This window comes from Pseudomonas fluorescens, from assembly GCF_902497625.1.
GTDB classification, from domain to species: domain Bacteria; phylum Pseudomonadota; class Gammaproteobacteria; order Pseudomonadales; family Pseudomonadaceae; genus Aquipseudomonas; species Aquipseudomonas fluorescens_BQ.
In genome coordinates, this window is record NZ_CABVGX010000011.1 from 1 (window position 1) to 57,671 (window position 57,671).

Genomic DNA, 57,671 nt, shown 5'->3' on the forward strand with positions numbered 1-57,671 from the left:
CACAGTGTCTGGATGCGTCCTCCAGTTCGGGTTCGACTATGCCTATTGTGGGAGCGAGCCTGCTCGCGAAGAGGCCAGCACATTCACCATCAATGTTGGCCGACTTGACGCATCGCGAGCAGGCTCGCTCCCACAGTGTCTGGACGCATACTCCAGTTGGGGTTCGGCTATGCCTATTGTGGGAGCGAGCCTGCTCGCGAAGTGGCCAGCACATTCAACATCACTGTTGGCCGGCTTGACGCCATCGCGAGCAGGCTCACTCCCACAGTGTCTGGATGCGTACTCCAATTCGGATTCGACTCTGCCTAGTGTGGGGCTCACTCCCACAGTGTCTGGATGCTTACTCTAATTCGAGTTCGACTCAGCCTATTGTGGGAGCGAGCCTGCTCGCGAAGAGGCCAGTACATTCAACATCACTGTTGGCCGACTTGACGCCATCGCGAGCAGGCTCGCTCCCACAGGTTTCAGGCCAGGCTTGAAAGCGTCAAGCCCCCCAACCCGCCCCGCTGACCGCCTCTTGCGCCAGCGGATGCAAGTCCGCGCCGTGATGCTCGATTTGCCACGCGAGCAATTCCTTGCGCATGCTCGGCGCCCAGAACATTTGCAGGTGGTTGCGCACGCCGAGTACCGCCTGTTCATGGTCCGCCTGGCTGGCGAAATAATTGGCGATCTGGTTGGCCATTTTGACCAGGTTGGCAGTGCTCATCGGCGGACCTCCGCTTTCGCGCCACGGGCCTGACGACGATCCTTGAGCAGCCGGTCCTGTTCATCGCTGAACGCCTGATAGCGCTTCTGCCACTCGGAAGGGTGGTAGACGCGGCTGACTTCCACGGCGGTGACCTTGTACTCCGGACAGTTGGTCGCCCAGTCGGAGTTGTCCGTGGTGATCACGTTGGCCCCGGATTCCGGGAAGTGGAACGTGGTGTACACCACGCCCGGGGCGACGCGTTCGGTGATCCGTGCACGCAGCACGGTCTGCCCGGCGCGGCTGCCGATGCCGACCCAGTCACCTTCGTTGATGCCACGGCTCTCGGCGTCGGTCGGGTGGATTTCCAGACGGTCTTCAGCGTGCCAGGCAACGTTGTCGGTCCGCCGTGTTTGCGCGCCGACGTTGTACTGGCTGAGGATGCGCCCGGTGGTCAGCAGTAGCGGATAACGGCTGTTGACCTTCTCTTCGGTGGGCACATAGCCCGTCAGCATGAACCGTCCTTTGCCACGCACGAACTCCTCGATGTGCATGGTCGGCGTGCCGTCCGGTGCGGCGGCGTTGCACGGCCATTGCAGACTGCCGTGGCGCTCCAGTTCGGCGTAGCTGACATTGCTGAAGGTCGGCGTCAGGCTGGCGATTTCATCCATGATTTGCGAAGGGTGCTGGTAATTCATCGGGTAACCCAAGGCATTGGCCAGCGCCACCGTGCCTTCCCAATCAGCCTTGCCGCCCAGCGGTTCCATGACTTTGCGCACCCGTGAAATGCGCCGCTCGGCGTTGGTGAACGTGCCGTCTTTTTCCAGAAACGAGCTGCCCGGCAGGAACACGTGGGCGTACTTGGCAGTTTCGTTGAGGAAAATATCCTGCACCACCACGCATTCCATGGCCGACATCGCCGCGGTCACGTGCTGGGTATTCGGGTCGCTCTGGACGATGTCTTCGCCCTGGCAATACAAACCCTTGAAGCTGCCGCCCAGCGCGGCTTCAAACATGTTGGGAATGCGCAGCCCCGGCTCGGGTTGCAGGGTAACGTTCCACGCCTGTTCGAATTGCGTGCGCACCACTTCGTTGGAAATGTGCCGGTAGCCAGGCAGTTCGTGGGGGAAGGAGCCCATGTCACAGGAACCCTGCACGTTGTTCTGCCCGCGCAACGGGTTGACGCCGACGCCTTCGCGGCCGATGTTGCCGGTGGCCATCGCCAGGTTGGCGATGCCCATCACTGCGGTGCTGCCCTGACTGTGCTCGGTGACGCCCAGGCCATAGTAGATCGCCGCGTTACCGGCACCGGCGTATAATCGCGCGGCGGCTCGAATGTCGGCAGGGTCGACGCCGCAGACCGGGCCCAGCACTTCCGGCGAGTTGTCCGCGCGGCTGACCATTTCGCTCCAGCGCGCAAAATCGCTGCCCTCGCAGCGCGCATCAATGAAGGCCTGATTGAGCAGGCCTTCGGTCACGATCACGTGCGCCAACGCGTTGAGCATGGCGACGTTGGTGCCCGGCCGCAGCGCCAGGTGCAGTTCGGCGCGGGCGTGCACCGAGTCCACCAGATCAATCCGGCGCGGGTCGATGACGATCAGCCGCGCGCCTTCACGCAGGCGTCGTTTCAGTTGCGAAGCGAACACCGGGTGGGCGTCGCTGGGGTTGGCGCCCATCACCAGAATCACATCGGCCTGCATCACCGAGTCGAAACTCTGTGTACCGGCCGACTCGCCCAAAGTTTGTTTCAGGCCATAGCCGGTGGGCGAATGGCAAACCCGCGCACAGGTGTCGACGTTGTTGTTGCCGAACGCGGCGCGCACCAGCTTTTGCACCAGATAGGTTTCTTCGTTGGTGCAACGACTGGAGGTGATCCCGCCAATCGAGTCGCGACCGTATGTTTGCTGCAGCCGACGAAATTCGCTGGCGGCGTAAGTCACCGCTTCATCCCAGCTGACTTCCTGCCACGGGTCGCTGATGTGCTTGCGGATCATCGGTTTGGTGATGCGATCCGGGTGAGTGGCGTAGCCCCAGGCAAAGCGTCCCTTGACGCAGGAGTGGCCGTGATTGGCGTGGCCGTTTTTATCCGGAACCATGCGCACCAGGGTGTCGCCTTTCATCTCGGCGCGGAACGAACACCCCACACCGCAATACGCACAGGTGGTGATCACGCTGTGTTCCGGCTGACCCAGTTCGACCACGCTTTTTTCGATCAGCGTCGCGGTCGGGCAGGCCTGCACGCAGGCGCCGCAGGACACGCACTCGGACTCAAGGAAATTATCGCCACCGGCCGCCGCGATCCGCGACTCGAACCCGCGCCCGGTGATCGTCAGGGCAAAGGTGCCCTGGGTTTCTTCACAGGCGCGCACGCAGCGGTTGCAGACGATGCACTTACTCGGGTCGTAATCAAAATACGGGTTGGAGGTGTCTTTCACGTCGGCCAGATGATTGTCGCCTTCGTAGCCATAACGCACCTCGCGCAAACCCACCTGGCCGGCGACGGTTTGCAGCTCGCAGTTGCCGTTGGCCGAGCAAGTCAGGCAGTCCAGCGGGTGATCGGAAATGTACAGCTCCATCACGTTGCGCCGCAGGGTCGCGAGCTTCGGCGTCTGGGTGCGCACGTTCATGCCTGCAACCACCGGCGTGGTGCAGGAGGCCGGATAGCCACGCATCCCGTCGATTTCCACCAGGCACATGCGGCAGGAGCCGAACGCTTCCAGGCTGTCGGTGGCGCACAGTTTCGGGATGGTAGTGCCGAGCAGCGCCGCAGCGCGCATCACCGATGTGCCTTCGGGCACGCTGATGCTGCGGCCGTCGATATTCAACGTGACCTGCACCTGGCTGTCGCGCGCCGGTGTGCCGAGATCGATGTCGGTTTTCGGGTCGAAGAGAGTGATCATTGGTCGGCCTCCGAGGGCTGCAGACCGAAGTCGGCGGGGAAGTATTTGAGGGCGCTGGCCACCGGGAAAGGGGCCATGCCGCCCAAGGCACACAGCGAACCGTATTGCATCGTGTCGCACAGGTCCTTGAGGACCAGCGCCTGCTCATCGCGAGCGCTTTGGTCTGGCGCGGCCAACAAGCGATCAATCACCTCGACGCCACGGGTCGAACCGATGCGGCAGGGCGTGCATTTGCCACAGGATTCCTCGGCGCAGAACTGCATCGCAAAGCGCGCCATCTGCGCCATGTCCAAAGTGTCATCCGCCACCACCACACCGCCGTGGCCGAGCATCGCACCGATGGCGGTGAACGCTTCGTAGTCCAGCGGCGTGTCGAATTGCGACGGCGGCACCCAGGTGCCGAGTGGGCCGCCGACTTGAGCAGCTTTCAGCGGACGACCACTGGCGGTGCCGCCGCCGTAGTCTTCCACCAGTTCGCGCAGGGTCAGGCCGAACGCGCGCTCCACTAATCCGCCGTGCTTGATGTTGCCAGCGAGTTGGAACGGCATCGTGCCCAGCGAACGGCCCATGCCGTAATCGCGATAGAACTGCGCGCCTTTGGCCAGGATCAGCGGCACCGAGGCGAGCGTTATCACGTTATGCACCAGCGTTGGCAGACCGAACAAGCCTTGCAACGCGGGGATCGGTGGCTTGGCGCGGACGATGCCGCGTTTGCCTTCAAGCGAATCCAGCAGCGCGGTTTCCTCACCGCAGATATAAGCGCCTGCACCGACGCGCACTTCCATGTCAAAGGCCTGACCGCTGCCGCCGACATTGGCGCCGAGATAGCCGTTGATCCGGGCAAGCTCCAGCGCTTCGTTCAACGTGGCCACGGCTTGGGGATATTCCGAGCGCACATAGATGTAGCCGTAGCTTGCGCCAACGGTTATTCCCGCAATGGCCATGCCTTCGATCAGCAGAAACGGGTCGCCCTCCATCAGCATGCGGTCGGCGAAAGTGCCGGAGTCGCCTTCATCCGCGTTGCACACGATGTACTTTTGCACCGCCGGAGTGGCGCGCACCGTTCGCCATTTGATCCCCGCCGGGAACGCCGCACCGCCCCGGCCACGCAGGCCTGAATCGAAAACTTCGGTCGCAGTCTGTTCGCCACCGATGGCAATGGCCCTTTTCAAACCCTCAAACCCGTCGTGGGCCCGGTAATCGTCCAGCGACAGCGGCCGGGTAATGCCGGCGCGGGCGAACAGCAGGCGTTGTTGCGTCTTCAGGTACGGCATCTCTTCCACCAGCCCCAACGCCAATGGATGGGTAGAAGGCTCGCTTTGCAACGCATCCAGCAGCGACGGCACATCAGCCGCCGTCAACGGCCCGAAACCAATCCGGCCTTGCGGGGTGTCCACTTCCAGCAACGGCTCAAGCCAATAGAGGCCGCGCGAACTGGTGCGCTGAAATTCCAGCGGCAGGGTGCGCTGCTCAGCCTGAGCGGCGAACGCCACCGCCACCTCATCGGCACCCACCGCCCGCGCAATCGAATCACCGGACAAATAGAAACGCGGCATCATGCGTCCTCCCGACAAGTGTCGAGCAACGCATCCAGTCGCTCGGCACTCAATCGCGCATGCACCCGACCGTCCAGCTCCAGCGCGGGCGAACACGCGCAAGCGCCGAGGCAATACACCGGGCGCAGACTGATGCTGCCATCGGCGCTACTGCCGTGATCATCGAGCTGCAGACGCTCGCGCAACTGCGCCGCCAACTGCTCGGCACCGCGACTCTTGCACGACTCGGCGCGGCACAATCGCAGGATATGCCGCGCCGGCGGCGCAGTACGGAAGTCATGGTAAAAGCTGATCACCCCGCGAATCTCCGCCTGACTCTGATTGAGCGCGTGGGCAATTTCGGGGACGGCGGCATCGGGGATGTAACCAATGCCCGCCTGAATCTCATGAAGAATGGGCAACAGCGCACCGGGGGAGCTTTTGTGACGCTCCAGCAGACTGCTGACCATTGGCAGGTGCAACATCTCATCAGGCATACAGCATTCCTCACGGTCACGGACAAACCAGGCGGTTGTCGTTCGTCCGAAAGTGTCGGCTGCGGCACTCACACCACGTCACGGTATCGTGGCAATTTCAGGCCGGTGGCCAGGGCACCCTGAACGGGCATCTTGTTGTGCCCGGCACGGTCTTCGCCGCACCTGTTGAAGGGCATAAATCGCAGCTTGCCACGCCACCTTTGAATCCTCTGCACAAAAGCGACGTATTCGGTCCTTTCCACGACTGTCCAATGAGTCTAGATGAGTCGCGCGAGAAGCGTTTACCCGCCGGACTAACGAACCAAAGGCCTGTCGATGCTTGATGTATACCAAGCATTACGAGTGAGAAGAAGCGTCAGAAGCGTGAGCAGTTTTGCGGAGCAGATGCGCTGTTCTTTCCACTGCATCCCAAATCCCGGCCACCCAAACAAACCTCTGTGGGAGCCAGCCTGCTGGCGATAGCGTCAGCCCAACCAGTATAAATGCTGAAGATGCATCCCAAACCCACTCCAGTGCCTGCTGCGTGGAAACGTCCTACATCCAAATGCCAAAACAGAATCGGAAGCATCTGATTCTTTTTTTGGCGATGGCTGAATGAGACATCGCTGATTCCGAATGGCGTAGATTTTTCACTCCCTTAATAACCAGGCAATGACAAGGAGCGGCCTCATGGCGTTTGACGCTTTCATCAAAATCGAAGGTATTCCAGGCGAAGCCCTTGATGAACAACATAAGGATTGGATAGAAATTACCGGATACAACTTCGGCACTCATCAAAGCGCTTCAGCTACAGCCAGTTCAGCAGGTGGCGCCTCATCGGGGCGCACGACCGTTAGTGACTTCACGTTCACCAAAAATCTGGACAAATCCAGCTGTAAGCTCATCGAGGCCAGTTGTGCGGGGGACCACTTCAAGGAAGTTGTACTGAAGCTGCATCGCGCTGGAGGCGAGAAGCAGAAGTACTTTGAGATCACGCTGGAAGAAGTCATCGTATCGAGTTATGCACAAACCGCCAATGATGGCGTGCCTACAGAATGCATTAGTTTGAATTACGGTCGTATTAAAACCGTCTACACCCAGCAAAAAAGAACGGATGGAGCCGGTGGAGGTAACGTGGCGGGTGGTTGGGATCGAATCAGCAATAAAAAATACGCTTGAGGTAACCACTCATGCCGACAAATATTTTTATAAATTCACTCATGCAGCCTTATTCGTATCTAAAGTCGACGTTACAGCTTGGAAAAAATTCCATGTCTAAATTTGATGCGTTGAACTCACATGTTGTCAATTCAGTAGTGCTGCCTGGCGAGATAATAATTGTAGGTGATGATTCAACGGCTTCTTGTACGAGTGAAGAAGCGTTTTACATGGGGCGCGCGATGGAAGTTCACATGGCACTCATGGTCAACGGGATGCAAAGTGATGGGTTTTTAATTGATAATCATGAACTCATAAAAAAACTACTTGGGTACACATCGCTCGGGGTGGGTAGCGTGAGCGGCGCGTGGAGTAGGCACCTGGATGGCATCAAGAAGACACTTGAGGATATTGAAGTGGCTCATCGCGATCACCTAAAAAACGGAGGGGGTCGGAGTCGGGAGGACTTCATAGAAAAGCGCAGGGTGCTATTTGAAAAGCTAGACGGCCAAATGAAAGGTTTCGCTAAATATGGGACAGGCCTTCGAAACCAAGGCTCTATAAAGGATATGCTTGGAATATCCACAAGAAGCTATTTGCACTCAGGGGTCATAACGGGTTACGCCGAAACGATCAATGGTGTGGCGAAAGCTTCGAATATACTGAAAAAAGGTACTTACGTGGGTGTTGGCCTGAGTGTGGCCGGCGCAAGCTCATCTATCTATGCCGCATGCTCTACCGGGCGCGAAACGGAATGCCGAAAAGCTAAATATGTCGAAGGCGGTAAATTATCCGGTGGCCTTGCATTTGGTGCTTTGGGTGGCACCGTTGGAGGTGTTACGGCTGTTTTAGGATGCGCTGTGGCCTTTGGAATAATTACCGGTGGCGTTGGTGCGCTCGCTTGTGCTGTCGTTGGGAGTGGTCTCGGCGGGTGGGCTGGAGGTGAATTTGGCGAAGGAGCTGGTGAGTGGGCGGGTGAAATTGTTTATGAGTACCTGCCCGAATGAGTGATATTGCTTTGGCTGTTATAGCTGTAACCATATTTTTTTTAACGTGCCTAACAATTTTCTGGATGCTGGTGTTCTCTCATCTATGTACTGAGTTAGTGGAAGGTTACTTAAGTAAGAGCAAGTTTGTAGCGAATAATCGCGTGGTTTTTTCAGGCTTTGGTTTGGTTGGCAAGGTTCTAAGAAGCGGTGCAATCGCATTGATGTTCTTGATTCCTAGGCTATGCGAGAGGCGTGGCCTGATCGAAAAAGATGAATTGTTGAATTTGCCATTGGACCTGAAGAGAAAATTATTAGCTCCATGGATTTTTGCTTACGTGCTGTTTTTTTCAATGTTAATTTTCTGGCTTTTTGTCGTTAAATTCCCCTTTTTATTATCTTCGGGTCACTAGTGTTGACCACCTGTAAAGCACGCGATGACCGTAGGCATTTATCAGGGAAGCGTCAGTAAAGTCAGGTTCATGGCGGCAGTTGAAGGCTACGCGAGGTGTGGATATCAGGGGGTTTTCAACGCGTCGGCGTGCGCCAGTAACCAGTGCTGGAAACTGCGAACGGCCGGCAGCGGGTTACGGTGGTGCGGTTGCATCAGGTACAGGCGGCCACGGCTGCGCATGCTGTGGGGTAATGCCATCTGCAGGCGGCCTGACGCCAGTTCGCCTTCAAGCAGGCTTTTCCAGCCCAAGGAAACCCCTTGGTCCATGACCGCCGACTGCATCAGCAATTGGTAGCTGTTGGTGCGCAAGGCGTGCCTTGGGCTGTGGTAGCTGGCGCCGGCATCGGAGAACCAGTCGGCCCAGGTCAGCCAGTCGTGGTAGTGGTCTTCCACGATCAGCAGGGTATGGGCTTCGAGCAGGTGTTGCGCGTCCCGAATCTCGCCTCGGCGCTGCAGATAACCGGGGCTGCAGACGGCGATGACCTCCTCGGTTTCAAACACCGGTGACAGCTCCAGACCATGGGGCGCGGGCAATTCATCGAGGTGATAGAACAGGCCCAAGTCGTATTCGCTGACGTCCAGGTGGCTCGGGCTTTCGCTGCACAGAATGCGGATGTCCAGGTCCGGGTGCTGGCTCTGGAAGTGCGGCAACAGCGCTGCCAGCCAGATCGAACTGATGGTCGGTGTGCTCGCCAGGGTGAGTTGCCGATCCGCACCACGACGGCGCAGTTCGGCGGATTCGCGATCCAGCTCGCGCAACAGGCGCTGGATGGTGCGGAAGTAACGCTCGCCGGCCGGCGTCAGGCTGATACCCAGCGCCAGACGGTGGAAAAGCGGGCGCGCCAGGTCTTCTTCCAGACGCTTGATCTGTCGGCTGACCGCGCTTTGAGTCAGGTTCAGCTCGTGGGCCGCCTGGGTAAAACTCAAATGACGGGCGGCGGCCTCAAAGGTCTGCAGACAGTTGAGCGGTGGGAGATCGACGTTTCGGCGCGACATGAGGTATCCACTGGCAAGAGGTAACCCCAGCGAACTGGGGTCGACCGGTAATCAGATTCCGGAGCATCCTGCCATTCCCGGCCTCACAGTGCGACCCGGGCGACGCGTTTGCTCCACTGGCGGTGATGCACCTGCTCGCCGTTCTCCCGTGCCACCTGCTCGGCCTCCACGTAGAACCATTGGTCATCCGCGCGCAGGTGCAGGCTGCTATCGACTTCGACCGACCACTGCTCGCGCCCGACGCGGTATTGCCATTGAATATCGGCCCGCGTCGACAGAGGGTCCCACGGCAAGGTTCGGTACTCCTCGGTGCAACGCTGATCGACCCACAAGCCATGGTCGAGAAAGCGCACCGCCCCCAGATCGTCTTCGATGCGCACGCACACTTCACAGCTGCTGACATCTTCGATCAGGGTGCGCTTGGGCGCGGCTGCGCGCAGGACTTCCAAAGCTGCCGGTGGCGCACTTTGCGGCGCGTCGAACGGGCATTCCACCGCGTCGCCGGTGAACACCGGTAACTGCACGCTTTGCAGCCCGGGCAACAAGGTCAGGGTGGTCAGTTCGCGGCTCGGCCACAGCAGCGGGAAACTGGCGGTACTGAGCGCCAGGCGCAATCGGTAACCGGTCGGCAGTCGAACACCTACCTGATCCAGGCTCAACATGACGTCCATTGGCTCGCCCGGCACAGGCGGCGTCAGTTGGGCGAAGTCGTCGCGCAGGTTGAGGTTCAGCACGCCATAGGTGAGCTGGCTGACCTGACCATCCGGCGCGACGGCGTTGAGTCGGGCGACCAGTTGTCCACAGGCAGTGTCGCTGCTCAGGCGCAACTTCAGGCGTACATCCCCCAGCAACGCCAGTGGCTCGGTCAGCGGTGGCGAGTCGAAGCACAGGGACTGGGCATCGTCGCGGCGCTGATCGGTCGGGCCATCGGGACCGAACCAGATCGCGCAGTACTCGCCCTGATGCAGCCCGGTAGTCAGCGGTGAACAGACGCTGCGTGAGGCGTTCAACGACTGTTGGCCCGGGCTCAGGCCTTGATCATCGAGGCTGAAGTCCGTCCATTGAATCTGCGGGTCCGGCCAGCCGGTGGTCTGGACCCAGATGCCCGGGCGCTCGGCGTAGCTGCCCTTGGGAGGCAGTACATCTTGCAGATAAAACGTGCACGCGGCGTCGTCCATCACGCCATTGTCGATACCCTTGAGCCAGTGATCCCACCAGCGCTTGGCTTCCTGCAGGAAACCGATGGCCGGGTTGGGCACCGCAAAGTGCGGGTACTTGTGAATCCACGGCCCGATCATGGCTTTTTTCGGGCACTGAAGATTTTCCATCAGGCGCGGTACGGCATTCTTGTACGCATCGCCCCAACCGCCCACGGCGTAGACCGCCGCCTTGATCGCCGAGTAATCCTCACACACCGAGCCGTGGCGCCAGTAGTCGTCGCGCGTCTGGTGTTGCAGCCAGGTCTCGGCCAGCAACGGCATGGCGTCCAGACGCTCCTGCCACAGGCCTTTCCAGCTATCGCCCACCAGCAGGGGATCGGGCACCGCCGCACTGAAGTTGAGCATGGTCGCCGCCCAGCCGAAGTTCTCCATCAGCAGGTTGCCGCCCTTGTAATGGATGTCATCGGCAAAACGGTCATCAGTGGAGCACAGCGTGATGATCGCCTTCAGGGCTTCAGGCTGACGTGCCGCCACTTGCAGGCCGTTGAAGCCGCCCCACGAGATGCCCATCATGCCGACGTTGCCGTCGCACCAGGATTGCTGGCACAGCCACTCGATCACTTCCAGCGCGTCATTCTGTTCCTGCAGCAAGTACTCGTCGGCCATCAGGCCTTGAGACTCGCCGTTGCCGCGCATGTCCACGCGAATGCACACGTAACCCTGACCGGCCATCCACGGGTGGGTCAGCGCATCGCGCACGGCAGTGCCGTCACGCTTGCGATAAGGCAGGTACTCAAGGATCGCCGGGAACGCCTGCTCACCCGCCGCTTCTGGCAGCCAGATGCGCGCAGCCAGTTGAGTGCCATCGCGCAACGGGATCAGGCAGTGCTCGATTTCACGAACCGTGTGGGCAAACTCGGTGATGATTTCCATCGGAGACTCCAAAGCAATATTCAAGATTTTGATCGCGAGCCAATGCCTCCCCTCATGTACGGGGAGGCAGGCGCTTGCTGAAAGGGGAAGGGGTCAGGCCAGATCCGGTTTTAGCGCGAGAGCTCCGGCGTTGGGGTGGCGCCGACGGGCATCTCCCGGGCTCGGGTGGCCTGGCTGACAGGGACGGTTTTCACGTCCAGCAGCGCCGGATTCCTCAGCCAGTAGATCAGTGAGGTACTGGCCAGCAGCACCAGAATTATTCCCGGCAATCCGCCCAGGTTGGACAGCATCTTCACCCCGTCGATCCCGACGAAGGCGACCATCACCCAGGACACCGTCCCGATGATCACGCCCCACACCACTTTGAGCATCGGGTTACCGTCCAGATCCGAATCCGCGGTGACGCCCTTGCTGCACAGGTTGGAGATCACGTCGGTGCTGGAGTCCGCTGCGGTGACGAAAGAAATGAACGCAATGAACAACAGGAAGGCGACCATCAGGCCACTGGCCGGCAACTGCTGGAACATCTGGTACAGCACATGCTCGACGCCTTGCTCGTTGAGCACACGGTTCAAGCTGCCATCGCCCAGCGCGTCGAAGTACAGGCTGCAACCGGAGAAAATGCAGATCCACAGCGCGGTGAACAGCGCCGGGTAAAGCATGTTGATATGGATGAACTCGCGGACGGTGTAGCCACGACCGATCTTGCCGAGAAACAAAGCACTGACCGGAGCCCAGGCGAACCAGACCGACCAGTAGAAAATCGTCCAGCTTTGCGGCCAGCTGTCACCACTCGCGGCGCCGGTGAAGAGGCTGCGGCTGAAGAAAGTGTCCAGGTAAACGCCCAGGGATTCGACGCCCAGGCTGATCATGAACAGGGTCGGACCGCAGAGCAGCACGAACAACCCAAGCGCCAGCATGATCCAGGTATTGAATGACGACAGCATCACGATGCCGCGCTGCAAACCGCTGGCGGCCGAGGCGACGAAGGTGATGACGATCACGCCAATGATGATCGCCAGACGCAGCGGTGTGGTGTCACCGCCGATGTACTGACTCAAACCACCGGCCAGGGTCAACGCGCCGGTGCCCAGAGAGGACGCCATACCCGCGACCAGCGCAAACATCGCCAGGGTGTCGATCAGTCCCGCATAGCGTTTGACTCGTGCAGCACCCAGCAATGGTTGCAGCATGGAGCCAATGGAAAAATTGGCGCGCAGGTTGTAGAACACCAGCGCGAACACCAGCGAAGGCACCAGATAAATCGCATAAGGGGTGATGGTCCAGTGCAGGAACATCGTCGACATCGCGAAGGTCTTGGCCGACGAAGAACCCGCCTCGATCGCCATGCTGGAAGGTGGGGAATACAGGTGATACAGCGGCTCGGCCGTGGTCCAGAACAGAACACCGACGGCAAGCGTGGTGCACAGCGCGACCATGAACCAGCGCCATTTGCTCAGCAACGGCTGGGCCTGCTCGCCGCCGATGCGCACCTTGCCCAACGGCGAGAAGTACACAATCGCAGTCAGCACCACCATCGCGAAAGAGCCCGCGCTGAACAGCCAGGAGAAATTCGTGAGGATCATCGTGTTGAGCTGTTTGCTCACCGCAAGGAAAGCATTCAGGTCGACGTAACTGGCAATCACCGCTGCCAGCAAGATCAGGAACGTTGGCCAAAAAACCAACGGCCGCAATGGATACTTCATATCGTGCGATTCCCCAGACTGATTATTCTTATCGCCTTTAAAGGCATTTTTTAGGAGCGAACCGGGCAGCGTGTTGCTGCGGGTGATTCGGTTTGTGTCTTCGCTGGGGCTTAGATAAACGTTTATTCGATACAGGGTGCAATCGATGAATGGGTATGGGGGTATTCCCGGAAGTCATGGGGTAGCGGGGTTAGGTCATGGGGGATGGCGTGCGGTTCAGATGTCATATCGCTCAGACATGGAGATCAAGCGTTGTGAGTTTTGGATGCTGCTACATCCATGTTATCCACAGACGAAAAAAAGGCCCCGCAATGCAAGGCCTTCTAGATTTTGGCGGGCAACTCGAACGATCACTACTTCAGAAAAACGGGATCAAGGTAAAGGGGGGCGAGTAGTTATCAGCTTCAAACCTAAAGCCAAATCACCCAAATCCGAACACTCAAAAAGTCCCGAAATGTCTCGAGGCGGATCCTGAACACCAGCCCCCACACACAACCCCTGTAGGAGCCAGCCTGCTGGCGATAGCGCCAACCCAAACAACAAAAATCCCAAAGCCGAACCTAAAACCCACTCACATCAAACAGCCAAACAATGCCCGCCAAACCACCACAATCCCTGTGGGTCCTGTGGATCCTGTGGGAGTCGGGCTTGCCCGCGATGACGCCAGCCCAGCCAACATAAATGCTGACTCAACTACCACCATCACAAGCAACCCACACCACACAGACTTCAGCGAGATTAAATGTCAGCCGTCACCCTCGGTCCGCTTAGCGTCCGACCCGCAAGCCTGATCCCGCTCCACCACCTTCCGCACATCATCAACCACCGCCATACCCATCGCCGTCAGGTAATGCGCAGCACACGCGTGGTAATTCGTGTCGCTTGGGTAAGCCGCATCCTTGGTGAGTGCTTTCGCGAGGAAGAGGAAATCGGACGCCATGATTAATGCATCGCCGAGTGGGACGTTGCAAGTAACGTGGAAGAGGGCTTGATCGCCGCAGTAGATGGCGGGGGTTAGGCCGATGGTTGTTAGCTTTGGTTGGTCGGTCATTGGGCACCTCCGGGGATGGAGAGGCAATGGGGGAGGGCGGTATGCGATTGGGAACTGCGTAAAGGGGGAAGCCAAACTTCGTACGGTTTGATGCTGCGCATTATCCAACTCCTTGATATGGGAGCTGCCACGTTCGTTTCCACACGAATGGGTGACAGCTGTGCGCAGGGTGGAAAACCGGTAATCAAGGAAACCGGCACGCCCGAAGACGTCCCACGCACAGCCGCCATAACTCACGCTGCTGGCATAAAAATAGCGCCGGCAAACGTGATTGGGGCGCTGTTGCGCCTTGATTTACGCGGGTTTCCACACCCGGTCGCTGAATTTGCAGCGACGGTGGGAGGGTACCGTGCAGCTTCCTCTCCTGCAACCTTCGTAGCCCTGCGTTCAAGTTCTGCGGCTGACAATCGCGTCTTTTGACTATCGCAGCAAATAACTCCACCGTTAGGTCGGAGTCGCCCAATCTCTCCTTTTCTGACTCTAGTCCTGCACGCAGCGAATGCTCGAAAAGCCAATGAAGCTGAATGCGATAAAAAGAGGCTGCTCTCAACTAATGGTTCGTGTGGTGTCTATAGAAGGAAATTTGGAAAAAGTAAGGGGTAGGCTACCTTTTCGTTCATCTGTAAGATCAGAAAGCTTAAACTATCTCGTTTTTTATAGACCTAAGTCAGATATCGACAGTCTCCGAGGGAAGGCGTATTTTCAGGCCCTCTAATTCAATGTCTCGTTGCTTTTTTCAGAGAGGTATCCCTTGGCTAGACCCGCCATACCCGCAGAGATCCGGCGCGCTGTTTTAGTCGAATGTGGTCACCGCTGTGCCATACCCCGATGCAATCAGACTGAACTCGATATACACCACATCGTTCCGTGGGAAACCTGTCAAACTCACGAATATTTGAACCTGATTGCACTTTGCCCTATTTGCCATCGTCGAGCTCATAATGGGGACATTGATCGCAAATCTCTAATGATTTACAAGGAAAATCTTGCCAAGGAGTTTGGGATACACGACAACGGTACTTTCCAAGCAGATGTTATCGAACTCCGTCGTCGAATTAAGGATGAGAGTCACGGAACTCCTGGTTTCTCTTTTCAATTTGACTTTCCTGACTTTCCGTCTGTGGTAGAACGCATAGTCTCAAGAAATATTGAGGCTTGGGGGTGCGAGCTTCTCGCCTCCTTTCAAGAGACTCAGAAGAGTGATGACTCCGACAAGTCAGTCGCGGAATATCCGCTATCCCATATAAAAAACCTGTTGGATGGTCATTATCTAATTATTCGCCGAGATGATCGAATTATCAGCATCAGGTACACTATTGATTACTATTATTCAGGTGCTGCACATGGAGGGCGAAGTACTCGAGTACTCAACTATTTGTTGAGGCCATTCAATCCAATTACCTTGGAGTATTTGCTTGGCGACATCACCCGACTCCCAGTTCTAGCTGACCATATCCGTCAAAAATTGGCAGGCACCGGTCGCTACGAGGCAGACTGGCTCATCACGGGAACCGAACCAACCTTGGAAAACTTTTCTCTGTTCAATATAGAGCAAAACGGCCTCACGTTTACCTTTCCGGAGTACAGAATTGCCTGTTATGCAGAAGGAGAGCAGAGGATTTGGGTGAGCTTCTATGAGATTGCCCCTTTCTGCGATCCCAAAGCGATTGCAGACATGGAGGTTAGTACTTCGTGAACGCATCTCCGTCTAGGTACTACAGATACTAAAGTCACTAGGGGGGAGTGGGTGTGGGGGGGGTGTTAATAAACCGATAGTATTAAGATAGATCCGTCCCCCTTTTATTTCGTGGTTATTTTTTTATTTTAGAAATTACTACCTTTTTGAATCGAGATGAAAGGCGTCGCAATCTTTTATACATAAGCAAAGAGTATGCCAGCATCAATAAACACCCGACAAGTACTGGAGTCATAATTTCAGATGGCGCATAAAAAAAAGCAGTAGTAGCGCCTGCAAATGCATTCAGCGCTGCTCCACGTGCAATCCGATCTCTACTTACATATGCCTCCATCGTTCTAACCGCGTCTGGAATTGAGTGCGCAAGAACTTCTGCGCTTCGTTCATACGAGTCCGGTTTGGCTTTGCCTACAAGAAATACATAAGCCGGTAAAAAAAATTTTATAATTCTGGAGCAAGGCTTGTATGATCCGAGCATGCACCCCAGTTCCTTGATTCGTCTTATCAAGAACGAAGATGTCGTATCGACGTATATGCCAAGTATGTAGGCAACAGGGAAGTAGACTATAACGAATATCTCCTTGTAATCTTTGATGCTGTCCAGTGGGAGTTTGATGTAGTTTGTGATTATCGCTAAAACCCATATCGATGCGATGATTCCAGATATCAAGTACTCTATTAGTGCCACTGCAAATTGCATTATTCTCTCCTTTGAATATTGTTATGTATTGCTGATAAAAAGATGGTGGTTTTAGATAGGGATAGCGCCATATTAAGCTAGGGATAGCGCCATGTTAAGCAAGGATCAAGCAAGTTCGGACAGAATAAATTTCCGATTTTTGTTAGTTAAATTTGTTTCTTTAAGCTGTTGTAGGACGGTGTCTTCCGATGCCGATGGGAATAAAAAACTCGCATCATAAGGGTTAGATAACTTAAAGTCAGGGCTTAGCCTTATCTTCATCCCCAAATATCTAGCGCAGTAGTTTCGTGCCAAATTTCCAGCACCTCCTAGCAATCCACATTTCTGTCTTTCTGGTCTTGTAGCTCTACTATCAGCGATAATTGAGTTTAGATCAAGGTACGGGTGCAGGCCTTTAATTAAGGGGAAGATGTAAATAGTGGGCCATTCCTCTGGAGGCCTACCATTCCACAAATGTTCCTCGTAAACCATTTTTCCATCATTAAGCATACATTTCCTGGTTGCAAACCAAGCGGCAACGGTGTGGTCGCTTGTGATATCCAAATATGCAGAAGGCGCTCCATATTGCTGTAAAAGCAAACCGTTTTGATAGGACTCTAAACCTCGAGGATTAATAGCTGCCACACCGGCAGTCTGGATTCTGTTTGCGCTTGAACCGTTAAGCGATATGGTTTCACTTGCATAATGAACCCATTCGGCAAGCTCGAGCACCAAATCTTCGTACTTGTCTGTGCTTCCTAAAAAATCATCGTATTTTCTATATAGCGATGGTGTAAAGTCAGAGTCCCTTACATTCGAGTACGGGGCTATACCCTTGCTAGTTAAAACAGAGCGATCCGGGGTCAAGTAATCTCGACTCTGCCCCCTGAGCCATATTTCTACGCCTGGGATACTATTAGCACTGTTTCTTATTTCTTTTAGTATATCTATAAGCTCTGCTTCTGAGCCTGCCTGCAAGACAGGAGGCGTTGAAAATTTCAGGGGGTCATGCTCTTTTGGTATCAAGTTTTTGAACAAATGCCTTCCCGCAAGTGCGCCTCCCGATAACATATTGTCAGCCCGCTTTTCCCATAGTTCCTTCGATAATTGGGTGGGCATCGATTTGAGGTGCGCGGACCATATGTCGATTGCAAGACAATGGTTGCTGAGTTTTTTATTCTGGGGGAGGAAAATGAATCCATACAATGGGTCGAGTAGATATAGGGGTGAATTAAATCCTGACCTTATAATTTTTTGTGCGTCGGAGTCTGGAGCGTAACGGCTCAGCATTTCCAAGGATATTAGAGAAAGTTTGCTTGTTCGATGTGTTTTACGAAGAAGCGGGGTTATATTTAGATTGTCAAAAGCCTTATCCAAGTGCTGCTGTTGGACGGGATGCGTAGGTTCAATGCTTAGGGCGGACCTTTCATGTGGGTTTGAAAGACCTAGTTTGTTAATTACACCAGATAATTCTGAAAAATAAGATGCTCTCTCAAGCTGTTCCTTATGAAGCCCTTTGAAAGCTCGTATATTTGATCGCTTACTAGAACGCTCTTTCGCATCCAGCAGTTCTTTTTTCCATTCCTCATACATATTTCTGTTCACTTTTTATCGTATTTGTTAGTGGGGGAATTGGGGTGATGGAACAGATTTTACTGGATGGGACGAAATGGCTGGCGGCTCGCTCTAGTGAGCGCTACCGCTGTTTTGGCTGACCGTCACTCACTGAATGCCTTTCAGATAATACTTGAGCGCGATGAGCGGGGCATCAAGCTGCTCAATCGTCTCCTCAGCATTGAAATCCGCCGACAATCTATGCAGCTCACGCCCCAAAACTGAATCAACACCACCAACAGCACCCAGCGCAAGTGCAAGGCATTCATTCGCCTTCCCCTGAATCCCCTCAACATCCCCCCGCCTCACCAGCAACCCAAAAACCTCCCGCTCATAATTGCTCATCATCAAATCATCCCGCAGAATCGGACTCGAATCTTCCGTCTCATACGCAAGCTTGATGCAGAACAAAGCAACAGTTTCCAGCAGCAGTTCCATGGAGGAATCCTTGTGAATGGGCCCATCACGGCGGGCGGCGGGGAAGAGAAGCAAGGTCTAAAGATCGCTGCCTTCGGCAGCTCCTACGCGGGACGGTGGGGGGTCAGCCACGTTATCGCAGGCGAAAAAAAGGCCTTGCAAAGCAAGACCTTTCTTAATTTTGGTGCCCGAGGGAGACTGTCGGGTACCATAAATTACGTGGCTTGCAGCTCGATTATACAGTCAGGGATACACGCTGGGATACACGGTGCCCGCTGTTGGGATCTTTCAGTGGAGTAACAGCCGTACCGTGATTTTGTTCTACCCAGCCGTGATGCGGGTCGCGAGCAGCCCGACGGACGGTCGGTCTTTCCACAGGCACTAATCCACGTGAGCAAAAAATCACTGCTTCGCGACATAGCATAACCTTCAACCCTGCCGCTTCTGTTGAGTTAGTCCAAACCCTCACCTTCACGAGTATCAATTTGAACGACCAGAATTAATCACCTTCCTCGGTCTGGCAAAAGCGCTGCCGAACACCATGCAGATCCGAAAGAAGCTTGCGGCTCGGCATTGAGTGAATCGCGGTAGATCTGTTGCTGCTCAATGCTATTCACCGTCAGTTTTTCAAGCAGGCCGCCTTAGGGCCGGGTTAAGAAGACTCAAATGGACGTGAAGCGTTAGGTTGCCCTAGAGCTTGCGGTGGCTGGGCTGTAGGACAAAAATCTTGGCGCTGATGCCGACCTAGAAAATTCCTGGCCGGTTAAATGCCAACCTCTTCAGTGACTGCTACCGCTTCAAACAGGGGGAACCGCTGTTTCAACCGCTCAATCGTCCAACGCCACTTCGGCTTACTCGGACGACAAACCGTATTCTGATTACCAAACATCCCGATCTCCCGTACCGCCTGACTCACAGGAACGGTGTCCAACCATTGGATTGGAACGAAGTACTCACAACACTCAGGATCGTCCACAAACTCGGCGTGGTACTTGGCACGGGTCGCGACCTCAAGCACAGGTCGCTCGACACCCTCCTGCAACACCGTGAAATCCTTTGCCGGTAAGGCTGTACCGAGAACCCGCCCAACGCCAACATAGCCTTGTTGCGGAACATTGACCCAGACCCTATCGCCTGGAGCCAGCAGCTGCAAAGTCTTGCTGTACCACGCACCGCCGCCCCCGGCAATGAAACCAAACTCGACGGCATCAGCCCAAGAGCGCGAGACAGAGTCACCGAACGAGCAATAGAACTCACCATTCCAGGGCTCGCTGTGCCCTTCACTCGTCGACACTGCATTCACTTGGGTTTGCACAGGATCGAGTAACCAGGATCTGCTCAGCAGTTGCTGGCCACCAACCTGGAAAATCTGAAAGCAAAGAACGTTGATTGGAACATCTCGTTTGCTGAGGTATTCAACAATTCGCTCACTACTGGTATCCAACGCCGTGGCGACAATGATCAGCTGATGACTTTTGTTCAGGTCATCTTCATCCAATACCCGTCCAAAGCGAGCCTGAAAATCTACATCCAGACTGCTTCCAGGCCGAAAGCGTTTGTAGATTGCCGCGATTTCGTCGCCACGCAGACTTTCAACCCACGCGGCATAGTCGAGAGTTTGGGCAACGACCTCGCGAGGCGTGCGGTCTCGTTTGAGCTCGATCAACACCAGAGCGCCATCAGGAGCGATGGCTAACAAATCAATTCGGCCCCCATTCCGGTGTTTTCTTGCCTGCCTATCAGCATCCATTCATCCGAGAGGATGCTGGGAGAGCTCATGATCATATCTTCCAGCAGCTGCTCACTGGCCAATCGGCTTTGACGAAGCTTGTTCGGCACAAGGCCCACGGTCCAGACGTCCGTTTTGATTGGCACGATGAGAGCCCCTTAATGTTTTTATTAACGAAATTGAACATCATTTGTCGTCTTGGAAGCGGTGAGCCCATCACTGCTTCCACAAGCTATATGCGACAAAAAAGATTCGGAATCAAAGAAGATCCAACACAGTGTCTTCATTGTGTTTTCGCTCTTCAGCTTCGTATTCAATAGATGAATACTCTATTGACAGATCGCACTGAAAGCTCTCCCCTGCCAACGACAAACAAATTTTTGTCGCACCATCAATCCAAGTTGTAAATCGAGACATATGACCGGCGCTTACAGCCATCCCCCAACTTTGATAATCATCCTGATATAGATCGTTGAGCCAATACTCGTTATCGCTCTCTGGCGCACCGTACTTTTTCTGAAGCATTTCTTTGAACTCATCAAACTTCGATAAGTATGTATTATCATTGGCAAATTTTTGGTTAAAGACATATTTGCCCCGAACCAATATATCATTTAACAAAACAAACAATACTAGGCACTCATTCCCACCAAGCGCCGACTCAAACCCCAAATAGCCCTCACCCTCCAGCCAAGAGGTACTTGGCTCGGACTGTTTTATATTTAATCGGTGCGTCCCCCAAGAAAGCTTCCGAAAATTATTGCCTGCACCTGAGCTGGCCACAATACTCGTTTGATATTCCCAAGTTCCGTCTTTATTAAGTACGACCTTTCGACCATCAGCTGCAGTAGCAAACATTCCCAAACTCCTAAAACCAAAAATTGAGCACGCACTATGCTTCCCATTACAAAGGCAGCTTGAAGATCACTGCCCACCAATCAGCACCAGTACATCATCAATGTAACGACCTTCTGCGCTATGGGTTCCTGTGCGCAAATACCCAGGGATCATCTGTTGAAACTCAAGACGGTCTGAAGGCTGAAACTCAAGCAATGCTTCCAACATCGCAGGTCTCAACAAACGCTGGTGATCTGGCACATCAGGTAGCTTCGAGCGAATGACATTTTCGTCGAGCCAGATTAGCTTTTCTCGCAGACTGTGCCCCCCCTCGATAGTTATACGTTCAGCATGCTCGCTCTGGTCATCGGCTACTTGCTGTATGGCTAGTTCTTCCGACTCCTCAACCGGCACTTCGGCCACTTCTACCGGCTCGGTTCTCAACCGCGCCAGCTCCTGAAGAATCGGCTCAATCTGCACGCGAGCATTACGGAACCAGTCCACCGACCAAATGCGGCGAATATTCCAGCCCAATTGCTCCAACACGCTTTGGCGTAAGCGATCACGGTCACGCGCCGATTTGGCCGAATGGTACGCAGCTCCGTCGCACTCGATCCCCATCAGATAGCGGCCTGGTTGCCCCGGATCGCGGACGGCCAAATCGATGAAGAAGCCAGCCACTCCAACTTGGGGCTCGCACTGGTAGCCATGGCGCGCCAACATCTCGATGACTGCTACTTCGAAATCACTGTCGGGCGCACGATCGTTTTCTTTGATGTGAGGCATCCGGCCAGACTCAGCAAAATGCAGAAAATCACGCAGTGCCTGCACGCCTCTGCTGGAGGTCCCGGTTACAAGGACATCGGTTGAGCCAAACGAGGAGAAAACCTGCATGCGTTTCTTCGAACGGGTATAGAGCACGTTCAAACGCCGCCATCCGCTGGCACCGTTAATTGGGCCGAAACGCTGAGGGACGCTACCACCCACTTCCATAGGACCGTAGGTACCGGAGATGTAAATAACATCTCGCTCATCACCCTGAACATTTTCCAGGTTTTTGATGAACAGCGGCTCATCCTGACCCTGATTGCGATCCAACGCGACTTGTAGCTGCGGGCTCTGTTTAGCCAGATGCTCAAGCATCCGCTCGATTTGGTCAGCCTGTTTAACGTTCATGGCCACTACACCCAGTGACTCATCAGGGCGATGAATAACGTGGTGTTCAATGGCTTTGGCGACAACCTCTGCCTCTTCCAGGTTGCGCTGCTCGACAAAACGCCCGCGTGGCACTCTGACAAACTTCACGCCAAACTCTGAGGATTCACGGTGTGGTGACGGGTACACCACCAAATTGCTTTCATAGAATGCTTTGTTGGAGAAGGCAATCAGACTCTCGTGGCGCGAACGGTAGTGCCAACGCAAACGTCGCAGCTTGAACAGCGGCATGGCGGCTTCCAAAATGCTTTCCGAGTCCTCAGCTAATGATGCATCGGTTTCGTCGGTATCCGAATCGCCGCCATTGCGGGAGAAGAAGTTCGTAGGTGGCAGCTGTTTCGGGTCTCCCACGACCACAAGTTGCTTGCCCCTTGCGATACTTCCCAGTGCTTCTTCCGGACGCATTTGAGAGGCTTCGTCCATCACGACCAGATCGAAGTGGACGTGCCCTGCAGGTAAATATTGAGCGACGGCCATTGGCGACATCATGAAGCAGGGCTTAAGGCCTTGCAGTGCTTCAGCTGCACGATTCATCAAGCTACGAATCGGTACATGCCGCGTCTTTTTCTCGGCTTCGCGCTGCAGCAGGGCCAATTGCGTGAACTCTCTAACTGCGCCATGACTATTCCCAGTTGGGATATTGTTCTGACTGATACGTGACGAAACCTGTTCTCGCTGAAGGCGCTTGAGCTGCTCATCGATTTCTGCAAAACGAGCACGGATAGCCTCCTGCTCTTTGCCCGAAAACTGGCCCAGGGCGGGATTTAGCTCAAGGACTTTCAATGCCCAGCTATCAAGAAGACCAAGCAGGCAGGCATCGACGCAGCGCTCAGACACCAGTTTTTGTGTCTCGATTGCTTCGACAACTGTCTCGAAACCCAACTCAGCCAGGTGCAAGCGTAAGCGACGGTACTCGAACCAATGGTCGAGCAAATCAGGGTTCTGAGCCGCCCAGGCCAGCCGGCCAGCCATTGGGTCGAAGTCTCTTTTTTCGATGGTCTGCCACCACTGACCAGCAACAACTCCAGCACTTTGGTAGAATGATGAGATCGACTGCTCCCAATTCTCCACAGCGAACGCGAGTGTTTTAGCTTGTTGATGCCAATGGAGAATCAGGGATTCGGCTTCTTTTGACGTACATGCAGTCAACTGCGGAATGAGAATATCCCGAATCGGCAATGCCAGAATGGGCTGAACGAAGGCGACGGTATGCCGCCAACTCGTCAACCGGGGTCGTGCCGCTGAAAGATTTTCGATCCGAGGTAGCTCTTCACCCTGCAAGCAAGTTTGTAGTACCGCGTCGTTTTGTAAGGCTGCCGAGCGGGTTTGCCAACTTTCCACCGACTGAATCAGCTGGAGCATTTTCCCCATGGTTGGCTGCTCTTCGCTGATTACGGGTAACAAAGAGCGCAGTGCGGTTCCGATGTCCTTGATCAGGCGAACATACAACCCCTCTGAGGAGAGCAAGTCTTCTGAGCGCAAATCATGACTGTCGAAAGGCAATAGTTCTTCCAGATCCAGCCGATGATCCAGAACATCCAGCAGGTAAGGTTCAAGCTCCGCACTATCGGATGCAACGCTGGCCAGAAGATTGCTATCAGCCTTAAGTAGGTATTCTGCAATCCATACTTTTGCTCCAAATCCCCGTCCGCACTCAGTACGTAGGAGTTTGTACCAACCCCGAATGCGCTTAAGCGCATCGATAGGAGTATCAAGCCCTTTGAAGTGCTCACCCAGTTTCTCGGTGAACTGTTTGCTTTCATTCAGTTGACTGTATTTTTTCAGATAAGCGATGACATCAGGCAAGCTAACCAGAAGCTGGTTCAGCTTGAGCCCTGGTCGCGCCATGGTCAGGATTTCAGCCTTCGCAGCGCGCCATTGCCCCTTGAACCAACGGAAAAGTGATTTGTCCGCCAGAACTCGACTCAAATCTTCCAGTCGCGTATGACTTGGCAATTGATCCAGAGTGAAATGATTCGCAGCCTGTTCCTGCAACTGCTTGACCACCGCGATGTCGCTATCCAACTCTGCGACCAACTCGTCCAAGCCCTCATCTTCGAAGCGTTTATGGCGGAGGTGTGCCAAATCCTCGGGCATCGCCGCGTGCATTTGCAGAAAGAGCACTAGTTGCTCAACCCCGACCAAATCGCTTCGCAAACCCTGAACCCCAGATTCTTTCGATAACAGCCGAATCAGCATTTGAGCGCGCGGGGCCAGTTCCAATAACTCCTCAGCCTCTTCGATGACATCGAGCAACGCATTGAGGGAGAGGGCCTCATCGCCGTTATGCAAACGAATGGCCGCGCAGGATTTTTTGATTGACGCTATCGCTTGCCCAGAGCCAATTACATCTGCGCGCAGCGACCGAGCCAAGACAACTTGCTCGTCCAACAAGGAGTCCATACCTTGCAGCCAGAGTTTCAATGCCTCGCAAGACTCGATCTCCAGTCGCCCCAACAGATCCCAATCCTCGTCACCTTTAGGTAGCGCAAGTACCGGGATTGAAGCGGCCAAACTTCGCAGTTGATCTGGGCTATAGGTTTCCAGAACAGCTACCTGCAACTGCTCGGCTAATTGAGGTCGAAGGGCGGCTAGACGACTCAGTGCCTGCTGAGCCAGGGAAAGACTCTCTAGAAGTGCAGAGCGCTCTGCGCCCGTCACGCGAGTTTTGGTGCTACCAAACCATGGGTGCGTCTCAAGTTTGCCAGCGTGACCAGCTTCCTCAGCCGTCTTGCGATAGATGTGTGCATAGAAGCCGGCCTGTTCTTGCAGGTGCGCTTTATCGATTCGCACCTCTGACTGCGGATGGAGATCGGCAGGTTTAATCGACAATGCCTCACGCAACCGAGTTGCCTGCATTAGCACTTCGTGAATACTCATGCCCGATTCTTCGAACTGAGCATGCAAGTGTTGCACGTGCTTATTGAGTTGCTGCTTCAATCGCTCATAGTTGGCGATCAGATCCGTCAGCTGCTTGGGCGAGCGATAGCCGCCTCCGTTCTGAATTCGCTGGCGAATGCTGTCGATAACAGCGCTTTTTTGACTCTTATGGCTGTGCAACTCCAGGCAAAAATCGCCCAAACCTGCTCTCGTCAATCGGGTCTTAACCACCTCAAGCGCTGCACGCTTCTCGGCAACGAACAACACTTTTTTACCTTGGGCCAGCGCCGCTGCAATCATGTTGGTGATGGTTTGAGACTTACCCGTTCCTGGCGGGCCCTCGATCACAAGATCATCACCGCGAATCACATCGATCAAGGCACTGTGCTGTGAGCTGTCGGCATCGTCGATCAGAGGAAACTGCAGGTGCACCTGTTCGATATCGTCGATTGAATGCTCGACGCAAAAGGCGCCTTGTTTTCCTGACGAATCGGCCGGTAAGCCGTCCATCCCTGTAAGTCGTTTGACCAGACCATGGTCCAGTAACGATTGGTCTTTCCAACGCCCTGGATCAAGGTCGAGATACATCATCAACTTGCCAAACTCGAACAAACCAAGCGAAGCGAAGCGATGAACCTTCCAGTCAGGTTTGACCTTCAGCACCGTTTCGACAATTCGCTCGAAATACTCCTCGGGCGTGCTGTCGTCGGTTATCCGCGGTAACGCGATACCAAAATCGACGCGAAGCTTTTCTCGCAATGACAAGTTGGTAAGGATGTCTTCGCCAGTAGGATGTAGGCGGTATTCGAATGTCGCGGTTTGAGGGTTGAGCTTGCCTTTTTCCAGGTTCACTGGCACCAACATCAGGGGCGCCAGGCGGGTGCTTTCTTTCCCTGCGACCGACTCATCCCACTCCAGAAACCCGAGCGCAAGATAAAGGATGTTCGCCCCCGTCTCTTCGAGTGCTGATCGCGATTGGGCATACAAAACCTGTAACCGCGACTCCATCTCTGCAGGGTAATAAAGTGTCTGAATTGCATCGTCAGAGTGCTTGGCGGGTTGCCCGCTTTCAGGGGGGCGTGGCAACTCATAGTTGATTGCCATACCAAGAATCTGCGCCCAAACCTCCGCTGTCGGCTGTTTCTTTAACTCGACAACGGCACCAGTTTTCTCGTCCAGCTTCAAAAAACCATGGGTAATAAGCTGCCTCTCCGTTGGTTCGGGTACGGCAGCAAATCGCATGGCTTTTTCGTCTGCCAGTGACTCAAACAAGTGGTCAGGCAATTCATCAATGATTCGTACGAACCGCTTGGAGCGTGCATGTGAAAAATTCAGCAGCCGATTGCGAGCGCTGAGATCAAGAAGCCTGCTTCTCAGTTTCTCCAGGCTATCCGGTATCTCGCTTGGGGGTGTATCAAGGTCATCCCAATCGGTAAGCGGATCAGGCTCAATGGACCTCGAATGTTTCTTGGCCTCAGCATCAAACCGATAAACCGATCCGCCACGACCAGCCCCTTTATTGAGTAGCCCCTTGGTAACGAGCTCGTCGCGAAGGTTCCAGTACTCCTCTTCAGAGATGGAAAAACTCTGAAGCTCGGCTCGACGGTCAATCCTGTCACGGAGTGTTTTGTTGCCAACGGCCGTCCCGTCTGCCGGGACCAATTCCAGTATCCATTGCTGAACAAGTTCATACCGTTGGATAGCCAATGATTCAGGGCCTGAGTTCACGTCGATCACCGCTATTTTTTTGGGCTACTGCCTATTGGATTGTTCTGGGCACGATGAACCGATGCTCAGCTTGAGCTGGCCGCGATTACAAGAAAGGCTTTGAGTGGCACTGCCGATAGCTCGGAGCGCGAGATGCCATCCTTGGAAAAAACGACCAGCCTAGAATTTCATGGATGTCACAATATCCAGCACATAGAGCAACGTAAAGGCAAAGTGCCTTGACGCAGCACAAACCGCTGCGTTCTCGACGATTGGTCATTAGCCTGCCCACTACGCTTGTTGAGAGTATTGAAGCATATTCAAAGAGTTGATCTTGCGCGGTGGTAGGGGAGCGGAGATCAAATATCGTGTTGAGCACGAATACGCCTTCGCCTTTCGATCTGTCGGCCGACGGGGCTGCTAAAGGCGGCAGGGCCGCACGAAGATGATCTGATTCAGCAAGTAAACGTGGCAATTCTCGGCGGGCAAGTCGACTAGTTAGGCGGTGGCTCGGAGCACAAATCTGCAGCTTGCACCGTTATCGCTGACATCGCCGATCGAGTTTGATCAAGCAACCCTCCGACCGCTTATCGGGCAAGAATAGCGGCCCGGTAGGGTGGGAATCCGATATGGGACCGGCGGAGAATGGTTGATCTGGACCTTAATGGATCGCGCGGATATTTCAGGGATCTGGCCATTCCGGCTTTTGACGACTTCTGGTGTGTTTACCAGGCCGATAGGCCCCTCGATCGGCGCAACTTCTCACTGGTGTACAGGCGCTTGGTCGCTGCCAGCATGCTGCTGAACCACTTTCAGACAAGATCGCGGTAGTGCTCTTGGCCCAGTGTGAAAAAGGGCGAGGATCGTCTGAAGAAGTTGGAGCCACTCATCGAGGCCGTCTCGCCGGTTGCTTTGTTGCAAATAGATGCGTGCCGTCACTTTTCAAACGACCTGAAGCACGTAGCACACAAACTTCATTCTTTCGACTCAAGACCTCGCAATCCTGGCTATGACGACCCGGGCGAGCACGGTGTTTTCTGCTTTTTCGTCAAGTATCCAAACAAGCCCGATCCGGTTGATCTATGCATTGCTGCGGGCGATGCGTTCAATTTCTGGCGCGGTTACTGCTCTAACGAGTTCAGAGCTGTAGCTCTACACAAAGGATTGACTACGCTTCTGAGGATAGGCCAAGAGGTCCGCACCAACCAATGACCATCAGACAGGAAAGTTCATGGATGAAACGGCAACGCAAACTCTCGGAATACAGTATCGCCCGTGACCTAGGAGCGGCTTTGGCTCAGCGTCTGGTTATGGTTTGTATCCGTGATCTCCAGCGCATGCAGGGCTGCCTGTTGTCTGGTGATGACACGCCGCTGAGCAGCATCTGGGAAGAGATCTGTGTCCAGCAGCAGTGGGAGCTGTCTTTTTACTGGCGCGCCTACCAAGACACAATTACCGCCTGCGTCGAAGGCCGCATTGAGGGCTTGCATCCTTACGAGCTGGACGCTCTGTGGCTGCTGACTCGCGAAGGTGAGTTTTGGGATTGTGAACTGGAAGGTGAACGCGAATCCTACCCGGTGTTCCAAGGTGATGTGGTCGATTACATTCGGGACGAAATACTCGGTCGAGCTAACGACTGGAGCAATGAGCGGATTCGGCGCTATTTAGCGCGTCGTTATGAGATGGATTGAGAGTAATCGCCATCCGTGGCGTTTCGCTCAATCCAGGATCTCGCGACGGATCTTGTCCTGCTCCCGAAGCTCTTCGGCAAGTTCTCGCAACAGCGGCCTCATCCCGTCTGTCCAGGCATTGCGCGATGAAGCAACCTTAGGGTCGTACTAAGTACAAAGCAGCGGGCTATGGTCTGTGGTGTCATCCAAAAAAAGCGCAAAACCGAGTTCAGCAATAATGGCACAGGTGTCGACACATGGTGTCGACCGAACCCAGCCTTCCTTGATCTTAACGGCTCAGTCGTGGCCATCACCGTTCCTTTAGTAGTTAGTAATAACGCGTTGTATCGCTAATAAATGGTGCCTCAGCCACGGCTGAATATTGTAGATGTATGTGGCCTGGAAAAGTGCTTTCAGGCGTTGGCCAAGTCCCTGATCCTGAGGACTGTGGTCGTTGAGCAGTTGGCGTGCCTGGCTGTTGCGCGGATGCCAAGGCCGGCACCGAGCAATTCCGTAACGCGTTTGTGCAGATCGTCATCAATCGGCCGACCCTGATACTTACCTGCCGCTTTGGCCTTTTCGATACCCTGGGCCTGGCGCTCGCGGCGTTGCTCGTAATCCTTGCGGGCAATGGCGGCCATCATTTCCACCAGCATGGAGTTGATAGCGCCCAGCATTCGCCCGGTGAACTCGTCGCCCTTCGTGTCCTGCATTCCCTGGTGACTGGTCGGCAGATCGAGCGCGACGATGCGCAGGCCCTTGGAATCAATCGTGGCCTTGAGCTTCTGCCAATCCTCCACCGGCAAGCGGGAGAGCCGGTCTATCGACTCCACCAGCAACACGTCACCGTTGCGCGCATCTTTGAGCAGACGCAGCAACTCGGGCCGGTCTGCGGAGGCGCCGCTGGCATTCTCCAGATATACGCTCGCGATGACCTTGTTATGGTCGCTGGCGAACTGTTCAAGCGAGGCCTGGGCGCGGCTGGCGTCTTGCTCTTCGGTTGATGCTCGGAGATATGCGCGGATGAACATGATGTGCCTTCCGTATCAGTTAGGGTGTTCTACTAATACTGTTGCACTATGGGTGTCACTTATCAAGCGGAAAGGGCAAATAAATTTGAATATGCCCGTATCAGCTAAGGCATACCTATAACTGCCGTAGTCGCATGATGGCGCCTGTGATGTCTTGAGCATTCCGGTCCAGCGTTTCGATGGCCGCAATTGCGTTAGCGGCAACGCTCCCCACTCCATTCTCAGAAAGCCACTTGGTCACCTCCTCAATGGCTGCACATATGGCGTGCTGGTTGTGCAGGAGCAGTGTGAGTGCGTCTGCTGTGGCTATGTTGGCTTCAGAGTTATCTGACATGGGTATCGTCCTTGAGTAACTGGTGCGGGAAGACTAGCTGAACTCGCCGCTGGCTCGAGCCACTTCTCCAGATCCGCTGACGCCTAGGCAATTACACTGACTTGACCACCCATTTGCATTCGACCTAACCAGCCATCTGCGCCGGATTTGACCCGCCCCCTTAGCAAACATGACCGTCAGTGAACGACCCAAAGCGGCCGGCAAACCGAGCCAAGGTAAACGAGCGAGAGACTGCGAATAACGGCGCTTATGGTAAGCCGGGTCAAGATCCTATCGCGTGCCAGTGCGGGGCTCGCACTGGCACGCGTCCGACCGTTTATGTCGGACCCGACAGAGTCCGTAAGATTTGCCTGCCAAGTCGGGGCTATTCAGCGATTATCGGCTAACGCGGAAGCGACCACTCAACCGGCTCAAACGATCGGCAAATTGGCTGAGTTGCTGGCCATCGTTATTAAGCTTGTTTGCATCGCCGAACGTTTGCTCAGCCACTTTTTGCACACTGTGAAGATGCTGACTGACTTCTGCACTGGTCGCAGCCTGCTCGTGGGTGGCAGCGGCAATCAGCTCGTTCATTTGAGTAATGGCGCTGATGTCTTGCGCTACGGCGCCGAGCAGTTCTGCAGTTGCCTGACTGTCTCGCACGCAGCTGCGCGCACTGTCTCGACTTTCCTGCATGGCAGTCACTGCTTGACGGCTGCCTTGTTGCAGGCCGCTGATGATTTCTTGGATCTCAGCGGTGGACAACGCTGTTTTCTGCGCAAGATTACGTACCTCGTCAGCCACGACGGCAAAACCACGACCATGCTCGCCAGCACGTGCGGCTTCAATCGCTGCGTTTAGGGCCAGCAGGTTGGTTTGATCCGCAATTGAACGGATCACTTCCAGAACCTTGCCGATTTTCTCGGACTGCTCTGCCAGCGCCTGAACCTCGGTTTCAGTAACATCGATTTGTGTGGCTAGTTTGCCAATCTCGCTACGCACATGGTTGACCGAGCGGCTGCCCTCGGCAGCCTGTTGATTCGCGGTTCGAGCTGCCGTTGCGGCGCCATCGGCATGCCCAGCAACTTCGTCAATAGCGGTGCTCATCTGCAGCATGGCTGAGCTCATGCAGGTAATTTCGCTTTGCTGCTGCTCCGCACCGGAGCTTAGGTGGCCGGTGGTTTGCAGCAGACTGTCACCCATTTTTTTCAGGCTTTGGGTATGGTTAACCACTTCACCGACCAACTCATCTAAGGTGCTGAGAAATTGGTTAAAGCCTAGGCTAACTTTGCCTTGGGCAGTGCTGCGGCAAACGAGGTTTATTTCGTCATCATTCTCAATTAGCTTTTCGGCCGCTTGCATCAGCGCCGCGCTTTCAACGGCTTCCGCGTGGTTCTGCATCGCCAAGTAAATCAGGATGGCGCTTTCTGCAACGACGTACATTGCATGCAGAAAAATTATTGACCAACTGCCGCTCGGCAGTACAACCACGTCTACACCTTGTGCTTGCAATGCAAAGAAACTCAGGTGGTGCACTGCAATCACCAACGCTGCGACCAAAATCGGCAGCCAATCGCGGTAATACACTAAGAAGGCAAGTAACACAAAGATGCTGAAGTGCATCTCCATCATGCCGCCTGCCTGGTTGATGTGCAGGGCCGCCATCACCATATACGCCGCGCCCATCACGCAACGCAACAGGCGTTGGCCGCTAATGAGTTGGTTAAGTACGCTCATTACTACAGCCGTACCACCAGCGACCAGGAGCGCTTGACCCCAAGTACCATTCCAAAACGCGAGGCCGACCGAGTACACAAACATCAGCCACAGCACCCCCAGCATGACTCGGTCTGCTTTTTGGTAGTGCTCTTGAAGGGTGGGGGATAGGTCAGATGACATGGTGAGAGGCTCGAGAGGTTGTGCTGCAGTCGTGGTGAGTGCGGCAATCATATATTCGTAAATAGCGTTAGCTCGATTTAGGCGAGCGGCAACTGCTCACAATTGCTGTATCGGCAAGTTGAGTCTAGGGATGAGCATGAATTTGCGCATAACGCCATAGCGCGCTGCCGGTTCGTCGTCAATTGCTCGGCCAGTCGCAGAAGCAGCCTATGGCCATTGTGTTGACTGCGTTTACGGGTCTGCCAGCACTCAGGGCGTCTAGAATGGGCTCGATAATGCTGTTACTAGAGGTGCAGGTAGCGCCTTCACTGTAGGGGCCGAAATATGCCAGTTGGCCTGTTCGGTCCCAGATTGCCACAGCCGGGCTGGCGGGGATTTTGTAGCTGCCGCTCAAAGCCGGTAAGGTTTTCAGGGCGTTCAGGCCACCAGATAATTGGCCGTTGCTACCTGGGGTTTGTACCGCGTAGAAACTTACACCCTGTGGGCCGAAGCGCTTGATCAGCTCGGTCAGGTGTTGCTGGTTGCCTATATTGCACGGGCAGGATGGGTCCCAGAAATGTATCAGGCGGATCTGGCCTGGACCAGCAAGCTCATCAGGCAGGCGCAGCTGTTCACCGTAGAACAGCGCGGTCTGCTCACTGAAGCTGCGCAGGTAGCGCACTTCGTACCACCAGTAGGCAACTAGCATGGAGAGGCCCCAGAGCATAATCAGCAGGCTTGCTATGAGGGTTTTGCGATTCGGGCGGGTCATGGGCAGTCTTTGATTTTTAGATGTGCAACTTACCATAGCTAGGGCTTACCAGTCCGCGGCCAAAGCCACAGCCGTCGCTTTCCTCCTGAGTTATTCGACAACTCATCGGGCCTGACGGTAACGGTTTTACGATGTCGCGTGAGTCTGTCGCAGGTACTTTATGAACTGCGGCATGACATGCGACGATGTGGTACTAAGAAGGATGCGAGGTGAGCCCGATACGCTTGGTACCACCCTGTGCAATGCCGCAGCGAGATATGTGGGAGAGTTTATGTTTTTCACGACTGACCGGAAATGGCCGTTCGCTGCCGGTCGTATCTTCGGTGTGGCACCGGTCAATTCGGTTGAAAACAGCCGTCAACACCAAATCAATTAGATGATGATCGCCGCCCCGGTTGGCTATGCCGTTGACAGGCCGCTTGGTGATGGTCCACGCGCGCGCGTACTGCTCCGAAAACTATCAAATCCCCTCGCCAGTTAGGGCTTTCTAAATCATCAATTTTTTTGGCGACTGCTGAAAACACTTCAGTGGTTCTGTGAACGAACCACTTCAAGCTCCAGTTTCTCCTAGGTGGAGCAAGGAGTCATACGGGATGCTCCATGGCAGTGTGGTTAGTCGGGCCGACTGGGGTGATACACGCGCGTACTGCTTAAGAAACTATGAGATCTTCCTGCCTTTCATTGGCTCCAGAAATCACCATTCTCTTTGTGACGACTATTGAATGCAGCTCAATGGTTCTAAATTCGAACCACGTCAGGTTCCAGTTTTCTCCTAGGCGCTGATCAGTACGGCGGCGCCCAGGCACGCCGGAGCCGGTGCTATGTGGGTTCCCGACTACGATGGTGTTTTATCGTCGCTCTGACTCCATTCGTGTGTTGCCATGTTTCTGATGGGGAGTTTCTTTTAGGTGCACCTCAGGTGCAACACACAACTGGACAAAACGGAACGGACGAGTCTTGATTTCAAGGCTTAGGAAAGGTATTTTTCGTTGCACTTTGTCGGGACAACTCAAAGTGATACGCGTCAGCAAATCCAGGGCGGGTAAGCACTTGGTAATCGCCATCCGTGGCGTTTCGCTCAGTCTAGGATCTCGCGACGAATCTTGTCCTGCTCTCGCAGCTCTTCGGCCAGCTCTCGCAGCAACGGCCTCATTCCACCTGTCCAGGCATTGCGCGCCGCGGCGGCCTTACCCTCGGTGCTTCGTGGCCCGGTGCTTTGTTCCCAAGGTCGCCATTGCCGGATCAGCTCCGCCTGCCGCGCCCGTCGCTCGGGCGTCCAACCGTTCGCCATGCTCAACCTCCAATAGTTCGTTCTGCGCTTTTTTGGTTTTCCGCGTGCGCGCGGGCTTCTCTTGAATACCGTTATTGACCTGGACCTGATTGCCGATGTTCGCCTGCTTCACGAAAGCGACCTGCTTGGGGGTTTTAAGTTCGCCCAAGGTCTGCAAGGTCGCCCGGGCCTGGTTCTGAGCCTTAAGTGCGAGACGCATGTAGGACTCAAGCCCGCCCATGTTTTTAGACGACAGTGCACGACTCGCAAGATGCACGAATAGAGCATCCAGAGAGTGCGCTTGCGATACCAGCATGTCTTCTGCTCGGCTCATGTCGCCGCGGTTGATTGCAGTCGTCTGCCGACCCAGTTCGAGGACAGCCTCGAGGAACGACGTCTTGCCGAGCAGGTTACTGCTGACAAGCAATGCGGCGTTCTTGCACTCCGGAGTCAGGTAATTACGGGCATTGGCCCGTTCCTCATTCTCCTCAATGGCAAACTCCACTGACGGGGCATCGTTCATTCGCTCGTCTCCATCTGGGTGTTGTTATAACGCTGGCGCAGATCAACGCCAGCCGGACAGTAACGGCCGGTTGCCGCATGGCAGGCGCGGCAGCTCATCAGATGGTTGGTGTGTGCCGCATCGGCCTCTCGCCATGCCTGTGACGCCTTAGCTGCGGTGTGGATGATGTGCTGCGGCTTAACTTCCTCCACGGTGTGGATCTCGGCCGTTTGCTCAACCCGCTGCGGCCGGTTGATCCACGCCGGGCTAACGTGGATCGTGTCGGCCACCAGCACGACGTCCGCATCGGCCAGCTCGGCAAGGTCGTGCGGCTCCAAATGCCCCTCGTCCAGCAGTACAGCAGGATGGGTGCCGAGCAGACGCGCGACACGAGGCAGCCAGAGGCTCGACGGAGTAGGTTTAGACGATGGCGTGGCGAGTGTGCCGATTAGCGCCTTGACGATCTCCGCCTCGGAGAGAGGACGCTCGAAGCCTGGGACTGCAACTACCGCCAACAGGGTATCGCCGTGCTGCTGATGAGCCTTTTGTTTTGTAATAGCGGTGTCGATATCGCCGCATGCTTGCACCACGTACCCGTTGGCCAACACCAGCAGGTGCAACCAGCAAAGGGTCGGATCATTAGCCGCATTCAGTTCGGCAATGAGCTCGACGCGGTGCTTGCATACATAGAGTCGGTCGGCATCCGTGATGCGGTCAGCGGGGCGCAGGCGAAGTTTATCTCCGTTGAGCTCGGCGGTGAGGCCGGCCCGGAGCAGGTAGTCCAGGGCGGCCACGATCAAAACTCCTCAAAGTCGACTGCAGGCGACTTGGCATGCTGTCCGTTCTGTGTCCGGTTTTCGTCCGCTTCCCGTCCGGTTTGTCCGGTATTAACGATCTTCAGACTGTCCGTCCGGTCCGGTTCCATTAAGGACTGCAGGACAGGACGGACAAGAAATACATGTGCACCGTCGATTCGGATTTGCTGACGATCAGTCAGCGTGTTTTTGACATCGTGAAACCGCTGGCGAGAAATTTCGGCTTCTTCACACTTCGCTTTCCATGCGTCAAGTGTGATGAGTACCGGGTGATCCTCCCGGCCCTGGCTATTCAACCGTTGGGCGATCTCCGCGTGCATCTGCTCGAGCGTTTCCAGCGCAGCCTTTTGCTGCTTACCCAACTTTGCCAACACTGGCGCTGCTGGTGCTGTGTACCCAGTCAGACGCAGCGCGGCACCGCTGATCAGGCTGCCACTGTCGTCGCGCACTGATACTCCGACCAGTTCGAAGGCAAGTGAGGACGGCTCTTCTGCATCCTTCATCTTGCGCGGGATCAGTCGAACCAGGTTGTCTTCGTTGCTGCGGCTCACTTCGAATTCAGCATCTGCAGCACCTTTCAGTGCCGACGATCCGCGTGCGCCTCGCTCGCCATCCTTGCCGCTGTGGTGGACGATCAAGACAGTGGCCTTCCAGTGCCGACGCAGTGCGTCAACGTTGCGGATGAAATGCCCCACGTCAGTTGCGCTGTTTTCGTCGCCTCCGAAATTACGGGCCATGGTATCGATCACAATCAGCACCGGGGATTCGCCAGTAGCTTCGGCAATCTGCTTAACCGCTTCTGCTACTTTTGCAGCATTTGTTTCGCTGGACAGATCCGTAGGGGCCTCTGATACGAACAGCAGTTCCGGCAAGGCAGTGTCGTTATGCTGCGCCCATGCGTGAAGGCGCCGAGCGATACCGTTGTGACCTTCCCCTGCTATGTAAATTACAACTCCCGGTTTCACCAAATGGCCGTGGAACGGCATGCCGCTAGCAATACAGCAAGACAAGTCCAAAGCAACGAACGATTTCCCCTTACCGGGAGGGCCGTACATCACCGTGAGTGCGTCTTCCTCGATATAGCTTTCAACCAGCCAGGCAACAGGCTTGATTGGCATATGGCAGGCCGCTACAAAACGGAAGTCGGGAGTGCTGATCTGCTGCTGGCGCTGTGTTGCCCACTGGTTGTGGTAGAGATCTTTTGTTTTCGCACTCATGCTTTCAACTCCAAGCCTGCCAAGCGATCACGCGCCAGCTCGAAGCGATGGCGATCCTCTTCAGACAGTTCTGCACCTTGGGCGATTAGGGATTGGCCAATGAGGTGGACCATACGCTCACGCTCGATGGCAGCTCTGCTCGGACCCAGTCGACGTGGCTTGCTGCCGCAATCAGGGAACAGGTCGCGCAACTCCAGCTCGACGGAGGCGAGGATCTCGGTCACCGAACAGCCGACCCAGCACTTCACCAACAGCTTCCCGTCCTCGACCTCTGTGATATGCAGGCTGGGAGTCTTGTCATCATGTGCCGGGCAGCGAGCCGTCCACTTACCCGATTTCACTTGGCGAACTTTGTCGAGGAGTGGCAAAAGTTTGTCTGCAGGCTTCATTCAATTACTCCTCGGAGATGAAGTCGAAGCGCTGCAGGGCGTTACATGCGGACTTATTGGTGCTGGCAGCCTTTTTCACTTCGACTACCTCACGCATTTCAATGCGTTTGCGTACCCATTCCTGGACTTCAGACAGAACGAAACCCACGGGTGCGCCACGGGACTTACTGTCGCTCAGTTGAACGGGACGAGGAAACGTGGGGTCGTCTTTGAGGCGTTTGTAGATGGTCGGCCGAGCAAGGCCGGTAATGGCTGCCAGATCGGGCATCCGGATGATGGTGGTGCCGGAGTCGAACGGAAGGCTGGCCGCGCGGCTTGCTGCTTTGAGGGGTTGGGTGTTGTGCATATCTGTTTCCCGCCATTGATTGAGACGGGAGCAGACTGATGACTTAAACAGGCTAAAAAAATCCCCTCAACGTGCCGGATATGGGGATATCCGGCACGTAAAAGGGGTTATCCGATACGGTTAAGGGGTTTTACGGCGGCGACCTGCTAAACGGGCGTAGTGCGGTGCTATTGGTTTGATCCAGTCCGCCACGCGTCCTATGGCTGGAAGATCCGCAGTTCCCTCTCGCTTCAAAATATCCATGACTAGTTTGGCCATGTCCGTTACTCGATACTCCTGCCCGGTGTCGGCTTGCCATATTTGACTTGCGATGGTTTTGGCGCGTTCAACAATAATCGATTTCTTCCTATTGGCTTCCAAGAATGGACGCGCTTTCTTGAACTCGGATTCACTAGACCTGAAGATCAAATCTTCAACGGCGCGGACCCCTACCAAAATTATTGCTGTAGCGCTCCCCATGATCAATTCTTCACTTTCCGGGTGCTTCTCCAGCAGCAAGGTCAAGTTCACCAAGGAACGACCAAGCATCTCAGCGGTCTTTTCTCGATCCTCCCCAGACAGGTGCTCGGTCATACTCGCTGCGAAAAGCGCTAGATCCTCAATTTGGATGCGTTCGTTATTTTTTTTGATTTCCTCAAATCGTTCTGCGGCTAAATCATGGCTCTCTTTGACTGACCTATATGTTGGCGGTATGTATTCGTCTTTCAATCTCATCGCTTCCAGCGGCAACGCATTAATTTCGGCTGAAAGTGCTCGCGAGTACCCACGCTTCGCCCCCTCCCAAAGGGCCGCCGAATTGCACTATTCCTACGTTCTCGGAGCAATGCCGGAGGTCGACTGATTGGATGCGGTATATCCAAGCAGCGTTGTATTTAGTCTATATCTGTCTATGGGCCATAGGGAAGGTCGGCAATCAACGCACTATGCTTTTTTGTTGAACTGGCCTTGCACCACGTTGCCGGCGGCTAGCGTGTCCAAGTGGTCGGCGTACCACTGCATCATGGTCGTGCGTTGCTCAAGGTACTGGGCCTTGTTGTAGATGCCGGAGATGCCCTCCTCCTTGTGTGCCAGTTGCGCCTCAATGTGATCTTTTTGCCAGCCGTTTTCGCGCAATAGGGTGCTGGCAGTGTGGCGGGTGCCATGTCCGACCAAGCGACCTTTGTACCCAATCCCGGCGAATACTTTGTTGATCGTGTTTTCACTGATTGTCGGGTTTTTCGGTCCGACGCCGGGGAACAGCCAGCGGCTACGGCCTGTCACCCTGTGCAGTTCGCGTAGGGCATCGATCGCCTGGCTGGGCAGGGGGACCACATGATCCCGGCGCATCTTCATCTTGGCGGCGGGTGTCGTCCAAGTGGCGACATCAAAGTTTACTTCCGCCCACTCCGCCAGCCGCACCATTCCGGGCCGGGATGCTGTCCAGATGCAAAGCCATGCAGCGGTCTTGGCAGGCAGGCGGCTAGTTGTAGATTTCAATGCCCGGATGAACTCTGGCAGTTCGGGCTCCAGTAAGTGCGGGTGTTGCTGAGTCTTGGGGGCGGGTGCAGCAATATCGCGCAGCCTGCTGGCCGGATCGTTCTCCGTCAGCCCTAGGCCAATGGCCCGTCCAAATATCTGATTTATCCAAGTGCGACACTTCTCGGCAACGTTATGAGCGTTGCGCGCTTCGAGTGAGGCTTGCAGGGCGGCGCAGTCGGTGCGGGTGATTTCGTCCAACTGCATGTCACCCAGAGCAGGGAGTATGTCCTTCTCCAGATAGGTGCGGATCTTACTCAGGGTGGAGTCGGCCAGCCCTTTATCGACTTTGGCCTTAAGCCAGCCATCCGCCGCTACGCGGAATGTCCGGGTTTTGGCAGCTACAGTGGCAGCCTTGGTGGCGAGCTTTTGTTCCTGTGGGTCAATACCGTCGCTGATTAGTTTCCTCAGCTTGTCCGCTTCCTCGCCAGCGCGCTTAGCGCTCACTTCGGGATAACTGCCTAACCCCATCCACGCCCATTTACTTGCCGCGTTCTTGTATCGGAGCTGCCACGATTTACCGCCATTCGGTTTCACCCGAAAGTAAAGCCCGCGCTCATGTAGTTCTCGATATTCCTGTGTGTCTGGCTCAAGACTGCTCAGTACGGTATCAGCCAACGGGCGGCGCTTGATATCGGAACGCTTCATGATCTGTATCCCAGAGTTAGGGCTTTTTCTGAGGATACAAGGTGGGATACACGGAGGGAAGAGATAAGGTGAGATAGGGAGATACAGTCAGAAACAACAAAGCCCGCACTAGGCGGGCTTCGTGTGCTGTTTCGTGAACTGTCTGAGACAGCTAGAAACATATGGTTGGTGCCCCGAGGGAGACTCGAACTCCCACTCCTTTCGAAAACGGATTTTGAATCCGCCGCGTCTACCAATTCCGCCATCAGGGCTCAATGGCGGCGAAGTATAGAGATGAGATTACCGTCGGTCAATCAGGTACATAGAGAATTTTCACTATTTCGGCTAGACTTCCGGCCCCTGCTAGACGAACCCCATCATGCGCGTTGCTGACTTTACTTTCGAACTCCCTGATTCGCTGATTGCTCGCCACCCATTGGCCGAGCGTCGCAACAGTCGCCTGTTGACCCTGGATGGGGTCAGCGGCGCCCTGGCACACCGTCAATTCACTGATTTGCTGGAGCATTTGCGCTCGGGCGATTTGATGGTGTTCAACAATACCCGAGTGATTCCGGCGCGGCTGTTTGGCCAGAAGGCTTCCGGTGGCAAGCTGGAAATTCTGGTCGAGCGGGTGCTCGACAGTCATCGCGTGCTGGCCCATGTGCGGTCCAGCAAGTCGCCCAAGCCAGGGTCGAAGATCCTGATTGACGGCGGTGGCGAGGCCGAGATGCTGGCGCGCCATGATGCGTTGTTCGAACTGGGGTTTGCCGAAGAGGTGTTGCCGCTGCTCGATCGCGTCGGGCACATGCCGCTGCCTCCTTATATAGACCGCCCGGATGAAGGCTCGGATCGCGAGCGGTATCAAACCGTGTACGCCGAGCGCCTGGGTGCGGTGGCGGCGCCGACGGCGGGGCTGCATTTTGATCAGCCGCTGCTGGAGGCGATTGCCGCCAAGGGCGTCGAGACGGCGTTTGTCACGCTGCACGTGGGCGCGGGTACGTTCCAGCCGGTGCGCGTCGAGAAGCTCGAAGATCACCACATGCACACCGAATGGCTGGAAGTCGGCCAGGACGTGGTCGATGCCGTGGCCGCGTGCCGCGCTCGCGGTGGTCGCGTGGTGGCGGTGGGGACCACCAGCGTGCGTTCGCTGGAAAGCGCCGCTCGCGATGGCGTGCTCAAGCCGTTCAGTGGCGACACCGACATCTTTATCTATCCGGGCCGACCGTTTCATGTAGTCGACGCCCTGGTCACCAATTTCCATCTGCCCGAATCCACGCTGTTGATGCTGGTTTCGGCGTTCGCCGGTTATCCCGAAGCCATGGCCGCTTATAAAGCCGCCGTGGAGAATGAATACCGCTTTTTCAGCTACGGTGATGCGATGTTTATCACCCGTAATCCCGCACCGCGTGGCCCTGAGGACAAAGAATGAGTCGCCAAAGTCGTATGTCGTTTGAGTTGCTTGCTACTGACGGCAAGGCTCGTCGCGGTCGTTTGACCTTCCCGCGCGGTACCGTAGAGACCCCGGCGTTCATGCCGGTGGGCACCTACGGCACGGTCAAGGGCATGCTGCCCCGGGACATCACCGCCACTGGCGCGGAAATCATTCTGGGTAACACCTTCCACCTGTGGCTGCGCCCGGGCACCGAAGTCATCAAGAAGCACGGCGACCTGCACGATTTCATGCAGTGGAAACGCCCGATTCTGACCGACTCCGGCGGTTTTCAGGTTTTCAGCCTGGGCGCGATGCGCAAGATCAAGGAGGAGGGCGTGACCTTCGCCTCTCCGGTCGACGGCGCCAAAGTGTTCATGGGCCCGGAAGAGTCGATGCAGGTCCAGCGCGATCTGGGCTCGGACATCGTGATGATTTTCGACGAGTGCACGCCGTATCCGGCTGATGAAGACGTCGCGCGCATTTCCATGGAGTTGTCGCTGCGTTGGGCCAAGCGTTCGAAAGAAGCGCATGGCGACAACACGGCGGCGCTGTTCGGTATCGTTCAGGGCGGCATGCACCAGGATTTGCGCATGCGTTCGCTGGAAGGCCTCGACAACATCGGCTTCGATGGCCTGGCCATTGGCGGTCTGTCGGTGGGCGAACCCAAGCACGAAATGATCAAGGTGCTGGATTACCTGCCGGGCCAGATGCCCGCTGACAAACCTCGTTACCTTATGGGCGTTGGCAAACCGGAAGATCTGGTTGAGGGTGTGCGCCGCGGTGTGGACATGTTCGATTGCGTGATGCCAACCCGTAATGCCCGCAATGGGCATCTGTTCATTGATACAGGCGTGCTGAAGATCCGAAACGCGTTCCATCGCCATGATGATTCGCCGCTCGATCCGACCTGCGATTGCTACACCTGCCAGAACTTCTCCCGCGCTTATCTGCATCACCTGGACAAGTGCGGCGAAATGCTGGGTAGCATGTTGAATACCATCCACAATTTGCGCCATTACCAGGTGCTTATGGCTGGTTTGCGCGAGTCTATTCAACAGGGTACATTGGCCGCCTTTGTCGATGCCTTCTACGCCAAACGCGGACTTCCCGTTCCGCCTTTGGACTGAGTTTTCTGACCCCAAGATTCAACATTTGCAACTGGAGTGCTAAATGAGCTTTTTTATCTCTAATGCCATGGCTGACGCTGCTGCACCGGCTGCTGCCGGCCCAATGGGTGGCGGTTTTGAGTGGATTTTCCTGGTCGGCTTCCTGGTCATCTTCTACCTGATGATCTGGCGTCCACAGGCCAAGCGCGCCAAAGAGCAGAAGAACCTGCTGAGCAGCCTGCAGAAAGGCGACGAAGTTGTGACCACCGGCGGCATCGCCGGCAAGATCACCAAAGTGGCTGATGATTTCGTGGTTCTGGAAGTTTCCGACACCGTCGAAATGAAGTTCCAGAAAGGCGCCATCGCCGCCACGCTGCCAAAAGGCACGCTGAAAGCGATCTAAAGTTTCAACTTCTACTCAATCGACGGGGCGCGCAAGGCGCCCCGCGTCATAAGCGGGCGGCGTGATGCTGAACAAATACCCTCTGTGGAAATACATTCTGATCCTGGCAGTGCTGGCGGTCGGTCTGGTTTATTCCGCTCCCAATTTATACCCTGATGACCCGGCCATTCAGGTCAGCGGCGCGAGCACTGCGCTGCAGGTCAATCAGGCTGACCTGGACCGTGTGAGCGCAGCGCTCAAGGCGTCCGGGATCAACGTCAAGGCTGCCACGCTGGCAGAAGGCGGCAAGGGCGGGCTGATTCGCCTGACCAAGGCTGAAGACCAATTGCCAGCCAAGGATGTTGTGCGCAAGGCGTTGGGTGATGACTACGTCGTCGCGTTGAACCTGGCACAAACCACTCCGCAATGGCTGCGCAGCCTCGGCGCGCACCCGATGAAGCTGGGTCTGGACTTGTCCGGTGGTGTGCACTTCCTGCTGGAAGTGGACATGGACAAAGCCCTCGACGCACGCTTGAAAGTCTACGAAGGCGACGTCAAGAGCCTGTTGCGTAAAGAGAAGCTGCGCTATCGCAGCCTGCCGCAACTCGATGGTGCCGTTCAGCTGGGCTTCACCGACGAAGCAGCTCGCGAGCAAGCGCGTACGCTGATCCGCAAAAACTTCAACGATTTCGACATTGTTCCGGCTGACCTCAATGGCCAACCGGTGCTGCGTCTGGCGATGACCCCGGCCAAGCTGGCGGAAATCCGCGAATACTCCATCAAGCAGAACTTGACCACGGTACGTAACCGCGTCAACGAACTGGGTGTTGCCGAACCGATCGTTCAGCGTCAGGGTGCCAACCGCATCGTGGTTGAGCTGCCAGGCGTGCAGGACACTGCAGAAGCCAAGCGTATTCTCGGCAAGACGGCCAACCTCGAGTTCCGTCTGGCGGCAGAGCCGGGCGCTTCGAAAGCCACTTCCGAAAGCTTCGAGTTCCGCGAAGGCGGTCGCCCTGCGGCGCAGATCGAGCGTGGCCTGATCATCACTGGTGACCAGGTAACGGACGCCAAGGCCGGCTTCGGCGAGCAAGGCACGCCAGAAGTGAACATCCGTCTGGATGGTCACGGTGGCGAGCTGATGAGTCGTGCCACCCGCAATAACGTCGGTCGCAGCATGGCGGTGATCTTCATCGAGCAGCGCCCGGTGACGACTTACGTCAAGCAAGTGGTTGATGGCGTCGAGAAAGACGTTGCGGTGCAGACGTTCAAGGAAGAGAAAAAGATCATCAGCCTGGCGACCATCCAGTCGCCGCTCGGTGCCCAGTTCCGCATCACTGGCCTGAACGGTCAGGGCGAATCGTCCGAACTGGCGCTGCTGTTGCGTGCCGGTGGTCTGGCGGCGCCAATGTACTTCGCTGAAGAGCGCACCATTGGCCCGAGCCTGGGTGCCGACAACATCACCAAAGGTATCGATGCGTCGCTGTGGGGCATGCTGTTCGTCTCGCTGTTCATCATCGCCATCTACCGCTTCTTCGGCATCATCGCCACCGTCGCACTGGCGGTGAACATGGTGCTGCTGCTGGCCCTGATGTCGCTGCTGGGGGCAACGCTGACCCTGCCGGGTATCGCCGGTATCGTCCTGACCATGGGTATGGCGGTCGACGCCAACGTGCTGATCTTCTCGCGGATTCGTGAAGAGATCGCGGCGGGCATGACCATCCAGCGTGCAATCAACGAAGGCTTCGGCCGGGCATTCACCGCGATTCTCGACTCCAACCTGACCACATTGCTGGTCGGCGGGATTCTCTTTGCCATGGGCACTGGCCCGGTCAAAGGTTTTGCGGTGACCATGTCCCTGGGTATCTTTACCTCGATGTTCACGGCCATTCTGGTGACCCGCGCTATGGTCAACCTGATCTTCGGCGGTCGTGACTTCAAGAAGCTGTGGATTTAAGGGGCTGCCATGTTACGTACAATCAACTTTATGGGCGTTCGCAACGTTGCGTTCGGCATCACCGTGCTCCTTACCCTGTTGGCGTTGTTCAGCTGGTTCAGCAAGGGTTTGAACTACGGCCTGGACTTCACCGGCGGTACGCTCATCGAGCTGACCTACGAGCGTCCGGCCGATGTCACCAAGGTGCGTGAGCAACTGGTGGCTTCAGGTTATCAGGACGCCGTGGTGCAGAACTTCGGCGCCACCACCGATTTGCTGGTGCGCATGCCGGGTGAGGATCCGCAACTGGGTCATCAGGTGGCTGAAGCGCTGCAAAAGGTCGGCGGCGACAACCCGGCCGTGGTCAAGCGCGTAGAATTCGTCGGCCCGCAGGTCGGTGAAGAGCTGCGGGACCAGGGCGGCCTGGGCATGCTGATGGCGCTGGGCGGGATCATGATCTACCTCGCTTTCCGCTTTCAATGGAAGTTCGCGGTCGGTGCCATTGTCTCGCTGATCCACGACGTGGTGGTGACGCTGGGTATTCTGTCGTTCTTCCAGATCACCTTTGACCTGACGGTGCTCGCAGCGGTACTGGCGATCATAGGTTACTCGCTCAACGACACCATCGTCGTGTTCGACCGGGTGCGTGAGAACTTCCGCGTGCTGCGCAAGGCTTCGCTGATCGAGAACATCAATATCTCGACCACGCAGACCCTGCTGCGGACCATGGCGACATCGATCTCCACATTGCTGGCGATCGCGGCGCTGTTGTTCTTCGGTGGCGACAACCTGTTCGGTTTCTCGCTGGCGTTGTTCATCGGTGTTCTGGCGGGTACCTACTCGTCGATCTACATCGCCAACGTGGTGTTGATCTGGCTGAACCTGAGCACCGAGGATCTGATTCCTCCGGTGGTTGCCGATCAGGAAGTTGACGACCGCCCATAACGGCGATTGTCTTCCAGCTGTCGGCCGAAAAGGCGCGAGTGTTGAACTCGCGCCTTTTTTTATGCTCCAAGGCTGGGAGAAGCGCGGGCTATCCCGCACGTGATGGTCAGGAGGTTCATGTGAACAAGTCGTTGCTGGTTGGTGCGGTATTGGGTGCTGTCGGTGTGACTGCCGGGGGTGCTGTTGCCACCTACAGCCTGGTTAATAGCGGCCCTGAGTATGCGCAAGTCTTAGCTGTTGACCCGGTCAAGAAACAGATCAAGACGCCACGTGAAGTGTGCAAGGACGTAGCGGTGACCCGCCAGGCACCGGTCAAAGATCAACACCAGATTCTCGGCACCGCGATTGGCGCGGTTGCGGGTGGTTTGCTGGGTAATCAGGTCGGCGGCGGCACGGGCAAGAAAATTGCCACGGTGGCGGGCGCAGTCGGCGGTGGTTATGCGGGCAACAAGGTGCAGGAAGGTATGCAGAATCGCGACACCTACACCACGACCCAGACTCGCTGCAACACGGTGAATGACATCAGCGACAAGATTGTCGGCTACGACGTTCGTTATTCACTGGATGGCAAGGAAGGCAAAGTGCGGATGGATCGCGAGCCGGGTGACAAGATTCCGGTCGACAAAGAAGGCAAGTTGATCCTGTCGCAGAACGAGCCGGCGCAGTAAGCCTCGATTCAAGGCATATAAAGAAGCACCCTGCGGGGTGCTTTTTTGTGTCCACGATTTAAGCGACACAGCAAAACCCCTGTAGGAGTGAGCCTGCTCGCGATAGCAATCCATCATTCAAAATAGGTGGTGACTGCTACATCGCTATCGCGAGCAGGCTCACTCCTACATGGGGTTTGTGGTGAGGCAGGGGTAAATCCCAGGCACAAAAAAGCACCCCTAAGGGTGCTTTTTTGTGCCCGCAAACTTAGCGTTTCAGCGAGGCCGGCAGGTGCGGCTGGATCGCCGTCAGTACTGCTTTGAAGCACTTGGTGTTGCCGGCAACGATGTGGCCTTTCTCAAGGAAATCGTGACCGCCGGTGAAGTCGCTGACCAAACCGCCCGCTTCCTGGATCAGCAGGGCGCCTGCAGCCATGTCCCACTCGGAAAGGCCCGACTCCCAGAACGCATCGAAACGACCGGCTGCAACGTAAGCCAGGTCCAGGCTCGCCGAGCCGGCGCGACGGATGCCGGCGGTCTGGCCAACCAGAGCGCGGAACATGCCCAGGTAATTGTCGAGGTTGTCCATCTGGTCGTCACGGAACGGGAAGCCGGTACCCAGCAGGGCGCCGTCAAGGCTGGTGCGACCGCTGACACGCAGACGACGACCGTTCAGTTGAGCGCCGCGACCACGGCTGGCGGTGAATTCTTCCTGGCGAACCGGGTCCAGAACAACAGCGTGTTCCAGGCGACCGCGGTATTTGCAGGCAATGCTGACAGCGAAGTGAGGAATGCCGCGCAGGAAGTTGGTGGTGCCGTCCAGTGGGTCGATGATCCACAGGTATTCTTCGCCTTCGATCCCGGTGCCGGCGTGCATGCCGGTTTCTTCACCCATGATCGAGTGATTCGGGTAAGCCTTGCGCAGCGCGTCGATGATTTTCTGTTCAGCAGCGCGATCAACCTCGGATACGTAATCCTTGGCGTCTTTTTCGTCGACCTTGATGGTATCCAGGCGCTCGATGGAGCGGAAGATCAATTCACTGGCGCTGCGGGCGGCGCGCAGCGCGATATTCAGCATGGGCTGCATGGATGTGTCACCTAAGGTTGTTAAAGAAAGCCGGGCATTCTACTCAGAAAGTTTCTGCAGGTGAAGGACGGTGTTCGCTTTCGTAGCTTAACGGTAGTTGGCGCTGTAAGATTCTGCTCCCCTTTATTGTGTTCGAGAGCGCCTCCCTTGCTGCATAACATTCGTGTCGTCCTGGTCAATACCAGTCATCCCGGGAATATCGGCGGGGCTGCGCGTGCCATGAAGAACATGGGCCTGACGCGGCTGGTGCTGGTCGAGCCGCGGTTGTTCCCGCACCACGAGGCCGATGCGCGAGCCTCGGGCGCCGGCGACATCCTTGAAAACGCTCAAGTCGTCGCCACCTTGGAAGATGCCTTGGTTGGCTGCAACCTGGTGCTCGGCACCAGCGCCCGTGACCGCCGCATTCCCTGGCCGCTGCTTGATCCCCGCGAGTGCGGAACGAAAGTGGTCGAGGAAGCTGCGCAAGGCGCCGAAATTGCCCTGGTGTTCGGTCGTGAAGATTCCGGCCTGACCAACGAAGAGCTGCAGCGATGTCATTACCACGTGCACATCCCCTCAGACCCTGAATTCAGCTCGCTGAACCTCGGGGCCGCGGTGCAGGTGTTGAGTTATGAAGTGCGCATGGCCTGGCTCGCGGCCCAAGGCCAGCCGAGCAAGGTCGAGAAGGAAGAAGTGGCTTCGACCAAGAGTGCTGAACTGGCGACCATGGATGAGCTGGAGCGATTCTATGAGCACCTGGAGCAGACCCTGGTGGCCATCGAATTCCTTGACCCGGAGAAACCACGGCACTTGATGGCGCGCCTGCGCCGGTTGTACGGACGAAGCTCGGTCAGCCGGGCGGAGATGAACATATTGCGTGGCATCCTCACGGAAACCCAGAAAGCGGCCCGTGGCGAGCTTCTAAAGCGGAAGGATTAATGATGTTCGAGCGTTTGCGTGAAGATATCCAAAGCGTATTCCACCGAGACCCGGCGGCGCGTAACGCTTTTGAAGTGTTGACCTGCTACCCCGGCATGCACGCCATCTGGATCCATCGTTTGTCGTCGTTGCTGTGGCGCACGGATCTGAAATGGCTGGCGCGGCTGGTGTCGAACTTCGGTCGCTGGTTGACCGGAATCGAGATCCATCCGGGCGCTAAAGTGGGTCGGCGGTTCTTTATCGATCACGGCATGGGCATTGTTATCGGGGAAACCGCTGAGATCGGCGACGACGTCACGCTTTATCAGGGTGTGACGCTGGGCGGCACCAGCTGGAACAAAGGCAAGCGTCACCCGACCCTGGAAGATGGCGTGGTGGTGGGTGCCGGCGCGAAAGTGCTTGGCCCGTTTACGGTGGGTGCGGGCGCGAAGGTTGGCTCCAACGCAGTGGTGACCAAGGCTGTGCCTGCCGGTGCGACTGTGGTCGGTATTCCGGGGCGGATTATCGTCAAACCTGATGAAGAGCAGGACGCCCGACGCAAAGCCATGGCCGAGAAGATCGGTTTCGATGCCTATGGCGTTGGCGAGGACATGCCGGATCCGGTGGCTCGCGCCATCAATCAACTGCTCGATCATTTGCAGGCAGTTGACGGGCGTCTGGAAGGCATGTGCGGCGCGCTGAAGGACCTGGGCAGCAATTACTGTGCAAAAGATCTGCCTGAGCTGCGCGAAGAAGACTTCGCCTGCGTCAAGGACAAAGACCAGAGTCAGGCCAGCTGACCGCACGCGCTGTAGCAGCTGCCGAGGCACGAGGCTGCGTCCGAGTGCGAAGCGCTCGCAATTGCGCTGGCAGCTCATTCTGGATGACCGCACGCTGGATTGATGACTGTTTCGCGGCCGGACGCAGCCTCGTGCCTCGGCAGCTGCTACAGGCCTTGTTTCGCGGTCGAACGCAGCCTCGTGCCTCGGCAGCTGCTACAGGGCTCGTTTCGCGGCCGAACGCAGCCTCGTGCCTCGGCAGCTGCTATAGGGCTCGTTTCGCGGCCGGACGCAGCCTCGTGCCTCGGCAGCTGCTACAGGGCTCGTTTCACGGCCGAACGCAGCCTCGTGCCTCGGCAGCTGCTACAGGGCTCGTTTCGCGGCCGGACGCAGCCTCGTGCCTCGGCAGCTGCTACAGGGCTCGTTTCACGGGCGAACGCAGCCTCGTGCCTCGGCAGCTGCTACAGGAGGGATGCGGGGCGCAGGTGTGCCATTGCGCCGCAGATCCTGCTATGATGCGGCCGCTCTTTTGCGGGTAATCCTGACTAAAGTACTAGGTCTTATAGTTGACTTAAATACTCGGGAATTGCATACTCGCCCCATTCCGAACTCCGTGGTAATTGTCCATGCGACTGACTACAAAAGGCCGATACGCCGTGACCGCCATGCTCGATCTGGCGTTGCACGCGCAGCACGGGCCGGTGTCCCTGGCCGATATCTCCGAGCGCCAAGGCATCTCCCTGTCCTACCTCGAGCAGCTGTTCGCCAAATTGCGCCGCAGCAACCTGGTCTCCAGCGTTCGTGGTCCGGGTGGCGGCTACCAGCTGTCGCGCGACATGCAGGGCATCCAGGTGGCTCAGGTGATCGACGCGGTCAACGAATCGGTCGATGCCACCAAGTGCCAGGGCCAGGGCGATTGCCATCAAGGCGACACCTGCCTGACTCACCATTTGTGGTGCGACCTGAGCCTGCAGATTCACGAATTTCTGAGCGGTATCAGCTTGGCTGATCTTGTCACTCGCCGTGAGGTACAAGAAGTAGCCCAGCGTCAGGACCAGCGTCGTTGCAATAGCAAGACGCCGCGCCTGGACAAGATTGAAGCGTCCGCCGTCGAATGACAGCCAAAGAGCCAAGCGGCGCGCCAGCCAGCCTGATTTAGGAGAGAGTCCATGAAATTGCCGATTTACCTTGATTACTCTGCGACCACCCCGGTTGATCCGCGTGTTGCGCAAAAAATGAGTGAATGCCTGCTGGTCGACGGAAACTTCGGTAACCCGGCGTCCCGCTCCCACGTATTCGGCTGGAAGGCTGAAGAGTCCGTCGAAAACGCCCGTCGTCAGGTCGCCGATCTGGTCAACGCCGACCCGCGTGAAATCGTCTGGACCTCCGGTGCCACCGAGTCCGACAACCTGGCAATCAAGGGTGCGGCGCATTTCTACGCCACCAAAGGCAAGCACCTGATCACCACCAAGATTGAGCACAAGGCTGTCCTTGACACCATGCGCCAACTGGAGCGTGAAGGCTTCGAAGTGACTTACCTCGAGCCGCGCACCGACGGTCTGGTCACGCCAGAGATGATCGAAGCAGCCATGCGTGACGACACCATTCTGGTTTCGGCCATGCACGTGAACAACGAAATCGGCACCATCAACGACATCCAGGCGATCGGCGAACTGTGCCGCTCCAAGGGCGTTCTGTTCCACGTCGACGCCGCTCAGTCCACTGGCAAGGTCGAAATCGATCTGCAGAAGCTGAAAGTCGACATGATGTCGTTCTCTGCCCACAAAACCTACGGCCCTAAAGGCATTGGCGCACTGTACGTCAGCCGCAAGCCGCGTGTGCGCATCGAAGCGACCATGCACGGCGGCGGTCACGAGCGCGGCATGCGTTCCGGCACCCTGGCCACTCACCAGATCGTCGGCATGGGTGAAGCGTTCCGTGTGGCCAAGGAAGACATGGCTGCCGAAAACGTGCGCATCAAAGCCTTGAGCGACCGTTTCTTCAAACAGGTTGAAGGCCTCGAAGAACTGTACGTCAACGGCAGCATGACCGCCCGCGTTCCGCACAACCTGAACCTGAGCTTCAACTATGTTGAAGGCGAGTCGCTGATCATGGCGCTCAAGGATTTGGCCGTGTCGTCCGGTTCGGCCTGCACCTCGGCGTCGCTTGAGCCTTCGTACGTACTGCGCGCCCTGGGCCGCAACGACGAACTCGCGCACAGCTCGATCCGCTTCACCTTCGGCCGTTTCACCACCGAAGAAGAAATCGATTACGCCGCGCAGAAAGTCTGCGAGGCCGTCACCAAGCTGCGCACCTTGTCGCCGCTGTGGGACATGTACAAAGACGGTGTCGACATTTCGAAAATCGAGTGGGCGGCACACTAATTAAGTCGCCGTTGGCAGGCGCTGTAAAAACGTCGCGAGCGCGATGGTTTTTACAGGGTCTGAAGAGCGACTCTCTGATGAGTGAGGATTGAATCATGGCTTACAGCGAAAAGGTCATCGACCACTACGAGAACCCGCGCAACGTCGGCAAGATGGACGCGGAAGACCCTGATGTCGGCACCGGCATGGTCGGCGCTCCGGCGTGCGGCGACGTCATGCGCCTGCAGATCAAGGTCAACGAAGCCGGCATCATCGAAGACGCCAAATTCAAGACCTACGGCTGCGGTTCGGCCATCGCCTCCAGCTCCCTGGCGACCGAGTGGATGAAAGGCAAGACTCTGGATGAAGCAGAGACCATCAAGAACACTCAACTGGCCGAAGAACTGGCTTTGCCGCCGGTGAAAATTCACTGCTCCGTACTCGCTGAAGACGCTATCAAAGCGGCCGTTCGCGACTACAAGCAGAAGAAAGGCTTGATCTGATTTTTGGCGACGAGTAAGGAGTCACCGATGGCTATCAGCATGACAGAAGCGGCTGCTCGACACGTGCGGCGCTCCCTCGACGGGCGCGGCAAAGGTGAAGGGATTCGTCTGGGTGTTCGCACCACAGGCTGTTCCGGCCTTGCCTACGTGCTGGAGTTTGTCGACGAGGTGGTTGCAGAGGATCAGGTGTTCGAGAGTCACGGCGAAAAAGTGATTATCGACCCCAAGAGCCTGTCCTACCTGGACGGCACCGAGCTCGATTTCGTCAAGGAAGGGTTGAACGAAGGCTTCAAGTTCAACAACCCCAACGTACGCGGTGAATGTGGCTGCGGCGAAAGCTTCAATATCTGAGGCTTCTTGTGGGTACTCCTTGTCATTTCGCTTTATTCGAGCTGCAACCGAGTTTCAATCTGGACCTCGAGCAGTTGGCAGCGCGCTATCGTGAGTTGGCGCGAGCCGTTCATCCCGATCGTTTTGCGGACGCTTCCGAGCGCGAGCAACGGCAGGCGCTGGAGCAATCCGCGAGCCTGAACGAGGCCTACCAGACGCTCAAAAGCCCACCCAAGCGCGCGCGATACCTGCTCGCCATGGGCGGTCGCGAGTTGCCGCTGGAGGTCACGGTGCATGATCCGGAGTTCCTCCTGCAGCAGATGGAGCTGCGTGAAGAGCTCGAAGACCTGCAAGACAGCGCCGATCTCGACGGTGTTGCGGTGTTCAAGCGTCGTTTGAAAACCGCTCAGGAAGTCTTGAACCAAAGCTTTGCAGCCTGTTGGGACGATGCAGCGCAACGTGAGCAGGCCGAGCGCCTGATGCGACGCATGCAGTTCCTCGACAAGCTGACCTACGAAGTGCGCCAGTTAGAAGAGCGCCTCGACGATTAACCCAGTGCCGCTCCGGTCGCACGCCTGATATACAGATAAGTCCTGATAACGATGGCCCTACTGCAGATCGCCGAACCCGGCCAAAGTCCTCAACCGCACCAGCGTCGTCTGGCTGTGGGGATCGACTTGGGCACTACCAATTCGCTGGTCGCTGCGTTGCGCAGTGGTCTTTCCGAGCCTTTGGCCGACGCTGAGGGGCAGGTCATCCTGCCATCGGCTGTGCGCTATCACGCCGATCGCGTTGAAGTCGGCGAGTCCGCCAAGCTGGCTGCCGCTGCCGATCCCTTGAACACTGTGCTGTCGGTCAAGCGCTTGATGGGTCGTGGTCTGTCCGACGTCAAGCAATTGGGCGAGCAACTGCCGTACCGCTTTGTCGGTGGCGAATCGCACATGCCGTTCATCGAAACGATTCAGGGCCCGAAAAGCCCGGTCGAAGTCTCCGCCGATATCCTCAAGGTGCTGCGTCAGCGCGCCGAAGCGGCATTGGGTGGTGAGCTGGTCGGTGCGGTGATTACCGTTCCGGCGTATTTCGATGACGCTCAGCGCCAAGCGACCAAGGACGCCGCCAAGCTGGCCGGTTTGAACGTATTGCGTCTGCTCAACGAGCCAACGGCTGCGGCGGTGGCTTATGGGCTGGATCAACACGCTGAAGGCCTCGTCGCGATTTATGACCTGGGCGGCGGCACCTTCGATATTTCGATCCTGCGCCTGACCGGCGGAGTTTTTGAGGTTCTGGCCACTGGCGGCGACAGTGCCCTGGGCGGCGATGATTTTGATCATGCGATCGCTGGCTGGATCATCACCAGCGCCGGTTTGTCGGCCGACCTCGACCCGGGCGCGCAACGTCATCTGCTGCAGACCGCGTGTGCGGCCAAAGAAGCGCTGACCGATGCCGACGCTGTTGAAGTCGTTTACGGCGACTGGAAAGCGCAGCTCACCCGCAAAGCCTTTGACGCGCTGATTGAGCCAATGGTCGCTCGCAGCCTGAAAGCCTGCCGCCGTGCGGTGCGTGATTCCGCTATCGAACTGGAAGAAGTGCACGCGGTGGTCATGGTGGGTGGTTCGACCCGCGTGCCGCGCGTTCGCGAAGCAGTGGCGGAAGCTTTCGGTCGCGAGCCGCTGACGGAAATCGACCCGGATCAAGTGGTGGCCATTGGTGCCGCGATTCAGGCCGATACGTTGGCAGGCAACAAGCGCGATGGCGGCGAATTGCTCCTGCTTGATGTGATTCCGTTGTCTCTGGGGCTGGAAACCATGGGTGGCTTGATGGAGAAGGTGATTCCACGCAACACCACCATCCCCGTCGCTCGTGCCCAGGACTTCACCACCTACAAAGACGGCCAGTCGGCCATGGCGATTCACGTGTTGCAGGGCGAGCGCGAGCTGATCAGCGACTGCCGCTCCCTGGCGCGTTTCGAATTGCGCGGCATCCCGGCGATGGTGGCGGGCGCGGCGAAGATTCGAGTGACCTTCCAGGTCGATGCGGATGGGCTGCTTAGCGTGGCGGCTCGGGAATTGGGTTCGGGCGTCGAAGCCAGCATTCAGGTCAAACCGTCCTACGGCCTGACCGACGGCGAAATCGCTAAGATGCTCAAGGATTCGTTCCAGCACGCCAATGACGACAAGGTCGCCCGTGTGTTGCGTGAGCAGCAGGTCGATGCCCAGCGTCTGGTCGAAGCCGTGCAGGCCGCACTGGATGTCGACGGCGAACGCCTGCTCGATGCCGAAGAGCGCATGGTCATCGAACTGCATATGCAGGAACTCACTGAACTGATGAAAGGCACCGATGGTTTCGCCATCGAGCAGCAGACCAAGCGTCTGTCGCAAGTCACTGATGCCTTTGCTGCCCGCCGTATGGATTTGACGGTGAAAGCCGCTCTGTCGGGGCGCAACCTGAATGAAATCGAGGATATTTGATGCCGCAGGTCATTTTTCTGCCCCACGAGAAGTTTTGCCCGGAAGGCATGGTGGTCGAGGCTGAGCCCGGTACTTCCATCCTGGATCTGGCGCACGAGCACCACATCGAGATGGAGAACGCTTGCGGCGGTGTATGCGCTTGCACCACTTGTCACTGCCTGATTCGCGAAGGGTTTGATTCGCTGGAAGAAGCGGACGAGCTGGAGGAAGATTTCCTTGATCGTGCCTGGGGTCTGGAAGCGCAGTCGCGCCTGGCCTGTCAGGCGATCGTCGGGACTGAAGACCTGACCGTGGAAATTCCGAAATACTCGCTCAACCATGCGGCCGAAGCGCCGCACTGATTCAAGGAAATGTCATGAGCCTGAAATGGGTTGATGTACAAGAGATCGCTATACAGCTTGCTGAGGCACACCCGGACATTAATCCTCTGACGGTGAACTTCGTTAAACTGCGTAATCTGGTCATGGCGCTGCCCGAGTTCGACGACGTGCCTGACCGGGGCGGGGAAAAGGTGCTCGAAGCGATTCAGACCTTGTGGATCGAAGAAGCAGACTGACCGCACCGCACGCCGTTAGGCAATACCCAAGAACCCGCGTATAATTCGCGGGTTTAATTTTTCACAAATTACCGTTTCTGGAGTTACACCATGGCTGTTCAACGTACTTTCTCCATCATCAAGCCTGACGCTGTTGCAAAAAACGTCATCGGCGAGATCACCACTCGTTTCGAAAAAGCTGGCCTGCGCGTTGTAGCTTCGAAACTCAAGCAACTGTCCAAAGCCGAAGCTGAAGGCTTCTACGCTGAGCACAGCGCTCGTGGTTTCTTCGGCGACCTGGTTGCTTTCATGATCTCCGGCCCTGTTGTCGTTCAGGTTCTGGAAGGCGAAAACGCAATCGCTCTGAACCGTGAACTGATGGGCGCTACCAACCCTAAAGAAGCTGCTGCCGGCACCATCCGTGCTGACTTCGCTGATTCCATCGACGCCAACGCTGTGCACGGTTCGGACTCCGAAGCCGCTGCTGCTCGCGAAATCTCGTACTTCTTCGCAGCTACTGAAGTAACCACTCGCTAAGCATTGGCTTAAGAGTGAAGGTGAATCCATGACTACATCGACTGTAAAAACCAACCTGCTGGGTCTGACTCAACAGGAAATGGAAAAATTCTTCGACTCGATCGGGGAGAAGCGTTTCCGTGCCGGTCAGGTAATGAAATGGATTCACCACCTTGGCGTCGATGATTTCGACGCCATGACGAACGTCAGCAAGGCCTTGCGCGACAAGCTCAAGGCGATTGCCGAAGTTCGCGGTCCTGAAGTCGTCAGCGAGGACATTTCCACCGACGGCACCCGTAAATGGGTGGTGCGCGTGGCGTCCGGCAGCTGCGTCGAGACCGTTTACATTCCCCAGGGCAAACGCGGCACCTTGTGCGTTTCGTCCCAGGCAGGCTGTGCCCTGGACTGCAGTTTCTGCTCCACCGGCAAGCAAGGATTCAACAGCAACCTCACCGCCGCCGAAGTCATCGGTCAGGTGTGGATTGCCAACAAGTCGTTCGGCAGCATCCCGGCGACCGCCGACCGTGCCATCACCAACGTGGTGATGATGGGCATGGGCGAGCCGCTGCTGAACTTCGACAACGTCGTTGCGGCCATGCACCTGATGATGGACGACCTCGGTTACGGCATTTCCAAGCGCCGCGTGACCCTGTCGACCTCCGGCGTGGTGCCGATGATCGATGAGCTGTCCAAGCACATCGACGTCTCCCTGGCGTTGTCCCTGCACGCACCGAACGACGCATTGCGTAACCAATTGGTGCCGATCAACAAGAAATATCCGCTTAAGATGCTGCTCGAGTCGTGTCAGCGCTACATGTCGTCCCTGGGCGAAAAACGCGTGCTGACCATTGAGTACACCTTGTTGAAAGATATCAACGACAAGGTCGAGCACGCGGTCGAGATGATCGAGTTGCTCAAGAACATCCCTTGCAAGATCAACCTGATTCCGTTCAACCCGTTCCCGCATTCCGGCTACGAGCGACCGAGCAACAACGCGATTCGTCGGTTCCAGGATCAGCTTCACCATGCCGGCTTCAATGTCACCGTGCGCACCACGCGCGGTGAAGACATCGACGCCGCGTGTGGGCAATTGGTAGGGCAGGTGCTGGATCGCACCCGCCGCAGCGAACGCTATATCGCCGTGCGCGAGTTGAGCGCCGAGAACGATCTGGCGCAGAACGCCGCAAACAACACTTAAGAGAGGATCTCTATGTCACTGCGCTTTGCGCTGCTTGTGCTGCTGGCCAGTCTTTGTACTGGCTGTGTCCTGTCGGGCGATTTCAACCCGATGAAGACCAGCAAGGGCCGCGACGAAGCGCGTGCTGCCTATGTGCAGCTTGGCCTGGGGTACTTGCAACAAGGCATGACCGAGCGCGCCAAGGTCCCGCTGAAGAAAGCGCTGGACCTGGACAGCTCCGACCCCGATGCCAACGCCGCGCTGGGGCTGGTGTTTCAAGCCGAGATGGAACCGGAACTGGCTGACGAGCATTTTCGCAAGGCGCTGTCCTCGCGCTCTGGCGATGCACGGATCCTGAACAACTACGGCAGTTTTCTTTTCGAGCAGAAGCGTTATAAAGAGGCATACGAGCGCTTCGAACAGGCTGCCGCCGATACCCTGTATCCTGAGCGCTCGCGAGTTTTCGAAAACCTCGGGATGACCGCCTCGAAGCTCGGTCAGCGTGATCTTGCCCAGCAGCAACTGGAAAAAGCCTTGCGTCTGAACCGGCAACAGCCGCGGGCATTGCTGGAAATGGCTGAGTTGTCTTACGAAGACAGGCATTATGTGCCGGCGCGTGACTATTACGACCGTTTTAGCCTGCTGACTGAACAAAATGCACGTAGTCTATTGCTCGGCGTTCGGCTGGCAAAAGTATTTGAAGATCGCGACAAGGCGGCCAGTTTTGGCCTGCAATTAAAACGACTCTATCCCGGTTCGCCGGAATATCAGCAATACCTGTCGGAGCAATGATGAAAGCGGCGCATCCCGAAGTTGTAGCAGCGAATCGCGTTAACCCCGGTGAGACACTGCGCCAGGCCCGCGAAAGCAATGGCTGGTCGCTGGCCGAAGTGGCCCTCAAGCTCAACCTCACCGTCAGTTCCTTGAGCAATCTGGAAGCCGGCGCTTTCGACAAGCTGCCGGGGCACACCTTCGCTCGCGGATACATTCGCGCGTACGCCAAATTGCTTGGCATGGACCAGACCGTTCTGGTTCAGCAATTCGATCAATCCACCGGCACCGATTCTCAGGGCAGCAGCGTTCACAGCCTGGGCCGCATCGAAGAGCCGGTTCGGGTGTCCCACACCATTCTGCGGATTGTCAGCCTGCTGTTGCTGCTCGCGGTGATCGGTGGTGGTTTCTTCTGGTGGCAGGATCAAACCTCCCAGCGCACCAAGGAAGTCACCAGCCTGAGCCCGGAGCACGTTGAAGTCGAAGGGGCTGACGGCACGACCCAGATCCATCCGCTGGACGAGCCGGAAGACCAGGCCGTCGTGGAAGGTCAGGCTGAAGCTTCCAGCGAATTGGCGTTGCCGCAAGCCGAAACGTCTGCTGAAACGCCAGCGGCTGCTGAAGCGGCCGTGCCTGTTGCG

49 protein-coding genes, 1 tRNA gene and 3 pseudogenes (1 of these 53 running past the window's edge) are annotated in these 57,671 nt (G+C 56.3%); 26 read left to right on the forward strand and 27 right to left on the reverse strand.

Features of this window, described 5'->3' with window-relative positions; all coding sequences use genetic code 11:
• Positions 1–484: 484 nt before the first annotated feature.
• From F8N12_RS09140 to F8N12_RS09155, 4 genes are read right to left on the reverse strand one after another with little or no spacing between them, the layout of a single operon-like run.
• Positions 485–706, reverse strand: a complete 222-nt coding sequence (locus tag F8N12_RS09140; protein WP_150580175.1) for a formate dehydrogenase subunit delta — start codon at positions 704–706, stop codon at positions 485–487.
• On the reverse strand, positions 703–3,585 hold the full coding sequence (gene fdhF / locus F8N12_RS09145; protein WP_150580176.1) for a formate dehydrogenase subunit alpha: 2,883 nt from the start codon (positions 3,583–3,585) through the stop codon (positions 703–705). The genes F8N12_RS09140 and fdhF overlap by 4 nt, the downstream gene beginning before the upstream one ends.
• Positions 3,582–5,144, reverse strand: a complete 1,563-nt coding sequence (locus F8N12_RS09150) for a formate dehydrogenase beta subunit (protein ID WP_191623136.1) — start codon at positions 5,142–5,144, stop codon at positions 3,582–3,584. Before F8N12_RS09150 ends, fdhF begins: the two co-directional genes overlap by 4 nt.
• Positions 5,141–5,617, reverse strand: a complete 477-nt coding sequence (locus F8N12_RS09155) for a formate dehydrogenase subunit gamma (RefSeq protein WP_150580177.1) — start codon at positions 5,615–5,617, stop codon at positions 5,141–5,143. The genes F8N12_RS09150 and F8N12_RS09155 overlap by 4 nt, the downstream gene beginning before the upstream one ends.
• 669 nt (positions 5,618–6,286) lie before the next feature.
• Here F8N12_RS09155 and F8N12_RS09160 point away from each other — a divergent pair.
• From F8N12_RS09160 to F8N12_RS09170, 3 genes are read left to right on the forward strand one after another with little or no spacing between them, the layout of a single operon-like run.
• Entirely contained in the window at positions 6,287–6,775 is a 489-nt protein-coding gene (locus F8N12_RS09160) for an Hcp family type VI secretion system effector (protein ID WP_150580178.1), read from the forward strand.
• 11 nt (positions 6,776–6,786) lie between these two features.
• Positions 6,787–7,761, forward strand: a complete 975-nt coding sequence (locus tag F8N12_RS09165) for a hypothetical protein (protein WP_150580179.1) — start codon at positions 6,787–6,789, stop codon at positions 7,759–7,761.
• Positions 7,758–8,153, forward strand: coding sequence for a hypothetical protein (locus tag F8N12_RS09170; protein WP_150580180.1), 396 nt, complete (start codon positions 7,758–7,760; stop codon positions 8,151–8,153). The genes F8N12_RS09165 and F8N12_RS09170 overlap by 4 nt, the downstream gene beginning before the upstream one ends.
• A gap of 104 nt (positions 8,154–8,257) precedes the next feature.
• Here the strand turns inward: F8N12_RS09170 and F8N12_RS09175 are convergent, their stop codons facing one another.
• From F8N12_RS09175 to F8N12_RS09190, 4 genes are all read right to left on the reverse strand, one after another.
• The gene (locus F8N12_RS09175; RefSeq protein ID WP_150580181.1) at positions 8,258–9,190 is read right to left on the reverse strand and encodes a LysR substrate-binding domain-containing protein; all 933 of its coding nucleotides are present in this window, start codon (positions 9,188–9,190) and stop codon (positions 8,258–8,260) included.
• 83 nt (positions 9,191–9,273) lie between these two features.
• On the reverse strand, positions 9,274–11,283 hold the full coding sequence (locus F8N12_RS09180) for a CocE/NonD family hydrolase (protein WP_150580182.1): 2,010 nt from the start codon (positions 11,281–11,283) through the stop codon (positions 9,274–9,276).
• Positions 11,284–11,393: 110 nt separating this feature from the next.
• On the reverse strand, positions 11,394–12,989 hold the full coding sequence (locus F8N12_RS09185; RefSeq protein WP_224787683.1) for a BCCT family transporter: 1,596 nt from the start codon (positions 12,987–12,989) through the stop codon (positions 11,394–11,396).
• Between the two features lie 745 nt (positions 12,990–13,734).
• The gene (locus F8N12_RS09190) at positions 13,735–14,040 is read right to left on the reverse strand and encodes a DUF3077 domain-containing protein (RefSeq protein ID WP_150580183.1); all 306 of its coding nucleotides are present in this window, start codon (positions 14,038–14,040) and stop codon (positions 13,735–13,737) included.
• A gap of 751 nt (positions 14,041–14,791) precedes the next feature.
• On the opposite strand from F8N12_RS09190, the pseudogene F8N12_RS28210 reads away from it, so the two are divergent.
• Both F8N12_RS28210 and F8N12_RS09200 read left to right on the forward strand, forming a co-directional pair.
• Positions 14,792–14,971, forward strand: a pseudogene (locus tag F8N12_RS28210) (HNH endonuclease); the annotation flags it as partial.
• A 36-nt stretch (positions 14,972–15,007) separates the two neighbouring features.
• Positions 15,008–15,736, forward strand: a complete 729-nt coding sequence (locus tag F8N12_RS09200) for a DUF3298 and DUF4163 domain-containing protein (protein WP_224787690.1) — start codon at positions 15,008–15,010, stop codon at positions 15,734–15,736.
• A 115-nt stretch (positions 15,737–15,851) separates the two neighbouring features.
• Here F8N12_RS09200 and F8N12_RS09205 read toward each other — a convergent pair whose 3' ends face one another.
• The 6 genes and pseudogenes from F8N12_RS09205 to hhe all read right to left on the reverse strand — a co-directional run bounded on the left by F8N12_RS09205 (position 15,852) and on the right by hhe (position 26,844).
• On the reverse strand, positions 15,852–16,436 hold the full coding sequence (locus F8N12_RS09205; protein WP_150580185.1) for a hypothetical protein: 585 nt from the start codon (positions 16,434–16,436) through the stop codon (positions 15,852–15,854).
• Between the two features lie 105 nt (positions 16,437–16,541).
• Positions 16,542–18,008 (reverse strand): FRG domain-containing protein, encoded by a 1,467-nt coding sequence (locus tag F8N12_RS09210; protein ID WP_150580186.1) that lies wholly within the window; start codon positions 18,006–18,008, stop codon positions 16,542–16,544.
• Positions 18,009–18,137: 129 nt separating this feature from the next.
• On the reverse strand, positions 18,138–18,467 hold the full coding sequence (locus F8N12_RS09215) for a hypothetical protein (RefSeq protein WP_150580187.1): 330 nt from the start codon (positions 18,465–18,467) through the stop codon (positions 18,138–18,140).
• A 742-nt stretch (positions 18,468–19,209) separates the two neighbouring features.
• Positions 19,210–20,321, reverse strand: a pseudogene (locus F8N12_RS09220) (nuclease).
• Between the two features lie 112 nt (positions 20,322–20,433).
• Entirely contained in the window at positions 20,434–21,033 is a 600-nt protein-coding gene (locus F8N12_RS09225) for a hypothetical protein (protein ID WP_150580188.1), read from the reverse strand.
• A gap of 66 nt (positions 21,034–21,099) precedes the next feature.
• A complete protein-coding gene (hhe, locus tag F8N12_RS09230; RefSeq protein ID WP_224787684.1) occupies positions 21,100–26,844 on the reverse strand; it encodes a DUF4011 domain-containing anti-phage protein Hhe in 5,745 nt (1,914 codons plus the stop codon).
• 1,205 nt (positions 26,845–28,049) lie between these two features.
• On the opposite strand from hhe, the gene F8N12_RS09235 reads away from it, so the two are divergent.
• Positions 28,050–28,505 (forward strand): hypothetical protein, encoded by a 456-nt coding sequence (locus tag F8N12_RS09235; RefSeq protein WP_150580189.1) that lies wholly within the window; start codon positions 28,050–28,052, stop codon positions 28,503–28,505.
• Between the two features lie 392 nt (positions 28,506–28,897).
• Here F8N12_RS09235 and F8N12_RS09240 read toward each other — a convergent pair whose 3' ends face one another.
• The 12 genes and pseudogenes from F8N12_RS09240 to F8N12_RS09295 form a co-directional block, all read right to left on the reverse strand.
• A complete protein-coding gene (locus tag F8N12_RS09240) occupies positions 28,898–29,515 on the reverse strand; it encodes a recombinase family protein (protein ID WP_150580190.1) in 618 nt (205 codons plus the stop codon).
• Positions 29,516–29,630: 115 nt separating this feature from the next.
• Positions 29,631–29,849 (reverse strand): hypothetical protein, encoded by a 219-nt coding sequence (locus tag F8N12_RS27815; RefSeq protein ID WP_150580191.1) that lies wholly within the window; start codon positions 29,847–29,849, stop codon positions 29,631–29,633.
• A 375-nt stretch (positions 29,850–30,224) separates the two neighbouring features.
• Entirely contained in the window at positions 30,225–31,727 is a 1,503-nt protein-coding gene (locus F8N12_RS09250; protein WP_150580192.1) for a methyl-accepting chemotaxis protein, read from the reverse strand.
• Between the two features lie 178 nt (positions 31,728–31,905).
• A complete protein-coding gene (locus F8N12_RS09255) occupies positions 31,906–32,478 on the reverse strand; it encodes a DUF6436 domain-containing protein (protein ID WP_150580193.1) in 573 nt (190 codons plus the stop codon).
• Positions 32,479–33,665: 1,187 nt separating this feature from the next.
• Entirely contained in the window at positions 33,666–34,271 is a 606-nt protein-coding gene (locus F8N12_RS27820) for a hypothetical protein (RefSeq protein ID WP_224787685.1), read from the reverse strand.
• Complete coding sequence (locus F8N12_RS27825) at positions 34,268–35,044, reverse strand: hypothetical protein (protein WP_224787686.1); 777 nt, start codon at positions 35,042–35,044, stop codon at positions 34,268–34,270. The genes F8N12_RS27820 and F8N12_RS27825 overlap by 4 nt, the downstream gene beginning before the upstream one ends.
• A gap of 2 nt (positions 35,045–35,046) precedes the next feature.
• Positions 35,047–36,282, reverse strand: a complete 1,236-nt coding sequence (locus F8N12_RS09270) for an AAA family ATPase (RefSeq protein WP_150580194.1) — start codon at positions 36,280–36,282, stop codon at positions 35,047–35,049.
• Entirely contained in the window at positions 36,279–36,671 is a 393-nt protein-coding gene (locus tag F8N12_RS09275) for a virulence-associated protein E (protein ID WP_150580195.1), read from the reverse strand. Before F8N12_RS09275 ends, F8N12_RS09270 begins: the two co-directional genes overlap by 4 nt.
• Before the next feature lie 91 nt (positions 36,672–36,762).
• Positions 36,763–36,939 (reverse strand): annotated as a pseudogene (locus tag F8N12_RS27830) (helix-turn-helix transcriptional regulator); the annotation flags it as partial.
• 198 nt (positions 36,940–37,137) lie between these two features.
• Positions 37,138–37,725 (reverse strand): hypothetical protein, encoded by a 588-nt coding sequence (locus tag F8N12_RS09285; RefSeq protein WP_150580196.1) that lies wholly within the window; start codon positions 37,723–37,725, stop codon positions 37,138–37,140.
• Between the two features lie 213 nt (positions 37,726–37,938).
• Positions 37,939–39,180 carry a tyrosine-type recombinase/integrase gene (locus F8N12_RS09290; protein ID WP_150580197.1) on the reverse strand — a complete coding sequence of 414 codons (1,242 nt, stop codon included), beginning with the start codon at positions 39,178–39,180 and terminating at the stop codon, positions 37,939–37,941.
• 166 nt (positions 39,181–39,346) lie between these two features.
• Positions 39,347–39,431 (reverse strand) — tRNA-Leu (locus F8N12_RS09295).
• A 107-nt stretch (positions 39,432–39,538) separates the two neighbouring features.
• On the opposite strand from F8N12_RS09295, the gene queA reads away from it, so the two are divergent.
• The 6 genes from queA to F8N12_RS09325 all read left to right on the forward strand — a co-directional run bounded on the left by queA (position 39,539) and on the right by F8N12_RS09325 (position 45,625).
• Positions 39,539–40,588: a tRNA preQ1(34) S-adenosylmethionine ribosyltransferase-isomerase QueA gene (gene queA, locus F8N12_RS09300; RefSeq protein WP_150580198.1), complete on the forward strand. Its 1,050-nt coding sequence runs from the start codon at positions 39,539–39,541 to the stop codon at positions 40,586–40,588.
• A gap of 14 nt (positions 40,589–40,602) precedes the next feature.
• A complete protein-coding gene (gene tgt, locus F8N12_RS09305) occupies positions 40,603–41,718 on the forward strand; it encodes a tRNA guanosine(34) transglycosylase Tgt (protein WP_191623143.1) in 1,116 nt (371 codons plus the stop codon).
• 43 nt (positions 41,719–41,761) lie between these two features.
• The gene (gene yajC / locus F8N12_RS09310) at positions 41,762–42,100 is read left to right on the forward strand and encodes a preprotein translocase subunit YajC (protein ID WP_007916913.1); all 339 of its coding nucleotides are present in this window, start codon (positions 41,762–41,764) and stop codon (positions 42,098–42,100) included.
• 64 nt (positions 42,101–42,164) lie between these two features.
• Positions 42,165–44,033, forward strand: coding sequence for a protein translocase subunit SecD (gene secD, locus F8N12_RS09315; RefSeq protein ID WP_150580200.1), 1,869 nt, complete (start codon positions 42,165–42,167; stop codon positions 44,031–44,033).
• 9 nt (positions 44,034–44,042) lie between these two features.
• A complete protein-coding gene (gene secF, locus F8N12_RS09320; RefSeq protein ID WP_150580201.1) occupies positions 44,043–44,957 on the forward strand; it encodes a protein translocase subunit SecF in 915 nt (304 codons plus the stop codon).
• A 119-nt stretch (positions 44,958–45,076) separates the two neighbouring features.
• Positions 45,077–45,625 (forward strand): glycine zipper 2TM domain-containing protein, encoded by a 549-nt coding sequence (locus tag F8N12_RS09325; RefSeq protein WP_150580202.1) that lies wholly within the window; start codon positions 45,077–45,079, stop codon positions 45,623–45,625.
• 247 nt (positions 45,626–45,872) lie between these two features.
• On the opposite strand, the gene suhB is transcribed toward F8N12_RS09325, so the two are convergent.
• A complete protein-coding gene (gene suhB, locus F8N12_RS09330) occupies positions 45,873–46,691 on the reverse strand; it encodes an inositol-phosphate phosphatase (protein WP_008014726.1) in 819 nt (272 codons plus the stop codon).
• A 147-nt stretch (positions 46,692–46,838) separates the two neighbouring features.
• Between suhB and trmJ the strand changes: the two genes are divergently transcribed.
• The 14 genes from trmJ to F8N12_RS09400 all read left to right on the forward strand — a co-directional run.
• Complete coding sequence (gene trmJ / locus F8N12_RS09335; protein ID WP_150580203.1) at positions 46,839–47,609, forward strand: tRNA (cytosine(32)/uridine(32)-2'-O)-methyltransferase TrmJ; 771 nt, start codon at positions 46,839–46,841, stop codon at positions 47,607–47,609.
• Between the two features lie 2 nt (positions 47,610–47,611).
• Positions 47,612–48,388: a serine O-acetyltransferase gene (gene cysE / locus F8N12_RS09340; RefSeq protein ID WP_150580204.1), complete on the forward strand. Its 777-nt coding sequence runs from the start codon at positions 47,612–47,614 to the stop codon at positions 48,386–48,388.
• A gap of 605 nt (positions 48,389–48,993) precedes the next feature.
• Positions 48,994–49,485 carry a Fe-S cluster assembly transcriptional regulator IscR gene (gene iscR, locus F8N12_RS09345; protein ID WP_008042436.1) on the forward strand — a complete coding sequence of 164 codons (492 nt, stop codon included), beginning with the start codon at positions 48,994–48,996 and terminating at the stop codon, positions 49,483–49,485.
• Positions 49,486–49,536: 51 nt separating this feature from the next.
• Positions 49,537–50,751 carry an IscS subfamily cysteine desulfurase gene (locus tag F8N12_RS09350; protein ID WP_150580205.1) on the forward strand — a complete coding sequence of 405 codons (1,215 nt, stop codon included), beginning with the start codon at positions 49,537–49,539 and terminating at the stop codon, positions 50,749–50,751.
• A 95-nt stretch (positions 50,752–50,846) separates the two neighbouring features.
• Positions 50,847–51,233 (forward strand): Fe-S cluster assembly scaffold IscU, encoded by a 387-nt coding sequence (gene iscU / locus F8N12_RS09355; protein ID WP_028620148.1) that lies wholly within the window; start codon positions 50,847–50,849, stop codon positions 51,231–51,233.
• 27 nt (positions 51,234–51,260) lie between these two features.
• Positions 51,261–51,584: an iron-sulfur cluster assembly protein IscA gene (iscA, locus tag F8N12_RS09360; protein ID WP_028620147.1), complete on the forward strand. Its 324-nt coding sequence runs from the start codon at positions 51,261–51,263 to the stop codon at positions 51,582–51,584.
• Between the two features lie 8 nt (positions 51,585–51,592).
• Positions 51,593–52,114: a co-chaperone HscB gene (gene hscB, locus F8N12_RS09365; protein WP_150580206.1), complete on the forward strand. Its 522-nt coding sequence runs from the start codon at positions 51,593–51,595 to the stop codon at positions 52,112–52,114.
• 51 nt (positions 52,115–52,165) lie between these two features.
• Positions 52,166–54,031, forward strand: coding sequence for a Fe-S protein assembly chaperone HscA (gene hscA, locus F8N12_RS09370; RefSeq protein ID WP_150580207.1), 1,866 nt, complete (start codon positions 52,166–52,168; stop codon positions 54,029–54,031).
• On the forward strand, positions 54,031–54,372 hold the full coding sequence (fdx, locus tag F8N12_RS09375) for an ISC system 2Fe-2S type ferredoxin (protein ID WP_028620144.1): 342 nt from the start codon (positions 54,031–54,033) through the stop codon (positions 54,370–54,372). The genes hscA and fdx overlap by 1 nt, the downstream gene beginning before the upstream one ends.
• A 14-nt stretch (positions 54,373–54,386) precedes the next feature.
• Complete coding sequence (gene iscX / locus F8N12_RS09380) at positions 54,387–54,587, forward strand: Fe-S cluster assembly protein IscX (protein ID WP_150580208.1); 201 nt, start codon at positions 54,387–54,389, stop codon at positions 54,585–54,587.
• 90 nt (positions 54,588–54,677) lie between these two features.
• Positions 54,678–55,103 carry a nucleoside-diphosphate kinase gene (gene ndk / locus F8N12_RS09385; protein ID WP_007916882.1) on the forward strand — a complete coding sequence of 142 codons (426 nt, stop codon included), beginning with the start codon at positions 54,678–54,680 and terminating at the stop codon, positions 55,101–55,103.
• Positions 55,104–55,131: 28 nt separating this feature from the next.
• Complete coding sequence (gene rlmN, locus F8N12_RS09390) at positions 55,132–56,280, forward strand: 23S rRNA (adenine(2503)-C(2))-methyltransferase RlmN (RefSeq protein WP_028620142.1); 1,149 nt, start codon at positions 55,132–55,134, stop codon at positions 56,278–56,280.
• Between the two features lie 12 nt (positions 56,281–56,292).
• Positions 56,293–57,051, forward strand: coding sequence for a type IV pilus biogenesis/stability protein PilW (pilW, locus tag F8N12_RS09395; RefSeq protein WP_150580209.1), 759 nt, complete (start codon positions 56,293–56,295; stop codon positions 57,049–57,051).
• Positions 57,051–57,671 carry the 5' portion of a helix-turn-helix domain-containing protein gene (locus tag F8N12_RS09400; RefSeq protein WP_150580210.1) on the forward strand. Its footprint extends 393 nt past the window's final position, so only the first 621 of its 1,014 coding nucleotides appear in the window; it begins with the start codon at positions 57,051–57,053; its stop codon lies off the right edge, out of view. The genes pilW and F8N12_RS09400 overlap by 1 nt, the downstream gene beginning before the upstream one ends.

Coding starts and splice junctions, on each gene's coding strand:
- F8N12_RS09140 (WP_150580175.1), bottom strand. CDS start 706: ATGAGCACTGCCAACCTGGTCAAAATGGCCAACCAGATCGCCAATTAT.
- fdhF (WP_150580176.1), bottom strand. CDS start 3,585: ATGATCACTCTCTTCGACCCGAAAACCGACATCGATCTCGGCACACCG.
- F8N12_RS09150 (WP_191623136.1), bottom strand. CDS start 5,144: ATGATGCCGCGTTTCTATTTGTCCGGTGATTCGATTGCGCGGGCGGTG.
- F8N12_RS09155 (WP_150580177.1), bottom strand. CDS start 5,617: ATGCCTGATGAGATGTTGCACCTGCCAATGGTCAGCAGTCTGCTGGAG.
- F8N12_RS09160 (WP_150580178.1), top strand. CDS start 6,287: ATGGCGTTTGACGCTTTCATCAAAATCGAAGGTATTCCAGGCGAAGCC.
- F8N12_RS09165 (WP_150580179.1), top strand. CDS start 6,787: ATGCCGACAAATATTTTTATAAATTCACTCATGCAGCCTTATTCGTAT.
- F8N12_RS09170 (WP_150580180.1), top strand. CDS start 7,758: ATGAGTGATATTGCTTTGGCTGTTATAGCTGTAACCATATTTTTTTTA.
- F8N12_RS09175 (WP_150580181.1), bottom strand. CDS start 9,190: ATGTCGCGCCGAAACGTCGATCTCCCACCGCTCAACTGTCTGCAGACC.
- F8N12_RS09180 (WP_150580182.1), bottom strand. CDS start 11,283: ATGGAAATCATCACCGAGTTTGCCCACACGGTTCGTGAAATCGAGCAC.
- F8N12_RS09185 (WP_224787683.1), bottom strand. CDS start 12,989: ATGAAGTATCCATTGCGGCCGTTGGTTTTTTGGCCAACGTTCCTGATC.
- F8N12_RS09190 (WP_150580183.1), bottom strand. CDS start 14,040: ATGACCGACCAACCAAAGCTAACAACCATCGGCCTAACCCCCGCCATC.
- F8N12_RS09200 (WP_224787690.1), top strand. CDS start 15,008: ATGATTTACAAGGAAAATCTTGCCAAGGAGTTTGGGATACACGACAAC.
- F8N12_RS09205 (WP_150580185.1), bottom strand. CDS start 16,436: ATGCAATTTGCAGTGGCACTAATAGAGTACTTGATATCTGGAATCATC.
- F8N12_RS09210 (WP_150580186.1), bottom strand. CDS start 18,008: ATGTATGAGGAATGGAAAAAAGAACTGCTGGATGCGAAAGAGCGTTCT.
- F8N12_RS09215 (WP_150580187.1), bottom strand. CDS start 18,467: ATGGAACTGCTGCTGGAAACTGTTGCTTTGTTCTGCATCAAGCTTGCG.
- F8N12_RS09225 (WP_150580188.1), bottom strand. CDS start 21,033: ATGTTTGCTACTGCAGCTGATGGTCGAAAGGTCGTACTTAATAAAGAC.
- F8N12_RS09235 (WP_150580189.1), top strand. CDS start 28,050: ATGAAACGGCAACGCAAACTCTCGGAATACAGTATCGCCCGTGACCTA.
- F8N12_RS09240 (WP_150580190.1), bottom strand. CDS start 29,515: ATGTTCATCCGCGCATATCTCCGAGCATCAACCGAAGAGCAAGACGCC.
- F8N12_RS27815 (WP_150580191.1), bottom strand. CDS start 29,849: ATGTCAGATAACTCTGAAGCCAACATAGCCACAGCAGACGCACTCACA.
- F8N12_RS09250 (WP_150580192.1), bottom strand. CDS start 31,727: ATGTCATCTGACCTATCCCCCACCCTTCAAGAGCACTACCAAAAAGCA.
- F8N12_RS09255 (WP_150580193.1), bottom strand. CDS start 32,478: ATGACCCGCCCGAATCGCAAAACCCTCATAGCAAGCCTGCTGATTATG.
- F8N12_RS27820 (WP_224787685.1), bottom strand. CDS start 34,271: ATGAACGATGCCCCGTCAGTGGAGTTTGCCATTGAGGAGAATGAGGAA.
- F8N12_RS09270 (WP_150580194.1), bottom strand. CDS start 36,282: ATGAGTGCGAAAACAAAAGATCTCTACCACAACCAGTGGGCAACACAG.
- F8N12_RS09275 (WP_150580195.1), bottom strand. CDS start 36,671: ATGAAGCCTGCAGACAAACTTTTGCCACTCCTCGACAAAGTTCGCCAA.
- F8N12_RS09290 (WP_150580197.1), bottom strand. CDS start 39,180: ATGAAGCGTTCCGATATCAAGCGCCGCCCGTTGGCTGATACCGTACTG.
- queA (WP_150580198.1), top strand. CDS start 39,539: ATGCGCGTTGCTGACTTTACTTTCGAACTCCCTGATTCGCTGATTGCT.
- tgt (WP_191623143.1), top strand. CDS start 40,603: ATGTCGTTTGAGTTGCTTGCTACTGACGGCAAGGCTCGTCGCGGTCGT.
- yajC (WP_007916913.1), top strand. CDS start 41,762: ATGAGCTTTTTTATCTCTAATGCCATGGCTGACGCTGCTGCACCGGCT.
- secD (WP_150580200.1), top strand. CDS start 42,165: ATGCTGAACAAATACCCTCTGTGGAAATACATTCTGATCCTGGCAGTG.
- secF (WP_150580201.1), top strand. CDS start 44,043: ATGTTACGTACAATCAACTTTATGGGCGTTCGCAACGTTGCGTTCGGC.
- suhB (WP_008014726.1), bottom strand. CDS start 46,691: ATGCAGCCCATGCTGAATATCGCGCTGCGCGCCGCCCGCAGCGCCAGT.
- cysE (WP_150580204.1), top strand. CDS start 47,612: ATGTTCGAGCGTTTGCGTGAAGATATCCAAAGCGTATTCCACCGAGAC.
- iscR (WP_008042436.1), top strand. CDS start 48,994: ATGCGACTGACTACAAAAGGCCGATACGCCGTGACCGCCATGCTCGAT.
- F8N12_RS09350 (WP_150580205.1), top strand. CDS start 49,537: ATGAAATTGCCGATTTACCTTGATTACTCTGCGACCACCCCGGTTGAT.
- iscU (WP_028620148.1), top strand. CDS start 50,847: ATGGCTTACAGCGAAAAGGTCATCGACCACTACGAGAACCCGCGCAAC.
- iscA (WP_028620147.1), top strand. CDS start 51,261: ATGGCTATCAGCATGACAGAAGCGGCTGCTCGACACGTGCGGCGCTCC.
- hscA (WP_150580207.1), top strand. CDS start 52,166: ATGGCCCTACTGCAGATCGCCGAACCCGGCCAAAGTCCTCAACCGCAC.
- fdx (WP_028620144.1), top strand. CDS start 54,031: ATGCCGCAGGTCATTTTTCTGCCCCACGAGAAGTTTTGCCCGGAAGGC.
- iscX (WP_150580208.1), top strand. CDS start 54,387: ATGAGCCTGAAATGGGTTGATGTACAAGAGATCGCTATACAGCTTGCT.
- ndk (WP_007916882.1), top strand. CDS start 54,678: ATGGCTGTTCAACGTACTTTCTCCATCATCAAGCCTGACGCTGTTGCA.
- rlmN (WP_028620142.1), top strand. CDS start 55,132: ATGACTACATCGACTGTAAAAACCAACCTGCTGGGTCTGACTCAACAG.
- pilW (WP_150580209.1), top strand. CDS start 56,293: ATGTCACTGCGCTTTGCGCTGCTTGTGCTGCTGGCCAGTCTTTGTACT.